General features: G+C 64.5%; 51 protein-coding genes (1 of these 51 running past the window's edge). 33 read left to right on the forward strand and 18 right to left on the reverse strand.

All coding sequences use genetic code 11. The features are described 5' to 3' along the window. The 10 genes from C404_RS37325 to C404_RS37370 form a co-directional block, all read left to right on the forward strand. Positions 1–378 carry the end of a 2-keto-4-pentenoate hydratase gene (locus tag C404_RS37325; protein WP_021193881.1) on the forward strand. The gene continues 444 nt to the left of window position 1, outside the view, so the window shows 378 of its 822 coding nt (coding positions 445–822); its start codon lies beyond the left edge, outside the window; it ends in the stop codon at positions 376–378. Further along, complete coding sequence (locus C404_RS37330) at positions 375–1,316, forward strand: acetaldehyde dehydrogenase (acetylating) (RefSeq protein WP_021193882.1); 942 nt, start codon at positions 375–377, stop codon at positions 1,314–1,316. The genes C404_RS37325 and C404_RS37330 overlap by 4 nt, the downstream gene beginning before the upstream one ends. Before the next feature lie 13 nt (positions 1,317–1,329). Continuing rightward, entirely contained in the window at positions 1,330–2,409 is a 1,080-nt protein-coding gene (dmpG, locus tag C404_RS37335) for a 4-hydroxy-2-oxovalerate aldolase (protein WP_021193883.1), read from the forward strand. Then, positions 2,406–3,170, forward strand: a complete 765-nt coding sequence (locus C404_RS37340; RefSeq protein WP_021193884.1) for a 2-keto-4-pentenoate hydratase — start codon at positions 2,406–2,408, stop codon at positions 3,168–3,170. Before dmpG ends, C404_RS37340 begins: the two co-directional genes overlap by 4 nt. Positions 3,171–3,181: 11 nt before the next feature. Next, positions 3,182–3,613, forward strand: a complete 432-nt coding sequence (locus tag C404_RS37345) for a RidA family protein (RefSeq protein WP_021193885.1) — start codon at positions 3,182–3,184, stop codon at positions 3,611–3,613. 32 nt (positions 3,614–3,645) lie between these two features. Beyond that, positions 3,646–4,170 (forward strand): 3-hydroxyanthranilate 3,4-dioxygenase, encoded by a 525-nt coding sequence (locus tag C404_RS37350; protein ID WP_021193886.1) that lies wholly within the window; start codon positions 3,646–3,648, stop codon positions 4,168–4,170. A gap of 37 nt (positions 4,171–4,207) precedes the next feature. After that, on the forward strand, positions 4,208–5,218 hold the full coding sequence (locus C404_RS37355) for an amidohydrolase family protein (protein WP_031329060.1): 1,011 nt from the start codon (positions 4,208–4,210) through the stop codon (positions 5,216–5,218). Between the two features lie 40 nt (positions 5,219–5,258). Further along, the gene (gene kynU / locus C404_RS37360; RefSeq protein WP_021193888.1) at positions 5,259–6,497 is read left to right on the forward strand and encodes a kynureninase; all 1,239 of its coding nucleotides are present in this window, start codon (positions 5,259–5,261) and stop codon (positions 6,495–6,497) included. 84 nt (positions 6,498–6,581) lie between these two features. Further along, positions 6,582–7,979 (forward strand): amino acid permease, encoded by a 1,398-nt coding sequence (locus C404_RS37365; RefSeq protein ID WP_021193889.1) that lies wholly within the window; start codon positions 6,582–6,584, stop codon positions 7,977–7,979. Between the two features lie 54 nt (positions 7,980–8,033). Continuing rightward, positions 8,034–8,579 carry an NADPH-dependent FMN reductase gene (locus C404_RS37370; RefSeq protein WP_021193890.1) on the forward strand — a complete coding sequence of 182 codons (546 nt, stop codon included), beginning with the start codon at positions 8,034–8,036 and terminating at the stop codon, positions 8,577–8,579. Positions 8,580–8,597: 18 nt separating this feature from the next. Here the strand turns inward: C404_RS37370 and C404_RS37375 are convergent, their stop codons facing one another. Beyond that, complete coding sequence (locus C404_RS37375; RefSeq protein ID WP_031329061.1) at positions 8,598–9,836, reverse strand: CynX/NimT family MFS transporter; 1,239 nt, start codon at positions 9,834–9,836, stop codon at positions 8,598–8,600. A gap of 91 nt (positions 9,837–9,927) precedes the next feature. Then, positions 9,928–10,809 carry a Rossmann-like and DUF2520 domain-containing protein gene (locus C404_RS37380; protein WP_031329064.1) on the reverse strand — a complete coding sequence of 294 codons (882 nt, stop codon included), beginning with the start codon at positions 10,807–10,809 and terminating at the stop codon, positions 9,928–9,930. Between the two features lie 268 nt (positions 10,810–11,077). Between C404_RS37380 and C404_RS37385 the strand changes: the two genes are divergently transcribed. Genes C404_RS37385 through C404_RS37400 form a run of 4 tightly spaced genes read left to right on the forward strand, consistent with a single transcriptional unit; the run spans position 11,078 to position 17,747 of the window. Beyond that, positions 11,078–12,670 (forward strand): efflux transporter outer membrane subunit, encoded by a 1,593-nt coding sequence (locus tag C404_RS37385; protein ID WP_031329065.1) that lies wholly within the window; start codon positions 11,078–11,080, stop codon positions 12,668–12,670. Then, complete coding sequence (locus C404_RS37390) at positions 12,667–13,824, forward strand: efflux RND transporter periplasmic adaptor subunit (protein WP_031329066.1); 1,158 nt, start codon at positions 12,667–12,669, stop codon at positions 13,822–13,824. Before C404_RS37385 ends, C404_RS37390 begins: the two co-directional genes overlap by 4 nt. Further along, complete coding sequence (locus tag C404_RS37395) at positions 13,821–16,916, forward strand: efflux RND transporter permease subunit (RefSeq protein ID WP_021193895.1); 3,096 nt, start codon at positions 13,821–13,823, stop codon at positions 16,914–16,916. Before C404_RS37390 ends, C404_RS37395 begins: the two co-directional genes overlap by 4 nt. A 45-nt stretch (positions 16,917–16,961) precedes the next feature. Further along, the gene (locus C404_RS37400; RefSeq protein ID WP_021193896.1) at positions 16,962–17,747 is read left to right on the forward strand and encodes a crotonase/enoyl-CoA hydratase family protein; all 786 of its coding nucleotides are present in this window, start codon (positions 16,962–16,964) and stop codon (positions 17,745–17,747) included. A 65-nt stretch (positions 17,748–17,812) separates the two neighbouring features. On the opposite strand, the gene metE is transcribed toward C404_RS37400, so the two are convergent. Further along, complete coding sequence (gene metE / locus C404_RS37405; protein WP_021193897.1) at positions 17,813–20,134, reverse strand: 5-methyltetrahydropteroyltriglutamate--homocysteine S-methyltransferase; 2,322 nt, start codon at positions 20,132–20,134, stop codon at positions 17,813–17,815. Positions 20,135–20,264: 130 nt separating this feature from the next. Here metE and C404_RS37410 point away from each other — a divergent pair, with 130 nt between their 5' ends. Then, positions 20,265–21,182, forward strand: coding sequence for a LysR family transcriptional regulator (locus tag C404_RS37410; RefSeq protein ID WP_021193898.1), 918 nt, complete (start codon positions 20,265–20,267; stop codon positions 21,180–21,182). Here C404_RS37410 and C404_RS37415 read toward each other — a convergent pair whose 3' ends face one another. Then, a complete protein-coding gene (locus C404_RS37415; protein ID WP_021193899.1) occupies positions 21,183–22,103 on the reverse strand; it encodes a LysR family transcriptional regulator in 921 nt (306 codons plus the stop codon). 125 nt (positions 22,104–22,228) lie between these two features. Here C404_RS37415 and C404_RS37420 point away from each other — a divergent pair, with 125 nt between their 5' ends. Together C404_RS37420 and C404_RS37425 are read left to right on the forward strand one after the other, a co-directional pair. Next, positions 22,229–23,386: an acyl-CoA dehydrogenase family protein gene (locus C404_RS37420; protein WP_021193900.1), complete on the forward strand. Its 1,158-nt coding sequence runs from the start codon at positions 22,229–22,231 to the stop codon at positions 23,384–23,386. Positions 23,387–23,491: 105 nt separating this feature from the next. Next, the gene (locus tag C404_RS37425) at positions 23,492–24,130 is read left to right on the forward strand and encodes an FMN-binding negative transcriptional regulator (RefSeq protein ID WP_021193901.1); all 639 of its coding nucleotides are present in this window, start codon (positions 23,492–23,494) and stop codon (positions 24,128–24,130) included. A 44-nt stretch (positions 24,131–24,174) separates the two neighbouring features. On the opposite strand, the gene fahA is transcribed toward C404_RS37425, so the two are convergent. From fahA to C404_RS37440, 3 genes are all read right to left on the reverse strand, one after another. After that, the gene (gene fahA, locus C404_RS37430; protein WP_021193902.1) at positions 24,175–25,458 is read right to left on the reverse strand and encodes a fumarylacetoacetase; all 1,284 of its coding nucleotides are present in this window, start codon (positions 25,456–25,458) and stop codon (positions 24,175–24,177) included. Positions 25,459–25,778: 320 nt separating this feature from the next. After that, positions 25,779–27,125 carry a homogentisate 1,2-dioxygenase gene (hmgA, locus tag C404_RS37435; RefSeq protein WP_021193903.1) on the reverse strand — a complete coding sequence of 449 codons (1,347 nt, stop codon included), beginning with the start codon at positions 27,123–27,125 and terminating at the stop codon, positions 25,779–25,781. A 58-nt stretch (positions 27,126–27,183) separates the two neighbouring features. After that, the gene (locus C404_RS37440) at positions 27,184–28,572 is read right to left on the reverse strand and encodes an MFS transporter (protein WP_021193904.1); all 1,389 of its coding nucleotides are present in this window, start codon (positions 28,570–28,572) and stop codon (positions 27,184–27,186) included. Between the two features lie 133 nt (positions 28,573–28,705). Here C404_RS37440 and C404_RS37445 point away from each other — a divergent pair, with 133 nt between their 5' ends. Then, the gene (locus C404_RS37445) at positions 28,706–29,623 is read left to right on the forward strand and encodes a LysR family transcriptional regulator (protein ID WP_021193905.1); all 918 of its coding nucleotides are present in this window, start codon (positions 28,706–28,708) and stop codon (positions 29,621–29,623) included. Positions 29,624–29,667: 44 nt separating this feature from the next. Here the strand turns inward: C404_RS37445 and C404_RS37450 are convergent, their stop codons facing one another. After that, positions 29,668–30,927: a glutamate carboxypeptidase gene (locus tag C404_RS37450; RefSeq protein WP_031329067.1), complete on the reverse strand. Its 1,260-nt coding sequence runs from the start codon at positions 30,925–30,927 to the stop codon at positions 29,668–29,670. 318 nt (positions 30,928–31,245) lie between these two features. Here C404_RS37450 and C404_RS37455 point away from each other — a divergent pair, with 318 nt between their 5' ends. After that, entirely contained in the window at positions 31,246–32,298 is a 1,053-nt protein-coding gene (locus C404_RS37455) for an aldo/keto reductase (protein ID WP_021193907.1), read from the forward strand. Here the strand turns inward: C404_RS37455 and prfH are convergent. The 5 genes from prfH to C404_RS37480 all read right to left on the reverse strand — a co-directional run bounded on the left by prfH (position 32,295) and on the right by C404_RS37480 (position 37,271). Continuing rightward, positions 32,295–32,927 carry a peptide chain release factor H gene (prfH, locus tag C404_RS37460; RefSeq protein ID WP_021193908.1) on the reverse strand — a complete coding sequence of 211 codons (633 nt, stop codon included), beginning with the start codon at positions 32,925–32,927 and terminating at the stop codon, positions 32,295–32,297. The genes C404_RS37455 and prfH overlap by 4 nt on opposite strands. After that, complete coding sequence (locus C404_RS37465) at positions 32,927–34,057, reverse strand: RNA ligase RtcB family protein (protein WP_021193909.1); 1,131 nt, start codon at positions 34,055–34,057, stop codon at positions 32,927–32,929. Before C404_RS37465 ends, prfH begins: the two co-directional genes overlap by 1 nt. 262 nt (positions 34,058–34,319) lie before the next feature. Next, on the reverse strand, positions 34,320–34,526 hold the full coding sequence (locus tag C404_RS37470; protein WP_021193910.1) for a DUF2783 domain-containing protein: 207 nt from the start codon (positions 34,524–34,526) through the stop codon (positions 34,320–34,322). 30 nt (positions 34,527–34,556) lie between these two features. After that, positions 34,557–36,236 carry an FAD-dependent oxidoreductase gene (locus C404_RS37475; RefSeq protein WP_021193911.1) on the reverse strand — a complete coding sequence of 560 codons (1,680 nt, stop codon included), beginning with the start codon at positions 36,234–36,236 and terminating at the stop codon, positions 34,557–34,559. A 75-nt stretch (positions 36,237–36,311) separates the two neighbouring features. Next, complete coding sequence (locus C404_RS37480; RefSeq protein WP_021193912.1) at positions 36,312–37,271, reverse strand: MBL fold metallo-hydrolase; 960 nt, start codon at positions 37,269–37,271, stop codon at positions 36,312–36,314. Positions 37,272–37,566: 295 nt separating this feature from the next. Here C404_RS37480 and C404_RS37485 point away from each other — a divergent pair, with 295 nt between their 5' ends. The 4 genes from C404_RS37485 to C404_RS37500 all read left to right on the forward strand — a co-directional run bounded on the left by C404_RS37485 (position 37,567) and on the right by C404_RS37500 (position 42,215). Further along, a complete protein-coding gene (locus tag C404_RS37485; protein WP_021193913.1) occupies positions 37,567–38,451 on the forward strand; it encodes an IclR family transcriptional regulator in 885 nt (294 codons plus the stop codon). Between the two features lie 125 nt (positions 38,452–38,576). Continuing rightward, complete coding sequence (locus tag C404_RS37490; RefSeq protein ID WP_021193914.1) at positions 38,577–39,629, forward strand: branched-chain amino acid ABC transporter permease; 1,053 nt, start codon at positions 38,577–38,579, stop codon at positions 39,627–39,629. A gap of 4 nt (positions 39,630–39,633) precedes the next feature. After that, on the forward strand, positions 39,634–41,460 hold the full coding sequence (locus C404_RS37495) for a branched-chain amino acid ABC transporter ATP-binding protein/permease (protein ID WP_021193915.1): 1,827 nt from the start codon (positions 39,634–39,636) through the stop codon (positions 41,458–41,460). 11 nt (positions 41,461–41,471) lie between these two features. Then, complete coding sequence (locus C404_RS37500; protein WP_021193916.1) at positions 41,472–42,215, forward strand: ABC transporter ATP-binding protein; 744 nt, start codon at positions 41,472–41,474, stop codon at positions 42,213–42,215. An 18-nt stretch (positions 42,216–42,233) separates the two neighbouring features. Here C404_RS37500 and C404_RS37505 read toward each other — a convergent pair whose 3' ends face one another. Both C404_RS37505 and C404_RS37510 read right to left on the reverse strand, forming a co-directional pair. After that, a complete protein-coding gene (locus C404_RS37505; RefSeq protein ID WP_021193917.1) occupies positions 42,234–42,575 on the reverse strand; it encodes a hypothetical protein in 342 nt (113 codons plus the stop codon). A gap of 105 nt (positions 42,576–42,680) precedes the next feature. Then, positions 42,681–43,190, reverse strand: a complete 510-nt coding sequence (locus tag C404_RS37510) for a GNAT family N-acetyltransferase (protein WP_021193918.1) — start codon at positions 43,188–43,190, stop codon at positions 42,681–42,683. 176 nt (positions 43,191–43,366) lie between these two features. Here C404_RS37510 and C404_RS37515 point away from each other — a divergent pair, with 176 nt between their 5' ends. Beyond that, positions 43,367–44,239 (forward strand): D-amino-acid transaminase, encoded by an 873-nt coding sequence (locus C404_RS37515; RefSeq protein WP_021193919.1) that lies wholly within the window; start codon positions 43,367–43,369, stop codon positions 44,237–44,239. A gap of 79 nt (positions 44,240–44,318) precedes the next feature. Continuing rightward, entirely contained in the window at positions 44,319–44,870 is a 552-nt protein-coding gene (locus tag C404_RS37520) for a surface-adhesin E family protein (protein WP_021193920.1), read from the forward strand. Between the two features lie 36 nt (positions 44,871–44,906). On the opposite strand, the gene C404_RS37525 is transcribed toward C404_RS37520, so the two are convergent. Next, positions 44,907–45,104 (reverse strand): hypothetical protein, encoded by a 198-nt coding sequence (locus C404_RS37525; protein WP_031329068.1) that lies wholly within the window; start codon positions 45,102–45,104, stop codon positions 44,907–44,909. Positions 45,105–45,450: 346 nt separating this feature from the next. Here C404_RS37525 and aspT point away from each other — a divergent pair, with 346 nt between their 5' ends. Beyond that, a complete protein-coding gene (gene aspT / locus C404_RS37530; RefSeq protein WP_021193922.1) occupies positions 45,451–47,136 on the forward strand; it encodes an aspartate-alanine antiporter in 1,686 nt (561 codons plus the stop codon). Positions 47,137–47,205: 69 nt separating this feature from the next. Beyond that, positions 47,206–48,831, forward strand: coding sequence for a bifunctional aspartate transaminase/aspartate 4-decarboxylase (locus tag C404_RS37535; RefSeq protein WP_021193923.1), 1,626 nt, complete (start codon positions 47,206–47,208; stop codon positions 48,829–48,831). Positions 48,832–48,844: 13 nt separating this feature from the next. Here the strand turns inward: C404_RS37535 and C404_RS37540 are convergent, their stop codons facing one another. Then, positions 48,845–49,873: an alpha/beta fold hydrolase gene (locus tag C404_RS37540; RefSeq protein ID WP_021193924.1), complete on the reverse strand. Its 1,029-nt coding sequence runs from the start codon at positions 49,871–49,873 to the stop codon at positions 48,845–48,847. A 298-nt stretch (positions 49,874–50,171) separates the two neighbouring features. Between C404_RS37540 and C404_RS37545 the strand changes: the two genes are divergently transcribed. From C404_RS37545 to C404_RS37565, 5 genes are all read left to right on the forward strand, one after another. Then, positions 50,172–51,512: a cytochrome-c peroxidase gene (locus C404_RS37545; RefSeq protein ID WP_374754708.1), complete on the forward strand. Its 1,341-nt coding sequence runs from the start codon at positions 50,172–50,174 to the stop codon at positions 51,510–51,512. 30 nt (positions 51,513–51,542) lie between these two features. Further along, complete coding sequence (locus C404_RS37550; RefSeq protein ID WP_021193927.1) at positions 51,543–52,928, forward strand: porin; 1,386 nt, start codon at positions 51,543–51,545, stop codon at positions 52,926–52,928. A 165-nt stretch (positions 52,929–53,093) separates the two neighbouring features. Continuing rightward, positions 53,094–53,654: an FMN-binding protein gene (locus C404_RS37555; protein ID WP_021193928.1), complete on the forward strand. Its 561-nt coding sequence runs from the start codon at positions 53,094–53,096 to the stop codon at positions 53,652–53,654. A 7-nt stretch (positions 53,655–53,661) separates the two neighbouring features. Further along, positions 53,662–54,444 (forward strand): FAD:protein FMN transferase, encoded by a 783-nt coding sequence (locus tag C404_RS37560; protein WP_021193929.1) that lies wholly within the window; start codon positions 53,662–53,664, stop codon positions 54,442–54,444. Positions 54,445–54,462: 18 nt separating this feature from the next. Further along, a complete protein-coding gene (locus C404_RS37565) occupies positions 54,463–54,942 on the forward strand; it encodes a hypothetical protein (protein ID WP_031329072.1) in 480 nt (159 codons plus the stop codon). Between the two features lie 3 nt (positions 54,943–54,945). Here C404_RS37565 and C404_RS37570 read toward each other — a convergent pair whose 3' ends face one another. Next, positions 54,946–55,854: a LysR family transcriptional regulator gene (locus C404_RS37570; protein ID WP_021193931.1), complete on the reverse strand. Its 909-nt coding sequence runs from the start codon at positions 55,852–55,854 to the stop codon at positions 54,946–54,948. A 107-nt stretch (positions 55,855–55,961) separates the two neighbouring features. Between C404_RS37570 and C404_RS37575 the strand changes: the two genes are divergently transcribed. Beyond that, complete coding sequence (locus C404_RS37575; protein WP_021193932.1) at positions 55,962–56,213, forward strand: DUF2798 domain-containing protein; 252 nt, start codon at positions 55,962–55,964, stop codon at positions 56,211–56,213. The last annotated feature ends 137 nt before the right edge of the window (positions 56,214–56,350 follow it).

A 56,350-nucleotide genomic window follows, 5' to 3' on the forward strand; every position in this document is an offset into this window, starting at 1 on the left:
CGCATCGCCAACTGGGATATCCGCCTGACCGACACCGTGGCCGACAACGCCTCTAGCGGCCTGTTCGTGCTGGGCAACCGGCCGGTCAAGCTCGATGCGTTTGACGCCATCCAGTGCGGCATGGTGATGGAGCGCCGCGGTGATCAGGTCAGCGTGGGTGCTGGGGCAGCGTGCCTCGGCAACCCGCTGCACGCCGCACTGTGGCTGGCCAACACCATGACCCGTGTGAACGCGCCGCTCAAAGCCGGCGACATCGTGCTGACGGGCGCGCTCGGGCCGATGGTCGGCGTGGCGCCAGGCGATGTCTTCACTGCGCATATCGAAGGCCTCGGCAGCGTGAGCGCCTGTTTCTCCACCCAACCGGATTCCGCACAATGAAGGGCAACAAAAAGCAGGCCGTCGCCATCATCGGCTCCGGCAATATCGGCACCGATCTGATGATCAAGGTGCTACGCAGCGCCCTGCATCTGGAGATGGGCGCGATGGTCGGCATCGACCCCAACTCCGACGGGCTGGCACGCGCCGCCCGGTTGGGCGTGCCGACCACGGCCAAGGGCATCGAAGGGCTGGTCGCCATGCCCAACTTTGGCGACATCCGTATCGCGTTTGACGCGACCTCCGCTGGCGCGCATGCCCATCATGCAGAGGTGCTGCGTCAGCATGGCGTGCAGGTGATTGATCTGACACCGGCAGCCATCGGCCCCTTCGTCGTGCCGGTCGTGAACCTGTTCGAGCACGTGGAGGCCCCCAACGTGAACATGGTCACGTGCGGCGGCCAGGCGACGATTCCTATCGTGTATGCGGTCTCACGCGTGGCACCCGTGCATTACGCAGAGATCGTTGCCTCCATCGCCAGCCGCTCTGCCGGGCCTGGCACACGCGCCAATATTGACGAGTTCACGGAGACCACCTCCAAAGCCATCGAAACGGTGGGCGGTGCTGCACGCGGCAAGGCGATCATCGTGCTGAACCCGGCTGAGCCGCCGCTGATGATGCGCGACACCGTGTACTGCCTGACCGACGAAGACGCCGACACCACCGCCATTGCCGATTCGATCGAAGCCATGGTGGCCGCTGTCGCCAGCTATGTGCCGGGCTATCGCCTCAAGCAGGCCGTGCAGTTTGACCGCTACACCGCCGACAGCCCGCTCGCGCTACATGCGAACGACCGCCGCGCGGGGCTGAAGGTGAGTGTCTTCCTGGAAGTGGAGGGCGCCGCGCACTACCTGCCGTCGTACGCAGGCAACCTGGACATCATGACCTCGGCAGCGCTGGCCGCCGCCGAGCAGATCGCGGCAAGCCGCGCAGCCGCCTGATGGGAGATCGGCCATGACCAATAACACCAAGAAGATCTACGTCTCAGACGTGACGCTGCGCGACGGTATGCACGCGATCCGTCATCAGTATTCGCTGGAGCACGCTGTTGCCATTGCCCGCGCGCTGGACGATGCGGGTGTCGACAGCATTGAAGTGGCGCACGGCGACGGGCTGTCCGGCTCCAGCTTCAACTACGGCTTCGGCGCGCATACCGACCTGGAGTGGATTGCCGCCGTTGCCGGCGCCGTCAAGCGGGCCCGCGTGGCAACGCTGCTGCTGCCCGGCATCGGCACTGTGCATGACCTGCGTGCCGCCTACGATGCGGGCGCCCGCGTCGTGCGCATTGCCACCCACTGCACCGAGGCCGACATCTCGAAGCAGCACATCGAGTACGCGCGCTCGCTCGGCATGGACACGGTCGGCTTCCTGATGATGTCGCACATGACCACGCCGCAGGCACTGGGCGTACAGGCCAAGCTGATGGAAAGCTACGGTGCGCAATGCGTCTACGTGGTGGACTCCGGCGGCGCCCTGAGCATGCGCGATGTGGCTGAGCGCTTCGACGCACTCAAGGGCGTGCTCGACCCCGCCACGCAAACCGGCATGCACGCGCACCACAACCTCTCGCTGGGTGTGGCGAACTCCATCGTTGCGCTGGAGCATGGGTGCGACCGCGTGGATGCCTCGCTGACGGGCATGGGTGCGGGCGCCGGCAATGCACCGCTTGAGGTGTTCATTGCCGCGGTGGACCGCATGGGCCTGAACCACGGCTGCGACGTGAAGAAGCTGATCGACGCCGCAGAAGACATCGTGCGCCCGCTGCAAGAGCGCCCCGTGCGTGTGGACCGCGAAACGCTCGCGCTGGGCTATGCCGGTGTGTACTCCAGCTTCCTGCGGCATACCGAAGCGGCGGCGGCCAAGTACGGCTTGTCGGCGTTCGACATCATGGTCGAACTGGGCCGCCGCCGCATGGTGGGTGGCCAGGAAGACATGATCGTCGACGTGGCGCTCGACATGCTGAAGGCCCGTGCGTCGGACCGTGAGTCGGACCATAAGTCGGCCCAGCAATCGCCGAGCAAGGAGGCTGCATGACCGATCTCAACGCCGTTGCCGCACGCGTGGATGATGCCGCGCGCTACGCAGAGCCGATCGCCCAGTTGACCGATGACGCAGGTTTCTCGCTGGACGAAGCCTACGATATCCAACGCGCGTCGATTGAGCGCCGTATCCATCGCGGTGAAAGCATGGTCGGCGTCAAGCTGGGCTTCACCAGCCGGGCCAAGATGGTGCAGATGGGCGTCGACAGCCTGATCTGGGGCTGGTTGACCGACACGATGCTCGAAGAAGACGGTGGGCGCGTGCTGCTCGATCGCTTCATCCATCCGCGTGTCGAGCCCGAGGTCTGCTTCCTGACCAGCCGCGAGATTGACCGCCCGCTCACACTGCTGGAAGCCGCGAGCTATCTGGACGCCGTGGCACCCGCCATGGAGATCATCGATTCGCGCTACCGCAACTTCAAGTTCACGCTGGAAGACGTGGTGGCGGACAACTGCTCGTCGGCCGGGCTCGTCATCGGGCCGTGGACGCGCCGCTTTGACGGGTTGCGCAACGCGGGTGTGCTGATGCGCATGAACGGCCGCGCGGTGCAGGTGGGCTCGACCGCCGCAATTCTGGGCGACCCGCTGCGCTCGGTTGTGCAGGCCTCGCGCCTGATCTCGCAGAGCGGGCTGGTGCTGCCAGCGGGCTCACTCATCATGGCCGGCGCGGCCACGGCAGCCGAAGCGCTGCCGCGCGGCGCGCACGTGCAGTGCGTCGTCAACGGACTTAGCACCACGGAATTCACTACCTACTGAGCGTCATCGACATGACCACTGAAACCAATCCGCAAGGACGCCTCGTGGCTGGCAAGGCCAAACCGCGTGGCCGCTTTCCGCACATCACCCGCGCGGGCGATTTCCTGTTCGTCTCGGGCACCAGTTCGCGCCGTCCGGACAACACCATTGCCGGCGCTTCGGTCGATGCACTGGGCACGACCCAACTCGATATCCGTGAACAGACCCGCGTGGTGATCGAGAACATCCGCGACATCCTGCGCAGCGAAGGCGCGGACCTGTCCAACCTGGTCGAGATCACCTCGTTCCTGGTCAACATGAACGACTTCGCCGGATACAACGCGGTGTACGGGGAATACTTTGATGAGACCGGCCCGACCCGCACGACGGTGGCGGTGCACCAGTTGCCGCACCCGCATCTGGTGATCGAGATGAAGGCGATTGCCTACGCGCCGAAGCGATAACGAAAACTACGCTAGGCCCCAAGGAGCGAGACATGTTGACCTACGGAAAGCCGTTCAACTTCCAGAAGTGGATCGATGAACACGCCCATCTGCTCAAGCCGCCAGTCGGCAATCAGCAGGTGTGGCAGGACAGCGATTTCATCGTGACCGTGGTGGGTGGGCCGAACCACCGCACCGACTACCACGACGATCCGCTCGAAGAGTTTTTCTACCAGTTGCGCGGCAATGCGTATCTGAACCTGTGGATCGACGGCAAACAGGATCGTGTGGACCTGAAGGAGGGCGATGTCTTCCTGCTGCCACCGCACGTACGGCACTCGCCGCAGCGGCCCGAGGCGGGCAGTGTTTGCCTGGTGATCGAGCGCCAGCGCCCGGCGGGGCTGCTCGATGGTTTCGAGTGGTACTGCGATGCCTGCGGCCACCTTGTCCACCGCGTCGAGGTGCAGCTCAAGAGCATCGTGCGTGATTTGCCGCCGCTGTTCGAAGCGTTCTACGCGTCGGAAGACAAACGCCGCTGCCCGCAGTGCGGCCACATCCACCCAGGCAAGGCCGCCTGACGGTCTGGCGTTCCCTCACAAGCAATTGCAATTGACGATGACACTTCGAATCGACATGCATTCGCACTTCTTCCCGCCCATCACGCAGGAAGAAGCAGCAAGCCTCGATGCAGAACAAGCCCCGTGGCTGCGCATCGACGCCGACGGCGAGCGCGGCATGATCATGGCCGGTGAACGCGCGTTCCGCCCGGTCTACCGCGCCCTGTGGGACCCGGCCAAGCGCATCGAAGAGATGGACGCGCTTGGCGTGGACGTACAGCTCGTCTGCGCCACGCCGGTGATGTTCGGCTACGGCTACGACGGTGCCGCTGCGCACAACTGGGCCATGCGCATGAACGATCGCGCGCTCGAACTCTGCGCACATGCGCCCAAGCGCTTGAAGGCGCTGGCGCAGGTGCCGCTGCAGGACATCGACCTGGCGTGCCGCGAGGCGACGCGTGCGCATCGCTCAGGCCACCACGGCGTGCAGATCGGCAACCATCTCGGCCCGCGCGACCTGGACGACGCGCACCTCGTCACCTTCCTCACGCACTGCGCCAACGACGGCATTCCCGTGCTCGTGCACCCGTGGGACATGATGACCGACGGCCGCATGAAGAAGTGGATGCTGCCTTGGCTGGTGGCCATGCCGGCCGAGACGCAACTGAGCATGGTGTCGCTGATCCTCTCCGGCGCGTTTGAGCGGATTCCCAAGTCGCTCAAGCTGTGCTTTGCGCATGGCGGCGGCAGCTTCGCGTTCCTGCTCGGCCGCGTGCAGAACGCCTGGGAGCAGCGCGACATCGTGCGCGAAGACTGCCCGAATCCGCCCACCTCGTACCTCGACCGCTTCTACGTGGACAGTGCCGTGTTCGATCCGCGCGCATTGAGCCTGCTGGTCGACACCATGGGCGAAGACCGTGTGCTGCTGGGCTCCGACTATCCGTTCCCGCTGGGCGAACAGAAGATCGGCGACCTGGTGGCCAACCATGCGGAGCTGAGCGACACAGCCAAGGCCAAGATCCTGGGCGGCAACGCAGCGCGCTTCTTCGATCTTCCCGAAGCCGCCTGAACGGCAGCTCCCCGAACCTTTCAACACACAGCAACACACCATGACTTCGACGATCACTCGGGAGGCCTGCGCCGCACTGGACGCAGCCGACACGCTGGCCCATTGCCGCGCACGCTTCAACCTGCCTGCAGACACGATCTACCTGGACGGCAATTCGCTGGGCGCGATGCCCGCCAACGTGCCCGCCCGCATGAAGCAGGCGCTGGAGCAGGAGTGGGCCCACGGCCTCATCCGCTCGTGGAACGATGCCGACTGGTACCCCGCACCGCAGCGCACCGGCGACAAGATCGCCAAGCTGATCGGCGCAGGGCAGGGCGAAGTCATCGTCGCGGATTCCACCTCGGTGAACCTGTTCAAGGTGCTGGTGGCCGCCACCCGCATGCAGCCGGGCCGCCGCGTGATCCTGGCCGAGCGCACGAACTTCCCGACCGACGTGTACATCGCCAGCAGCGCTGCCGAGATGACCGGTTGCGAGCTACGCTGCGTCGATCCGGACGACGTACTGGCCAACATCGACGAGACCGTCGCCATCGTGTCGCTCACGCACGTGAACTACAAGACCGGCAAACGTTACGACATGGAAGCCGTGACGCGCCGCGCGCACGCAGTCGGCGCGCTGATCGTCTGGGACTTGTGCCACACCGCTGGCGCGATGCCCGTGCAACTGAACGCGTGCGAAGCCGATTTCGCTGTGGGCTGCGGCTACAAGTACCTGAACGGCGGCCCGGGCGCACCGGCCTTCGTGTTCGTCGCGTCGCGCCATCTGGCGGCAATCCGTCAACCGCTGACGGGCTGGCACGGCCACGCCAAGCCGTTTGAGTTCACGCACGACTACGCGCCGCATCCCGCCATCGACCGCATGCTGACGGGCACTGCACCGCAGCTCGGCGTGATTGCGCTGGAGAGCGCGCTTGATGCCTTTGACGGTGTGAACCTCGACACGCTGCGCGAGAAGAGCGTTGCGCTGGGCGACCTGTTCATCAAGCTGGCCGATCAGGAGCTTGCCGGGCTCGGTTGCGGGCTGGCCTCGCCGCGTGATGCGGACCAACGCGGCAGCCAGGTCTCGCTCACGCACGAAGAGGGCTACGCGATCATGCAGGCGCTGATCGACCGTAACGTGATCGGCGACTTCCGTGCACCCGATATCCTGCGCTTTGGCTTCGCGCCGCTCTACGTCCGCTACGTCGACATCTGGGACACCATCGCCGCGCTCAAGGACATCATCGCGACCGGCGCGTGGAACACCCCGGAATTCCGTACGCGCAAGTCCGTGACCTGAGCCTCAGCGTCGGACAGGTCGGCAATCCCACTACAAACAAGCAGCCGCACCTACGCGGTGCCGGCTGCAGCAAGGAGACATGCCGTGAGGCAACAACACGGATTCGACACGATCGTCGAGCGGGAGAAGGGGCTGCAGCGGGGCCTGTCCACCGCGCAGCTTTCGATGATTGCCATTGGCGGCGCCATCGGCACGGGCCTGTTCCTGGGCAGCGGGTTCGCCATTGGCTTTGCGGGGCCCAGCGTGCTGGTGAGCTATGCGATCGGCGCGCTGATCGCCTTGCTCCTGATGGGCTGCCTGGCCGAGATGACGGTCGCCCACCCCACGTCCGGTTCGTTCGGCGCGTATGCCGAGCACTACATTGGGCCGTGGGCCGGCTTCCTCGTCCGCTATGCGTACTGGTCGTCGATCGTGCTGGCGGTGGGCGCGGAGGTGACGGCCATCGCCGTGTACATGAAGTACTGGTTTCCAGCGGTGCCGGGCTGGTACTGGATCGTCGGGTTTTCGGCGGCGCTCATCGGCGTGAACGTGGTCAGCGTGAAGGTGTTCGGCGCGGTCGAGTATGTGTTCTCGATGCTCAAGATTGCGGCCATCGTCGGCTTCATCCTGCTGGGGGCGTACGTGGTGTTCAGCGCACCGGCCAGCTCGGGCATCGGCTTGGCGAACTACCAGGTGCAGGGCGGTTTCTTCCCGAAAGGCGCGTGGGGCACATGGGTGGCCGTGATCGTGTCGATCTTCAGCTACCTGAGCATCGAGATGATCGCCGTGGCCGCCGGAGAGGCGCGTGACCCGCACAAGGCCATCACGAGCGCCTTCCGCGCCACGATGATCCGGCTGGTGGTCTTCTACCTGCTGACGCTCGCGCTGATGCTGGCCATCGTGCCGTGGACGTCCGCCGGTGGTAACGAGAGCCCGTTCGTGAAAGTGATGGCAGCCACGTCCGTGCCGGGCGCCGCCGGGGTGTTCAATTTCGTGATCCTGGTGGCCGCGCTGTCGGCCATGAACAGCCAGCTCTACATCACCACGCGCATGATGTTCAGCCTGTCGCGCGCCGGTTACGCGCCCCAAGCGCTGGGCCGTCTGAACGCGAGCGGTGTGCCGACCGGGGCGTTGCTGCTGTCGGCGGTGGGCATTGCCGTGGCGACCGTGCTCAACGCGCTGTACCCGGAGAGCGCCTTCCTGCTGATGATGTCGGTGTCGATGTTTGGCGCGATGTTTACGTGGCTGATGATCTTCGTCACGCATCTGTTCTTCCGCCGGCAGCATCGCGGTCAGGTGCTCGCATTCCGCATGTGGGGGTTTCCCGTCACGTCGTTGCTGGGTGCGGCGCTGATGGCGGCGGCACTGGTTACGACCTACTTCACGGCGGAGTTCCGGATGACCCTGCTGTGCGGCGTGCCCTTCATGATCGCGCTGGCGGTGGTGTACAGCGTCTGGTATCGCAAACAAGCGCAGGTTGCCCAGGCTGTCACCTCTTCTTGATCGGGCGAATGTCCGCTATTCTCGCCAATCCCAACACTGACGGAGTCGTTCTTCATGTCGCTGACCTTTCTCGGCATTGCCGGCAGCCTGCGCCGCAAATCCACCAACCAGGGGCTGCTGCGTGCGGCATCCACACGCCTGCCTGAAGGCGTTGAAATGGAACTGGCCGATCTGCGTGATGTGCCGTTCTATAACGCAGATCTGACAGACAAGCCGGCTTCGGTACAGCGCGTGTTTCAGCAGCTGGAGCGCGCCGATGCACTCGTACTGGCTTGCCCTGAATACAACTATTCACTGGCGCCGGCGCTGAAGAACATTCTCGATTGGGCCTCGCGCGAACCCAACAACGCGCTGCTGGCCGGCAAGCCGGTGGCGATCCTGGGGGCGGGCGGTGGCATGGGCACGTCCCGCGCGCAATACCACCTGCGTCAGGTATGCGTGTACCTGGACCTGCATCCGCTGAACAAGCCGGAAGTGTTTGCGAACGCGTTTGCCGGTGGCTTTACGCCGGACGGCGATCTGACGGACGAACGCATTGCCGGCCTGATCACCGAACAGATGCAGGCGCTCGCCAATTGGACGACCAAGCACAAAGCTTGAGCACGGCCTTGATGTCGTTCACTCGCCGGCGCGCAGCGTACGGTTGCGCCCGGCGAGCGACCCCATCACGATCGACGCCAGCGCAATCGCGCTGAATAGCCAGCCGATCACGGCCCAACTGCCGGTCAGGTCGTGCAACACCCCCATCAGATACGGCCCCGCAGCGGCCATGGTGTAGCCGATGCCTTGCGTCATGGCTGACAGGCTGGCCGCCACCCGCGCATCGGCTGAGCGCAGCACGATCAGCGACAGCGCCACGCTGAAGTTGCCACCCTGGCCCAACCCCAGCAGTACCGCCCACCACCACAGCGTCGAGAGCGGCGCGCACAGGCAGCCGATCAGGCCGGCCCAGCACATCAGCATCATCAGCACGACGGCGGGGCGCTGGTCCCGCCCGAGCCGTGCCACAAACGGCCCGCCCAGCGCGGTGATGAGCTGCACAAGAATCGACACCGCCACCACCACGCCCGATTGCACGGCAGACAGCCCGCGGTCTTGCAGGATCACCGGCAGCCAGCCGAACACGCAATATGCCAGCGACGATTGCAGACCCATGTGCAGCGTCACCTGCCAGGCGATCGGCTTGTTCCAGAGCGACACGCGTTCGAGTCGCGCAGCCGACCCCTTGCCGTGTGCATGCCGCATGTGCGGCCACCAGCCGACAAAGGCCAGCAGCGCCGGCAACGCCCAGAATGCCAGTGCCGGTTGCCACCCACCCAGCCATGCGGAAAGTGGTGCGCTGGCGCCGGCCGCCACTGCCGCGCCAAAGCACAGCGCCATCGTGTAGACACCGGTCATCAGATCGGCCTGCCGCCCGAAGTCACGCTTGACGATGCCCGGCAGCAGGATGCCCGTCACGCCAATGCAGGCACCCGCCGCCAGCGTGCCGATGAAGAGCGGTGCGACGCCGCCCGCGCTGCGCAAGGCAATGCCGGCCGCCAACGCAATCAGCAAACCGCCCACCGCACGTTCCGCGCCGAAGCGTCGGGCTAGCACTGCGGCCGCCGGCGCGAAGAGGCCCAGGCACAGCACAGGCAATGTCGTCAGCAAGCCCGCCGTGGCGCCAGACAACCCTGTGCCAGCGGCTACCTGTTTGAGCACAGGTGACAGGCTGGACAACGCAGGCCGCAGGTTCACCCCCACCAGCACCAGCCCGACCACGAGCAGGATCAGCGCGCCGGCCGAGTTGTGCACGGTGGCGTTATGCGTGGCGGCAGGCGATTGCGGCGAATGCGGCGAGTGCGGTGATTGGGACATGGCAGGACAGGCGTGCGGGCAAGCTGCCGATTGTAGGGCGCGCGCCGGATTGGTGCTGGCGCGCCGCCCGATCCCAATGATGATGTTGCTGTTATTGCGTGCGGTCGATGCGTTTGGCAAGGTCAGCCAGCACATCGGCGGACGGCGAGCCGCGTTCGGTTGCTAGGGCCAGTGCGCGCCGCGTGAGTGCGGTGTATAGCGTTGCGTGATCGGCGCCGAGCGCGTCGAGTGCTTGGAGGTGCTTGTCGATGACGCCGCCATCGCCGCGTGAGACTGGGCCGGCCAGTGCGCCCGCCAGGCCGCGTGCACGAGCGGCGGCCAGGGTGCCGTCCACCAGCGGCCACATGGCCTCGACGGCGGCGTCGCGATTGATGCCCGCCGCCTGCCACAGTGTGGCCGCCTCATGCAGCGCGCACAGCAGGAAGCTGGCCGCGTAGTTGGCACCGGCGTGATACAGCGCACGTTGTCCGGGCCGCACCTTCAGCGGCGTGCAGCCGAGCCGTTGGGCGAGGTTCGCCAGTGCTGCGTCGTGCGGGGCGTCTGCCTCGATGGCAATGGATGCGCCGCCGAGGCGCTCCGCGTCGTCCGGCAAACCGGCAAAGAGGAAAAGGGGGTGAAAGCTGGCGGTATCCGCACCGGCCTGGCGGGCGGCGTCCAGCAGATCGCGCTCGCCCGCGCCGCTGCAATGGACCACAAGCTGCCCAGGGCGCCAGCGCACGCTTGCCGTGACGCGGGCAATCGCGTCATCCGGCACAGTGATGAAGACCCAGTCCGCCGCATCGGCCACACCTTGCGCATCGAGCGCCCTGGCACCCGTTGCCTGCGCCAGCCACGCAGCATTGGCGTGCGTGCGACTGGCCACCGCAGCGCTGTGTACGCCAGCGCGGTGTGCGCGCGTGGCCAACGCCCGCGCCAACCGCCCGGCGCCAATCCAGCCGATGGAAACGGGTGCTTCGATTGCTAAAGAGGACATACCTGGACCCCGCGTCAGAACGGGCGGATCATAAGCCCGCCGTCTCTTCGTATTCGCAATTAACCGCCGTGATTTTCTCCCAACCGTCAATGCGCGTGCAGGGAAGAGGGATACACCTAGTGATGAGCAACGCAAGCGCAGGCGCGCACTTCTCGCTGAGCATCGCCTGACCGCTTTTCGCGGGTTAGCTGAGCGTGCCGCAGGTGTGGGTGTCTCGCAGACGCTTGACTAGGCATAATCCCGGCTGCATTCCCGAAGGACAACATTCATGAAAACAGGTCGACGCGCTGGGGGCATGCCCTCCGGCGGTCTTGCCCAACGTTGTGCCCGATATGCACCGCTGATGCTGGCGATGCTGCTGGCCGGCTGCGCTGTCGGCCCCGACTACCGCACGCCGCAGCTGAAGGGCGCCGAAGCGCCGCAAGGCTGGCACGCCACACTGCCGCACCACGGCAGCCGCATGGCGCTCGCACGCTGGTGGGAGCAGTTTCACGACCCCGTGCTGACACAACTCGTTGAGCAGGCCGATACCACCAGCCCCACCATCGCCCAGGCGGTGGGGCGCATGCGCGAGGCGCGCGCAAGTGTCGCTACCAGCCGGGCGGCGTTTCTTCCGCAACTGAAAGGCAGCGGTTCGGCATCACGGCAGGGCGGATTCGGCAGCAGCGGGTTCGCCGGCGGCTCGGGCTTCGGCGGATTGCCTGGTGGCACTGTGAGCCCGACGCTGGGGCTGGGCACCATCACCACGCTGGCGGCGCAGGCCGATGCATCTTGGGAGATCGACCTGTTTGGTGGCAAGCGCCGCAGCCTGGAAGGTGCCGATGCACGGCTGACCGCCAGCGAGGCCGATTGGCACGATGCCCGCGTGACGCTCGCGGCAGAAGTCGCCAACACCTACCTGCAGCAGCGCGAGTGCGAAGCGCTGGTCGATATCGGTGCGACGACGCTCACTTCGCGGCAGGAAACCCTCACGCTGACCGAGCGCAAATTCCGCGCGGGTTTTGTCTCGCCGGCTGACTATGCGCAGGCGCAGGCCACCGTGGCCGATGCCGTCAACGCGCTGGAAAGCCAGCGGGCGCAATGCGCGCAGGGCATTGACAAGCTTGTCACGCTCACCGGCCTGAACCACGATGCGCTGAATACCCTGCTGGCCAAGGCGAACGCGCAGATCCCTGCACCGCCCGATGCCGGCGTGCCCGATGTGCCGGCGCAGGTGCTGTCGCAGCGGCCCGATGTGTCGTCGTCGGAACGTGCGGTGGCGTCGGCCAGTGCGGACATTGGCGTGGCGGTGGTAAGCCGGTTGCCGTCGCTCACGTTGGTGGGTTCCATCGGTATCAACGCATACCGCGTGAGCGGGCAGTCGTTGACGAGCAAGTCGTGGTCGTTTGGTCCCTCGCTGTCGCTGCCGATTTTCGAAGGCGGTGCGGGCGCGGCACGTGTGGAAACCGCACGTGCGCGTTACGACCAGGCGCTGGCAGCGTATCGCGGCAAGGTGCGCCAGGCTGTGCAGGAAGTTGAAGATGCGCTGGTGCGTCTCGATGCCGCTGACCGTCGCCTCGACGCTGCCACCACGGCTGACGCGCAATACACGAAGGTGCTGGAGGCGGCCAACGCACGCTATCGCCTGGGTGCCGGCAGCCTGCTGCAGCTTGAGGACGTGCGGCGTACGACGCTGCAGGCATCGCAGTCACTGGCAGCTGTGAAGCTCGAACGCGCGCAGGCGTGGGTCGCGCTGTACAAGGCCGCGGGTGGCGGCTGGCACGTGGACGAAGCCGGCGCTACCAACAACGCCCAATCGAATTCTTCCAAGTCTCCCGCGCCGGCCGCTCTGGCCCCAGCGCACAACGGAAACGCTTCATGACAGGACAACGTGTTTGGACGGCTGCGTCGATTATGTCGGCCCTGGTGCTGGCCGGTGTGCTTGCGGCGTGTGGCAAGGCTGCACCCGAGGGTCAGCAATCGGGCAAGGAACAGCCGGCGGTCAAGCCTGCGTTGACCGTGAACGTTGCGCATCTGGCGCAGCAGATGTGGCCGCGTGCAGCCACGGCCAGCGGTGCGGTGCAGGCGTGGCAGGAGGCCAGCATCGGTGCTGAAGTGGGCGGGTTGAAGCTGGCAGAGGTGCTCGTCAACGTGGGGGATGTCGTCAAACAGGGGCAACTGCTGGCGCGCCTGTCGGACGAGACGGTACGTGCCGACGTTGCCGCGCAACGCGCCGCACTGGCAGAGGCTGAAGCCTCCGCGGCGCAGGCCGCAGGTGAAGCCCGCCGCGCGCACGAGCTCGACAAGAGCGGCGCGATCAGCCAGCAGGATCTGGTGCAGTACGACACGCAGGCCAAGACGGCTGCGGCCAAGCTCGCGTCTGCGCGCGCGCAGTTTGACGGCCAGCAACTGCGGTTGCGCTATACGCGGGTGGTGGCGCCGGATGACGGTGTGATCAGCGCGCGTTCGGCCACGGTGGGTGCAGTCGTGTCGTCCGGCACCGAACTCTTCAAGCTGATCCGCAAGAACCGCCTGGAGTGGCGCGCCGAGATGCACGGGGATGTACTGCCGCGCGTGCAGCCCGGCCAGGCCGTGCGCCTGCGCCGCATGGATGGCGGCGTCGTCAACGGCCGCGTGCGCCAGATTGCCCCGACGGTGGATGCGAATACGCGCAATGGCCTCGTCTACGTCGATCTGCCGCCCGAAGCCGGCAGCACGGGTGTGAAGGCGGGTATGTATCTGTCGGGTGATGTGCTGCTGGGTGATGCACCGGCAAAAACGCTGCCCGAGACTGCGGTGTTCTCGCGCGATGGTTACGACTACACGATGGTGGTCGGCCCTCAGAACCGCGTGCGCCAGACCAAGGTTGTGCTCGGTCGTCGTCAGGGTGGTCAAGTGGAGGTCACGCAAGGCATTGGCCCGAACGACGCGGTGGTTGCCGCAGGCGCGGCGTTCCTGAGCGATGGCGATCTCGTGCGCGTGGCTGCGTCTGGCGCCCCCGCATCTGCGCCCGCCGCTGCCGGAGCCAAGCCATGAACTTCTCTGCCTGGGCGATCCGCAAGCCCATTCCGTCGATCCTGCTGTTCATCCTGATCACGGTGGCGGGGCTGGTGTCGTTCAAGATGCTGTCGATCCAGAACTTTCCGGACATCGACTTTCCCGCCGTGTCCGTGACGGCCAGCCTGCCGGGCGCCACGCCCACGCAGATGGAGACCGAGGTCACCCGCAAGATCGAAGACAGTATCGCCAGCATTGGCGCGATCAAGCACATCACGTCCACCATCAACGACGGCAGCTCGACCACGATGGTTGAGTTCCAGCTGGAGAAGGACGTGCAGGAAGCGGTGAACGACGTGCGCGACTCAGTCAGTCGCATTCGCGCGCAGTTGCCGTCCGACGTGCAGGAGCCGGTCATCTCGCGCGTGACGTTCGCCAGCCTGCCGGTGTTGACGTACGCCGTGGAAGCGTCGGACATGGACGCGGAGGATCTCTCCTGGTTTGTCGACAACATCGTCAACAAGCGGTTGCTGTCCGTGCGCGGCGTTGCCAAGGTCACGCGCCAGGGCGGGGTGGACCGCGAGGTGCGCGTGCAGCTCGACCCCGTGCGCCTGCAAGCATTGAACGTGACGGCGGCCGACATCAGCACGCAGGTGCGCGGCATGCAGCAGGAGGCGCCGGGTGGCCGCGGCAACATCGGCGGGCAGGAGCAGGCCGTGCGCACGCTCGGCACCGTGAAGAGCGCGCGTGAGCTGGCGCAGATGGACATTCCGCTGTCCGATGGGCGACGCGTCCGCCTGTCGGATGTGGCCGACGTACGCGACACGGCCGCCGAGCCGCGTCAGATGGCACTGTTCGACGGCAAACCCGTGGTGAGCTTCCAGGTGTTCCGCTCGCGCGGCGCCAGTGAGGTCTCGGTGGCCAAGGGCGTACGCGAGGCCATTGCCAAGCTGCAGGCCGAGCGCCCCAACGTGCATGTGACCGAGGTCTTCAATATGGTCAAGCCGGTGGCTGACTCGTACAAGGCATCGATGGATGCGCTGTACGAAGGCGCCATCCTGGCCGTGCTGGTGGTGTGGCTGTTCCTGCGCGACTGGCGGGCGACGTTCGTGTCGGCGGTGGCGTTGCCGCTGTCGATCATCCCCACGTTTGCCGCCATGCAGTTGCTGGATTTCACACTCAACGGCATCACGCTGCTGGCGCTCACGCTAGTGGTCGGGATTCTTGTCGACGATGCCATCGTGGAGGTGGAGAACATCGTGCGCCACCTGCGCGACGGCAAGAAACCGCTGGAGGCGGCGATGGAGGCCGCGCAGGAGATTGGCCTGGCGGTGATCGCCACCTCGCTCACGCTGGTGGCCGTGTTTCTGCCAACGGCCTTCATGGGCGGCATTTCGGGCAAGTTCTTCAAGCAGTTCGGGTGGACGGCCTCGCTGGCGGTGCTGGCGTCGTTGCTGGTGGCGCGCTTGCTGACGCCCATGATGGCGGCCTACATGCTCAAGCCGCAAAACGAGCCTAACCGCGACAGCTGGATCATGACGCGCTACCTGCAGGCGGCGCGCTGGTGCCTGGTGCACCCGTGGAAGACGGGCGGCATGGCGGCGGCATTCTTTGTTGTGTCGGTCGCCATCATTGGGTTGATTCCCGCCACCTTCCTGCCGCCGGAAGACTGGGCGCAACTGCAGATGACGGTGGAAAGCCCGCCCGGCAGCACCATCGCCCAGACGCGCGAGAACACTGAGCGCGTGCGCAAGATCGTGATGCAGCACAAGGAGGTCCGCCACGTCTATACGGCCATCGGCTCGGGCGTGATGGCCGGTGTGCCAGGCTCCAGCGGCGGCGAGGTGCGCAACGGTACGCTGACCATCTCGCTCACGGACAGGCATGACCGCAGCATCAAACAGCAAGCGGTGCAGCGCCAGTTGCGCGAGATGTTGGAGGGTGTGCCGGGCGTGCGTATTTCGTTTGGCGCCGTGGGCTCGGGTGAGCAACTGCAGGTGGTGCTGACCGGTGATGACCCCACCACGTTGCAGCAGTCCGCCCGCGATGTGATGCGCGATCTGCGCACCGTGCCGGGCCTGGGTGCGATCACGTCTTCAGCGAGTCTGTTGCGGCCCGAGATCATCATCCGCCCGGACTTTGCGCGTGCCGCGCAGCAAGGCGTGACCGCTGCCGCCATTGGCCAGGCCGTGCGCGTGGCGACGGCCGGTGACTATGACGTCAACCTGCCCAAGCTGAACCTGCCCGAGCGGCAGGTGTATATCCGCGTGGAGCTGGACCCGAAGGCGCGCAACCAGATCGAGACGATCCGCCAGTTGCGCGTGGCCGGACGCAACGGCGCGGTACCGCTGGAGAACATTGCCGACATCTCCATCGCCAGCGGCCCGGCGCAGATCGACCGCTATGACCGCAGCCGCAACATCACCATCAGCGTGGGGCTGGAGGGGCGTGCGCTGGGCGAGACCAACATGGCGGTGGAGGCGCTGCCATCCATCAAGAATCTGCCGCCGGGCGTGCGCCGCATTGCCTCGGGCGATGTGGAGGGCATGCAGGAGTTGTTCAGCAGCTTCTTCCTCGCCATGTTTGCGGGCGTGCTGTGCGTGTATGCGGTGCTGGTGCTGCTGTTCCACGACTTTACGCAGCCGGTGACGATTCTGGCGGCGCTGCCGCTGTCGGTGGGCGGTGCCTTCGGGTTGCTGGCGTTGTTTGGCTTCAGCCTGTCGCTGCCGGCGCTGATTGGCTTGCTGATGCTGATGGGCATCGTGACCAAGAACTCGATCCTGCTGGTGGAATACGCCATCGTGGCGCGGCGTGACATGGGCATGTCGCGCACCGACGCCATCATCGATGCGTGCCACAAGCGCGCTCGCCCCATCGTCATGACCACCGTGGCGATGACGGCCGGCATGGTGCCGATGGCGCTCGGCCTGGAAGGTGATGCGGGCTTTCGCGCGCCGATGGCGGTGGCGGTGATCGGTGGCCTGCTGACCTCCACGCTGCTGAGCCTGCTGGTGGTGCCGGTGGTGTTCGAAAAGGTGGATGACCTCAAGGAGTGGATGCTGCGCAAGTTCCGCAGCGCGCGCCACCATGGGCACGAGGGCGAGCCGGCGTCGGAGCACGGCCCGCGCTAGGTGTAGCATCGGGCGGTCTAACGTACCTCGCTGCGGAGACCGCCCATGCCCGATGCTGTGCTGTTTCAGACCGATGGCCCAGTCTGCACGATCCTGCTCAACCGGCCCGAGTGCCGTAACGCGGTAGATGGGCCGACCGCCGCCGCGCTGCTCGCCGCGTTCGAGCGCTTTGAAGCCGATGATGCGTTGCGCGTTGCGGTGCTTGGCGGCACCGGTGGGCACTTTTGCTCCGGGGCGGATCTCACCGCTGTGGGTGATCCTTCTAGACGCAATCATCTCGACCCAGATGGCGGGGCGCCTGGCCCAATGGGACCGTCACGCATGGTGTTGTCCAAGCCACTGATTGCAGCCGTGAGTGGCTATGCCGTGGCAGGTGGCCTTGAACTGGCGTTGCTGGCGGATATGCGCGTGGTCGAGCGCGATGCCGTGTTCGGTGTGTTCTGCCGCCGCTGGGGTGTGCCGCTCATCGATGGCGGTACGGTGCGTCTGCCGCGTATCGTCGGCATGGGGCGGGCGCTGGACATGATCCTGACCGGCCGCGCTGTACACGCCGAGGAGGCACTCGCCATGGGCCTTGCCAATCGCGTGGTCGATCCCGGTGAGTCGCTTGCCGTTGCGCAGCAACTCGCGCGGGACATTGCCGCGTTTCCGCAGCAATGCATGCTGGCCGATCGGGCATCGACCTATGCGCAGTGGGATCAGCCGCTGGCCAACGCGCTGCGTGAGGAGGGCGCACGCGGTACGCCGATGGTGTTTGCCGAAGGCGTGGCTGGCGCGGCGCGATTTGCCGGCGGGGCAGGCCGGCACGGGCAACCAGACACGGCAACCTGAGCACGTATGAAAAAAACGCCAATCGGCTTGCGTCGGTTGGCGTTTTTCTTTGGTATTGGCGCTGCTTAAGCCGTAGCCGCCTCCGCTTGCGCAGCCTTGCTGCCGGCATGCAGCGCCTTGGCATGCTTGGCACGCAGGCGGCGCGTGGCCTCCACCATGCCTTGCAGCGCCGCTTCCACTTCCGGCCAGCCACGCGTCTTCAGGCCGCAATCCGGGTTCACCCACAGGCGCTGCACGGGCACCACCTGGGCAGCCTTGTCGAGCAGCGCTTCCATTTCTTCCACACGCGGCACGCGCGGCGAGTGGATGTCGTACACGCCCGGGCCGATCTCGTTTGGGTAGGCAAATTCGCCAAATGCGTCCAACAACTCCATGTTCGAGCGCGAGGTCTCGATGGTGATCACATCGGCATCCATCGACGCGATGGCCGGCAGGATGTCGTTGAACTCCGAATAGCACATGTGCGTGTGGATCTGCGTGTCGTTGCGCACGCCTGAAGCCGACACGCGGAACGCACGCGCGGCCCATTCCAAGTAGCCCGGCACGTCGGCTGCTCGCAACGGAAGCCCTTCGCGGAACGCCGGTTCGTCGATCTGGATGGCCGCAATACCCGCGGTTTCCAGATCGCATACCTCATCGCGCAACGCCAGGGCGATCTGCAGTGCGGTTTGCTCACGCGGCTGGTCGTCGCGCACGAAGGACCACTGCAGCATCGTCACGGGGCCGGTCAGCATGCCCTTCATCGGCTTGGTGGTCAGGCTCTGCGCGTACTTGGACCACTCCACCGTCATCGGCTCGGGGCGGTACACATCGCCGTAGATGACGGGCGGCTTCACGCAGCGCGAGCCGTAGCTCTGCACCCAGCCGTTGGCGGTAAAGGCGTAGCCCCACAGCAGTTCGCCAAAGTACTCGACCATGTCGTTGCGTTCGGCTTCACCGTGCACGAGCATGTCCAGGCCCAGGGCTTCCTGGCGGCGCACGACGTTGGCGATCTCGGCGCGCATGCGTTCGAGGTAGTCCAGCGCAGGCAACTCGCCTCGCTTGTTCTGGGCGCGCGCTTGGCGAATCTCGGCCGTTTGCGGGAACGAGCCGATGGTGGTGGTCGGCAGCAGCGGCAGGTTCAGCCGTGCTTGTTGCGCTTGCGCGCGCGTGGGGTAGGGCGCGGCGCGTTCTGCATCTTGTGCGCCGATGGCAGCCACGCGTCGTTTGACGCTGGCGTTGTGTACGCGGCGCGATTGTGTGCGCGTGGCGATGGCGGCGCGGTTGTCATCGAGCGCACCTTGCACGGCAGCTTGGCCTTCGACCAGCGCAAGCTTGATCACGGCCAGTTCGTCCAGCTTTTGGCGCGCGAAGGCCAACCAGCCCTGGAGTTCGTCGTCGAGCCGGGTTTCTGCGGACAGGTCCACCGGCACGTGCAGCAGCGAGCAGCTCGGCGCAATCCACAGGCGTTCGCCAAAGGCTTCGGCCAGCGGCGCCACGCGCTCCAGCACGCGCGCCAGGTCCGTGCGCCAGATGTTGCGGCCATCGATCACGCCGATGGAGAGCACTTTGTCGGCCGGCCACGGCGCAAAGGCGGCAAGTTGCTCCGGTGCGCGCACGATATCCAGATGCACACCCGCCACCGGCAGTGACTTGATCAGCGCGGCGTGGTTTGAAGCGGCTTCAAAGTACGTGGCCAGCAGCAACTTCGGGCCGTTGGCTGCCGCCAGCGTTTGATAGGCCGGGCCAAACGCGCCGACCCAAGCCTGTGGCAGATCGAGCACCAAGGCGGGTTCGTCGATCTGCACCCATTCCACGTTCAACGAGGCCAGGCGCTGGAGCACGGTGGTGTAGGCCTGCAGCACTTGCGGCAGCAGCGCGAGCTTATCGGTCAGACCATTGCGTGCTTTGGACAGATGCAGGAACGTGACCGGCCCGATCAGTGCCACCTTCACGCGGTGGCCGGCGGCCTGTGCTTCGCGCACCTCGTCGAACAGCCATTCGGCCCCGGGCCCGAACTGCAGGTCGGGCGTGAGCTCCGGCACGAGGTAGTGGTAGTTGGTGTCGAACCACTTGGTCATTTCCATGGCGGCGTGGTCGGCATTGCCGCGTGCGAGCACGAACGATTGCGCCAGCGTCAGTTGTGCCGCGTCAAAGCCAAAGCGCGTGGGAACGGCGCCCAGCAGGGCGGCTGTCTGCAGCACCTGGTCGTACCAGGCGAAATCGCCCACGGTTACGAAATCCAGCCCGGCGTCGCGCTGGGCTGCCCAGTGGCGCTGGCGCAATGCGCGGCCGGTGGCGCGCAGGTCGTCTTCCGCTGAGGCGCCTTTCCAGAATGATTCGAGTGCGAACTTCAACTCACGCTGTGCGCCGATGCGCGGGTAGCCGAGGGTATGGATGGTCGTCATAGGAGATGCGGGCGCCAATGTGCAGATCGATTTTCGAGTCCTGCGATGATGGGCGACGACATCACATGAATCAAATGATATTATTTTTGTATTCGTTGAATGAAATTCATATTTTGGGAATTGCACGGCCATGCTGGAAATCCGTCATCTACGTACCCTGATTGCCCTGGCTGATGGAGGCTCGGTGTCGCGGGCGGCCGAACGGCTGCACCTGACGCAATCGGCGCTGTCGCACCAGTTACGTGCGCTGGAATCGCACTATGGGCTGGCCGTCGTACGCCGCAAGGGGCAGACCGTGGAACTGAGCGAAGCCGGCGAGCGCCTGCTGGAGCTGGCTCAGAAAGTCGTCGCCGACATCCAGACCGCCGAGCGCGACCTGGAGCGCATCAAGGGCCGTGCAGCCGGCACGCTGCGCATTGCGCTGGAATGCCACACCTGCTTTGATTGGCTGATGCCGGTGATGGATGCCTTCCGCCAGCGTTGGCCCGAGGTGGAAATGGACCTCGTCTCCGGTTTTCATACCGATCCGCTCGCGCTGCTCAAAGATGGCCGCGCCGACGTCATCATCGGCTCCGACGCCAAGATGCGCCGGGGCGTGGTGTTTGCGCCGCTGTTCCGCTTCGAGATCCTGGCCGTGCTGCCGGTGGATCATCCGCTGCGCAACAAGAAGTGGCTGGAAGCGAAGGACTTTACTGACCAGACGCTCATCACATACCCCGTGCCGGAAGAGCGCATCGACCTGATCCGGCAGGTGCTGACGCCTGCCGGCATCGTATTCAATCGCCGCACGGCGGAGCTGACCATTGCCGTGCTGCAGCTTGTCGCCAGCCGCCGTGGGCTGGCAGCACTGCCCAGCTGGGGCATCAAGAACTACGTTGACTACGAATACGTGGTCGCCAAGCGCGTCGGCAAGGAGGGCGTGTGGAGCGACCTTTATGCCGCCATGACGCGCGACTATGCGCAGGCGCCGTTTGCGCAGGACTTTATCGAGACGGCCAAGTCGATTTGTTTTGCGCAGTTGCCGGGGTTGATGCCGTTGGAGGCGTAGTCAGGCGCGTTCTGTCTGGGGCAGGCGAGGCAGCTTGTCCTGCAAACCCGTTTTCAGAAAATCCAGCAAATGCCGCGTCGCTAGTGTCCGATAGCGGCTCGGCATGGCCAGCATGTAGAGCCGGCTGCCGAACACACTGAACCGATACCCCGGCAGCACGCGTTTGACGTGGCCCTCGCGCAAATCATCGGCGGCGGCGTAGTAGGGCAGGATGCCCAGCCCGTTGCCGGCGCGCACGGACGCTTGCAGGAACAGATAGTTGTCGGACGAAACGCCGGGGTCGAGTGTCACGTGCGTGCGCTCATCGCCCAGTTGCGCGGATAGGCGCAGCGGCTGCCCAACCGCCGGTGCGCTGACGATGGCGTGTTCGGCCAGCGCATCAAGCGTCTTCGGCGTGCCATGCACGGCCAGGTAATCAGGCGCGGCGCACAACACCCAGTCCACCTCATCGAGCAGCGTGGCGACCAGCGACTCGGGCGGGTTCGAGACGATGCGCAGCGCCACGTCCACGTCTTCGCCAATCAGGTCCGACACGCGGTTGTCGAAGCGCACATCCAGCCGGATGTCCGGATAAGCGCGCTTGAATGCCACCAGCAGCGGTGACACCAGCAGATGCCCCAGCCCCGTCGGGACCGACAGCCGCACGCTGCCCTGCAGCGATTTGCCCAGCGACGACACCAACGCATCGGCCGCCGCCATCTCCCGCAAGATGCTGCGCCCATGCTCGTAGATGCCGGCGCCGACTTCGGTCGGCTCCACGCGCCGGGTGGTCCGGCGCAGCAGTTGCACGCCCAGCGCCCGCTCGAAGGCCTTGAGTCGGTGGCTGACGTTTGAGCGCGTGGTCTGCAGCTTGCGTGCCGCCGCCGACAGGTTGCCCGCGTCGACAATTTCCACGAACAGCTTGAGTGCATTCAGGTCCATATCGGATCCATCCCGGTGGGCCATATTGGTGAAGTCGATTCGACATTCTGTTGATGTGGGACCTGATTGTCAAAACGCGCCAACCCGGTACCATCTCCCGGAATATCCAACAGGAGCCAAGCGACATGGCACTCGACGACGAATCCTTCGGTCTGCTGCAGCAATCGGTGCAGCGCTTCATTCAAGAACGGCTCGTGCCGGCGGAAAATTTCCTCGAAGAGGAGGACGACGTGCCGGCCGAGATCGTCGCCGACATGAAGGAGATGGGCCTGTTCGGCCTGTCGATTCCGGAAGAGCACGGCGGCATTGGCCTGTCGATGGCGCAGGAATGCGAGGTGGGGTACGACCTGGGCCACACGGCGCTGGCGTTCCGCTCGGTGTTTGGCACCAACGTCGGCATCGGCTCGCAGGGCATCCTGATGGACGGCACCGATGCGCAGAAGGCTGACTACCTGCCGCGCATCGCCAGCGGCGAACTGATCATCTCGTTTGCGCTGACGGAGCCGGGTGCCGGTTCGGATGCGGCATCGCTGCAGACGCGCGCCACGCTGGATGGTGATCACTACGTCATCAATGGCACCAAGCGCTTCATCACCAATGCGCCGCGCGCGGGGGCCTTCACGCTGATGGCGCGCACGGGTGGTGAGGGTGCAGGCGGCATTTCCGCCTTCATCGTGCCGGCCGATACGCCCGGCATCACGTTGGGCAAGCCCGACAAGAAGATGGGCCAGCGCGGCACCAAGACGTGCGATGTGGTGCTCGACAACGTGCGAGTGCCTGCTGCCAACATCATCGGCGGCGTGGCGGGGCGGGGCTTCAAGACCGCAATGAAGGTGCTCGATCGCGGCCGCCTGCATATCTCCTCGCTCGCATGCGGAATGGCGCATCGCTTGATTGCGGATGCCGTTGCCTACGCTAAGGAGCGAAAGCAGTTCGGCCAGCCGATCGCAGACTTTCAGCTGATCCAAGCCATGTTGGCCGATAGCCAGGCCGAGCTGTATGCCGGCATGTCGATGGTGCGCGACTGCGCCCGCCGCTACGACGCCAAGCCCGTCGGCAAGCAGGATCATGAAGTCAGCATGCTGGCTTCGTGCACCAAGATGTTCTGTACGGAAATGGTGGGCCGTGTGGCGGACCGCGCTGTGCAGATTCACGGTGGCGCGGGCTACATCGCCGAGTACAAGGCCGAGCGTTTCTACCGCGACGTGCGCCTGCTGCGCCTGTACGAGGGCACGACGCAGATCCAGCAGCTCATCATCGCCAAGAACCTATTGCGCGATTGAGCTGGCTCCAAGAATGGTTCCAAAGTTGGCTCTGTATTGGAGCCACGCTTTGGTTCAGAATGGGCAGGTTCCTACTTGATTTGTACGGCTGTTGCCGGAGTTGCCATGTACGTTCCCGCCCACTTTGAAGAATCGCGCACCGAGGCATTGCACGACCTGATTGCGCAGAACCCGTTTGGCTCTCTGGTCACGCACGGCAAGAGCGGGCTCGATGCGAACCACATTCCGTTTCTGCTGCTGCCCGAAGAGGGCAAGCTGGGCACGCTGCACGCGCACGTGGCGCGCGCTAACCCGGTCTGGCAGGACGTGGCCAACGGCGATGAGGTGATGGTCATCTTCCGCGCGGGCGATGCGTACATCTCACCCACGTGGTATCCCAGCAAGCATGAAGCCCACAAGCAGGTGCCGACGTGGAACTACCGCGTGGCACATGCGCATGGCCGCATCACGGTGCGTGACGATGAGCGTTTCGTCCGCGGCGTGGTGGCGCGCCTGACGCGCACGCATGAAGCATCGCAGCCCACGCCGTGGAAGATGTCCGATGCCCCGGCCGACTACACCGACGCGCTGCTCAAGATGATCGTCGGCATCGAGATCGAGATCACGCGCATCGAAGGCAAGCTCAAGCTGAGCCAGAACAAGGAGAAGCGGGATATTGTTGGCGCTGGCGAGGCGCTCAAGGCCAACGGTGAGCGCGTGATTAGCGACGCAATGCTGGCCTGCGCTGCCAACAAGGCGGAGTAAGAAGGCGTCGGGCAACGGACGCTTAATCCGTTGCCCTGGCGGTATTACTTTCCGCCGCGTGCCGGCAGGATTTCTCCGCGCACTTCACCAAAGCCCACGCGATAGCCATCGCCCTGGCACCAGCCGGTCATGGTGACTTCGTCACCGTCTTCCAGGAACGTGCGCGTGGTGCCCTGGGGTGTCCCATCCGCGAGGTCAAGCGGCTGCTTGCCGTTGAAGGTCAGCTCCAGCAGGCTGCCGTACGAATCGGGCGTGGTGCCGCTGATGGTGCCGGAGCCCATCAGATCGCCCACGCGCACGTTGCAGCCGGACACGGTGTGGTGCGCAAGCTGCTGCGCCATCGTCCAGTACATCGCGCGGAAGTTCGTGCGGGCGATGGTGGTGCGCTGGCCACCATGCGGACGCAGCGCCGTTTCCAGTGCGATGTCGTAAGCGTTCGGCTGGCTCTGGCGCAGGTACTCCAGCGGCTCGGGCGATTGCGCCGGGTTGGCCACGCGGAACGGCTCCAGCGCTTCCATCGTCACGATCCACGGCGAGATCGACGTGCCGAACCCCTTTGAGTTGAACGGGCCCAGCGGCACGTATTCCCATTGCTGGATGTCGCGTGCGCTCCAGTCGTTGAGTAGTACCACGCCAAACATGTGGTCCGGTGCGGCATCCACGGAAACCGGCTCGCCCAGCGCGCTCGGTTTGCCGACCACGAAGGCCATCTCCAGTTCGTAGTCGAGCTTGCGGCAGGCGGTGAAGATCGGGCGCGACTGGTCCGGCAGCTTGATCTGGCCCATCGGGCGGTGCAGCGGCGTGCCGCTCACCACCACCGAACTGGCGCGGCCGTTGTAGCCGATCGGGATTTCCAGCCAGTTGGGCAGCAGCGCGTTTTCCGGGTCACGGAACATGCGGCCGACGTTGGTGGCGTGTTCTTTGGAGGAATAGAAATCGGTGTAGCCGGGGATGTCGATCGGCAGGTGCATCACGGCGTGGGATTGCGGCACCAGTGCGCGGGCGTGCAGGGTGGCGTTGTCGCGTACGTGTGTGTCCGCCACGCTGAACAGCGCTTGCAGCTTCTTGCGGGTTTCGTGCCACACGGGCTTGCCCAGTGCGATGAAGGTGTTGAGCGTGCCGGTGCGGAAGGTGCCGCGTGTGGAGGCGGGCAGCAGGCCGGCGTCATCCAGTGCGCCGAGGTCGATCACCTGGTCGCCCAGGGCTACGCCGGCGCGCGGTGAGGGGTTCTCTTTGGTGGAGAAGATGCCGAAGGGCAGGTTTTCCAGGGGGAAGTGGGTGTCGGGGGTGTTGGCGGATTCGAGCCAGCTGAGTTGGCGTTTGGTCATGATGGGGGCGGTTTTTTGTTTGGTTGTCAGTTGTATGTTGACGCTGTCGGAGCATCCTCTGTTTCACCCCCTGCCGGGGGCGACTCACTTTCTTTGTCTTGCCAAAGAAAGTAAGCAAAGAAAGGCGCGCCCGAGATGGCGACCCATCCCTTGAATTTATGTCGCAGAGAGGGGAAGGGGAAAACTCGCTGCGCTCAGACAGTTCCCCTTCCTTTTTCCTCTCTGCAACAGAAATTCAAGGCGCCATCTAGGGCAGGGTACGGCCACACCTTCTGGGTGCTTGCCTTGGCGCCAAGGCGAATGCGGCGGATCGTGGGCTCTTAACGCTTGGTTGGGTCGAAATGCTTCTTCAGGCCTTGCCAGCATTCGAAGTACTTGGCTTGCAGTTGTGCGGATTCGGCCGCGAAGCGTGTCGGGCGGATGACTGCCGGCGTCTCGAACATGAAGGCCATCGTTGCGTCCACCTTGTGGGGCTTGGTGGTGTCACCGTTGCTGGCTTTCTCGAACGTGTCGGCATCGGGGCCGTGGCCGCTCATGCAGTTGTGCAGGCTGGCGCCGCCGGGTACGAAGCCTTCGGCTTTGGCGTCGTACACGCCCTGGATCAGGCCCATGAATTCGCTGGCGACGTTGCGGTGGAACCAGGGCGGGCGGAAGGTGTTTTCGGCCGCTAGCCAGCGCGGCGGGAAGATCACGAAGTCGATGGTGTCCACGCCCGGCGTGTCGGAGGGGCTTTGCAGCACCAGGAAGATCGACGGGTCCGGGTGGTCGTAGCTGATCGAGCCGATGGTGTTGAACAGGCGCAGGTCGTATTTGTACGGGGCGAAGTTGCCGTGCCAGGCCACCACGTCTAGCGGCGAGTGGCCGATCTTGGCGGTCCACAGGTTGCCCTGGAATTTGGCGACGAGTTCAAAGTCGCCCTCGCGGTCTTCGTACCAGGCGTGCGGGGTGAGGAAGTCACGCGGGTTGGCCAGGCCGTTGGAACCGATCACGCCCAGGTCGGGCAGGCGGAAGATCGCGCCGAAGTTCTCGCAGATGTAGCCGCGTGCCTCGCCATCGGGCAGCTCGACGCGGAAGCGCACGCCACGCGGCACGACAACAATTTCCAGCGGTTCGACGTCGACCACGCCCATCTCCGTCAGCAGGTGCAGGCGGCCTTGCTGCGGCACGATCAGCAGTTCACCGTCGGCGTTGTAGAAGAAGCGGTCGGTCATGTCCGCGTTGGCGGAGTACAGGTGGATGCCGCAGCCGGTTTGCGCGTCGGGGCCGCCATTGCCGGCAAAGGTGACGATACCGTCAACGAAATCCGTGCCGGCAGCGGGTGCGGGCAGCGGGTCCCAGCGCAGTTGATTTGGCGAGGGCGGAACCTCGTTGAAGTTGCTGTGGAAGCGCGTTTGAGCAATGGCTTCGAACGGCAGATGCACGGCGCCCGGGCGAATGCGGTACAGCCACGAGCGGCGGTTGTGCGCGCGCGGTGCGGTGAAGGCCGTGCCGGAGATCTGCTCGGCATACAGGCCATACGGCGCCTTCTGCGGCGAGTTCTGGCCGTGCGGCAGCGCGCCCGGCAGGGCTTCGGTGGCGAACTCGTTGCCGAAGCCGCTTTGGTAAGCGGGCCGGTCCAGCGACGCGGGGGTAAATGCGTTCTTGGCCGTCGGGGCGAGCATGTTCATGGTTGAAGTCCTCAGTTGGAGGGATGCGTCAGAAGAAAGCGTAGTCGTTACAGCGTCATCAGGCGGGTTTGCGCGCGGCAAAGCGTGCGGCGTCCGGGCCACTGGCGGCCAGCGTCAACGCCAGCACCATGCCGAACGACACCAGTGCCGGCACCGCTGCAGCGGAAAACAGCGCCGGGCCGCTCCACTGCATGGCAATCAGTTGTCCGCCGATCACCGGGCCGATGACCGAGCCGATGCGGCCCACGCCCAGGCTCCAGCCGATGCCAGTGGCGCGCAGTGTGGTCGGGTAATACGTGGCGGCCAGCGCATTCACGGCCGGTTGCCCGCCGACGATGCAGAAGCCCGCGACAAACACCACCGCCACCAGCACCGGCAACGCCGCCGCCACATGGCCGATCAGCGCAACGGTGGCGCAGGCAATCAGAAAGCACACGGCCAGCACGCGCACAAAGCCCAGCCGGTCGATCAGGCGGCCCAGCGTGAGGGTGCCGATCACACCGCCGACCTGCAGCGCGGTCGCCACCAGCACAGCGGTATCCGTCGGATAGCCCGCATCGCGGATCAGCGTCGGCAGCCAGTTCGACAGGAAGTACAGGTCGATCAGGTTCATGAAGTTGATGACCCACAGCACCAGCGTGACCTTGGCGCGGCCTTCGGTGAACAGGGCGGACACCGGCATGCCGCGAGCCGCCGCCTCGGGCACCACGAACTGCGTCTGTGCATTCACCTGCAATTGCGGGGCGAGCTTGCCCAGCCAGCGTGCAAGACGTTGATGGCGCGTTTGCGGGTCGCCCTTGAGCACGAGGTACTGGAGTGATTCCGGCAGCCACAGCACCATCATCACGCCAATGGCCAGCGGCACCAGGCCGCCCACCAGAAACACCGCATGCCAGCCGAAGCGCGACAGCAGCGCCGCGCTCACGAACCCGCCCAATGCCGCGCCCACGGTAAAGCCGCACGACACCAGCATCATCCACGTCACGCGCGAGCGCGCCGGGCTGAACTCACCGGCCAGCGCCATCGCGTTGGGCATGATGCAACCCAGCCCTAGACCGGTGATGAAGCGCAGCACGAGCAGCGCTTGTACTGTTTCCACCTGCGTGGTGGCCAGCATGCAGGCCGCAAAGAAGAACGTGGCGACAATCAGCACCGGCCGCCGCCCAAAGCGGTCGCCCAGCACGCCAAACACGAGCGAGCCGACCAGCATGCCGAACAGCCCCGCGCCGAACACCGGCCCGAGGCTCGCCTTGGTGATCCCCCAATCCTTGATGATGGCCGGCGCCACATAGCCCATGGCTTGCACGTCAAAGCCGTCGATGATCAGGCACAGCCCGCAGATGGCGAGCAGCAGTATCTGGAAGCCGCCGACTTTGCCCTGGTCGATCAGGCGGGCGAGGTCAACTGAGGCGGATGAGGCGGATGGCGCAGCGGGGGCAGGGCGCATGGTGGTCTCCGGTGGCGGCGTTGCCGCTCTGTTTTGGCTTTCTAGGTATGCGCGTATTGTCCGGATTGCGTGAAAATTTGGAATATCAATGCGAGAATGCATGCTATTGATATTGTGAATATTGAGGCGTCGAATGCTCAATCTGCGCGACGTGGACCTGAACCTGCTGGTGGTCTTTCAGGAAATCCTGCGTGAGAAGCGCATTTCTGTGGCGGCGGACCGGCTGGGCCTGTCGCAGCCGGCGGTGAGCAATGCTCTGGCCCGGCTGCGGCAGACCTTCGACGATGAGCTGTTCGTGCGCACCCCGCGCGGCATGATGCCAACCGCACTTGCCGAGCAATTGGCCGAGCCGGTCGCCATGGCGCTGGATACCTTGCAGCGGGCGCTGGGCCAGCGCACGCACTTTGAGGCGGCCAGCTCCACGCGCACCTTCACCATTGCCATGAGCGATGTCGGCGAGGTGTATTTCATGCCCGTGCTGGCGCAGCTGTGTGCCGAGCAGGCGCCCGGCGTGCGCATCGACACCCGGCGCGCCGGCGGTTTCGACATGAAGGCGGAGATGGAAGCGGGTGCCATCGACCTCGCCATCGGCGCGTTCGATGATCTGTCGGGCGAGAGCGTGTTCCAGCGTCGCCTGTTCCAGCAGGACTACGTGACGATGTTCCGGCGTGGCCATCCATTGGGGGCGGGCGAGCTCACGCTGGAGCGCTTTCGCACGGCGTCACATCTGGTGGTGGCGAGCTCAGCTAGCCCGTACAACGCCATTGGGCCGTTGCTGGACAAGGCGGGGATCACGCAATCCGCGCGTTTTTCGGTGCCGCACTTCGTGGCGGTGCCATACATCGTCAGCACCACAGATCTGGTGGTGACAGTGCCGCGCAAGCTGGCCGAGCGCGCGGCACCGCCGTTCGGACTGCAGTTCGTATCGCCGCCGCTCAAGCTGCCGGCGCTGCAAACCAACGTGTTCTGGCACCGGCGCTTCCATCAGGACGCCGGCAACCAGTGGTTGCGCAATCTGGTTGCGCAGCAGTTTGCTGAATTGGAGGGGTAACGCGAGTCATCTCCGCATCCATGGAGATGACTCGGCGGGCCGAATCAATCGGCGAGCTTGCCCTTGCCCATGACCTCCAGCATGCGCACCGTCAGGTACAGGCGCGGCACCACGCTGTCGAGGTCGGCCCATTCGTCTGACGAGTGCAGCCGGTCGCCAACGATGCCCATGCCGTCCAGCACGACGGGCTTGCCGCTGTTCGGGTGGTAGGCGAAGCCAGCATCGGTGCCGTAGCGCATGGCCACCGGCTTGATCGACTTGCCCAGCTCCTTGTAGATGCCATCAGCCGCAGTGGCCAAGCGGTCGCTGTCGGCATTCCGGCTGAACGGCGGGCGGCGGTTCTCTACCTTGACCTTGACCTCGGTGTCGGCAATCAGTTTTTTCTGGATGATCTTGTCGGCATCGGCCTGCACGCGCTGCACTTCGGCCACGTCGGCCATGCGCATGTCAGCGGTGGCGGAGGCCGCCTCGGGGATGATGTTGACGCGATCGCCCGAGCGCACCACCGTCCAGTTGACCGTGGTGCCCTTGGCTGGGTCGCCCAGATCCTTGAGCTGCACGATCTGGTTGGACAGTTCCAGTGCGGCGTTGCGGCCGGCTTCCGGCGCCGAGCCTGCGTGCGATGCACGGCCCTTGACGTCCAGATGCACATAGGCGATGCCGTTGGTGGCCACCGTCACCACGTCGGCCTCGGGCGGTTCATACACCAGCACGTAATCCTGATCGGCCGACAACTTGCTGATCAGGCTGCGTGAGCCGAGCGAGCTTTTTTCCTCATCGGGGTTGAACAGCACGGTCAGCGTTTTGTAGTCCTTGAAGCCGCGCGCGCGGGCGATCTCCAGCGCGTAGAGGATCATCAGCGCGCCGCCCTTGGCATCTGCCACGCCGGGGCCGGTGGCCTTGTTGCCGGTGATCTTGAACGGACGCTTGGCGGCCTCGCCGACACCGAAGACGGTGTCGTAGTGAATCATCAACATGATGTTCTGCGTGCCGGTGCCTTGCAGCTTGCCAATCACGGCCTTGCCTGCGGCCGGCGGCGCGGCAACGATCTCAACGCTGGCGCCGAGGTCTTTCAGATGTTGTGCGAGGATCGCCTCGACTTTCGCCAGCCCATTGGCATCGTCGGTGCCCGTGTCGATATTGACCAGCGTGGCCAGGTCTTTGACGAAGGCATCTTTGCGCTGTTGCGCGGCTTGGAGCAAGGCGCTATCGGCGTTGGCCGCCTGTGCGGGCTGTGCGAATGCGGTGGTGGAGGTGGCGCAGGCCAATGCTGCCGCCAGTGACATCAGTTGTCTCTTTTTCATCGCTGTTTGTTCTGATGGAGGGGGCGATTGTGAAACGGGTGCGTATCGCGCCGATCAACAATCGCGAGGAATTATCGCACTGGGTTTTCACAAGGTGTGCAGGAGGGGCGCTTGTTGGAGCGTCAAGCTTCCCGATCGGGTACTTACAGAGCACGACCCGCCGCCACGGGTTGGTTTGCAAGCATCGCGCGGCGAGCCCCCAAAACCTACCAGAATGATGTGCCCTGCACGGTTGACCAATCCGTCCTATCCTCTGCGCTGTTTCCAATGCGCGAGCCTGTGCTCGGCATTCAATCACCATGTACCGGAGTGGATCACATGCGCTACAACATGTTGGGACGGACAGGCCTGTTTGTGTCGGAACTGTGCCTTGGGACGATGACGTTCGGTGGCAATGATGGCATCTGGCAGCACATCGGGGATTTGCAGCAGGCGGATGCCGAACGGCTGATTGGCCGCTCGCTTGAGGCCGGGATCAATTTCATCGACACCGCGGATGTGTACGCGAACGGCGTGTCGGAGAAGATCACCGGGCAGGCGCTCAAGAACCTGAAGGTGTCGCGCGACAGCGTGGTCGTCGCCACCAAGGTGTTCGGCCAGACCGGCGAGGGCGCAAACGCACGTGGTGCGTCGCGCTATCACATCATGGATGGGGTGAAGGCAAGCCTGGCGCGCCTGCAGCTCGACCATATCGACCTGTATCAGATCCACGGCTTTGACCCGGCCACGCCCATTGAAGAAACGGTGCGTGCGCTCGACACGCTGGTGCAGCAGGGGCATGTGCGCTATGTCGGTGTATCGAACTGGGCGGCCTGGCAGATCGTCAAGGCGCTGGGCATTGCTGAGCGCCTGGGTTGTGCGCGCTTCGAAAGCCTGCAGGCGTACTACACCATCGCCGGCCGTGACCTGGAGCGCGAACTGGTGCCGATGCTCCAGAGCGAAGGTCTGGGTCTGATGGTGTGGAGCCCGTTGGCCGGTGGCCTGCTCAGCGGCAAGTACACCCGTGAGCAACAGGGCGAGCAGGGCAGCCGCCGCACGACGTTCGATTTCCCGCCGGTGGACCGCGAGCGCGCCTATACCTGCATCGATGCCATGCGCGTCATGGCTGATGCGCGCGGCGTGTCGGTCGCCCAGATTGCGCTGGCCTGGCTGCTGCACCAGCGCGTGGTGACCAGCGTGATCGTCGGTGCCAAAAAGGTCGAGCAGCTTGACGACAACATTGCCGCTACCCAGGTTGAGCTGACGGCGCAAGAGCTGGCGCAGCTCGATGGTCTGAGCAAACTCCCCGCCGAGTACCCCGGCTGGATGCTGGAGCGCCAGGGTGAATACCGGCGCGGCCAGCTTGCCGGTACGCGGCAGGCCGGTCGCTAAGCACCGGACGCCGGCTCGAACCGTTCGCCCTTGAACACACGGCGCGGGTTGCCGCGCTCCACCTGGTGATGAAGCGCGCGCCGGTCCGCACGTTGCGCGGCATGCGTCGCCGCATCATGGTCCGCCAACTTGTGGGCGAGCAGCAGCACGGCCAGCCGCTTGTTGGCGTGCTGGCTGCGTTCGGTCTGCACCTTCACGCTGATACCTGTTGCGATGTGCGTGGCGCGCACGGCGGATTCCGTCTTGTTCACATGCTGCCCACCCGGGCCGGACGAGCGCGTGGTCTCAAAGCGGATCTCGCCGGGTAGCGTTTCCGATGGCGCCGCGCAACGTGCCACGCCGAAGAACCAGTTCTTGCGTGCGTGCCGTGGGCCGTTTGTGCGATAGGGGCTGGGGCACGTCCATTGGATCGTGCCCTCCCATGCGCGCGCCACGACGTCTTCCGCATCGCCCTCCAAGCTGACCAGCGCGGAACGCAACGTGCCGGCACGTTCGCCGTCCTCCTGTTCCACCAGTTCGAGTTGAACGCCTGCGTCTGCGGATTCGCGTTGCAGGCGTGCAAGCGCTTTCGCGACCGCCAGTTCGCATTCCGCCGGCCCCTGCGCAGAAGAGAATTGCAGTAACACCATCAGCAGCACTCCCCACGCGTCTTGTAGGTCAGCACCGGGCGCAGGCGCGCGAGCACCTTCACCAGGCCAGCGTCCACCAGCGGTGCGATCACGCTGTCGATCGACTTGTAAGCTTCGGGTGCCTCTTCATAGATCAACTGCTTGTCTTCGCAGATGACGTGGCTACCGAGCTTGGTCCGGTTGAGTTGCGCTGGCGTGAAGCGGCGCACGAGGCGATCCTTACAGTCGCTGCGCATCCACTTGCGGCCCGCGCCGTGTGCGAGCGAGAACAGACCGTGCTCGCTCGGCAGCGGGGCGACGAGGTAGCTGTAGTCCCCACGCGAACCGGGGATGACGACCACACCCGCATCTGACGGCGTTGCGCCCTTGCGGTGCAGCCAGCCACGTTCACCATGGACCGTGGCCGGTGCGACAAAGTTGTGGTGTACATCGAGCAGGGGTTTGCCCTGCGCGTGCAGGCGGTTCAGCATGCGGCGTGCGATCAGCTCGCGGTTGGCCTTGGCAAAGTGCAGCGCTGTGTCATGGCGTTGCAGGTAGGCCGCACACGCCGGGTCGTCCTGCGACAGCCCGCTGTGGCCATGCGCACGAACTTGTTCCTCCAGAATCGCCTGGCCCAGCCCGCGCGAACCGCTGTGCGCCAGTAGCAGAAGCTGACGCGGGTTCAGCGAGAGTCCGGCCGCTTCGTCGTAGATGTCATCGACGCGCAGCAGTTCGGCAAAGTGGTTGCCGCCACCGATGGTGCCCAGTGCGGCATCAAAGCCGGTGTCCGCGGGAGCCAATGCCGCGACCAGTTCACGCCAGCTTTCGTCGAGCGGCGTATCGATGTTGCCAAGTCGCTTGTCGAGCTTGTCCAGGCTGACCTTGTTGGCATCGATATCCGTTGCCCACAGCGTCATGCCGCAGCCGATGTCACGGCCGATCAGCGCCGGATACAGGCGGCCGACTGAGAAGAACGCCGCGCCCACGGGGTAGCCGCGGCCCGGATGCAGGTCGGGCATGCCAGCCACATGGCGCATGCCGTCGAGTGCTTTGGTGGTTTGAAGTTGTCGGATCGCATCGCCTTCGATCCAGGTGTCGTCCGAGGCGATCAGGGTGCCGCCATCGAACAAATGCAAGATGCAATTGCCCATGAATATTCCATATCAGGTCTGAAAAAAAACGTCTGATGTGGCAGGCCGGGGCCCAGGGCAATGCGAAGACGCTGTGAGTTACAGCGCGAGAGATTCGATCAACCCAGGCGAGGGCCTGCAAAGGGGAAAGCAAGGTGACGCATGATTTTTTCCTCCTGTGCAAATTGGTTGATCGGTAAGCGGAGCGGATACTAGCACCGCACTTTGCGCAGTCGCAAGTGCGATGCCGTGCGAGTGTTGGATTGTTGAAACGCGATGGCGCTTACGCGGTGGTTGCGGGCAATGCCAGCCGCGCCGCTGCCAACGCCTCGCGCAACACGGCCATGTCGCCGATATGGTTAGCGAGCAGCAGGATGAGCTGCGCGTTGAGCATCGCGCTTTGCTCGTCGCTCAGGTTGCGGTGCGTGTCGATCAACGCCTCGTAGAAATCGTCGGGGCGGGGCAGGTTGGGTTGGGTGTTCAGCGGCATGGTGGTTGGCGTTGCGCTCAGGCGCTGGGTTCAGACGATTGCGGTGGCGCGCGGCGTTGCGGTGGATGCCGCCTGGCCGCATGCGCGAATCACGGCAGCCGTCAGCTTGGCAGGGTCGAGCGCGCGCCAGCGTGCGCAGACGTGCTGGTCCGGGCGGATCAGGTAGGTCGTGCCCGGCCGCGCGTCATAGCGTTGTGCGACAAGGCCGTCGACGTCTTCGAGCGCGGTCACGTTGGCCGAAACCGTGCCTTTGCCACCGGAAGGGAAGATCGCCAGCGTGGGTAGCGGTAGCACATCCACATGTTCGCCGGCACCGCAGAAGCGCAGCACGGTAAAGCCGTCGCGCATGTGGGAGAGCAGCCAGTCTGCGCGGCCATCGGCACCGCGTACCGGCGCGTCCAGGGCAACCGCCCCCGGCACCAGCGCGCTGGCAAACGGTGCATCATCGGGTGTCAGCAGCGGCGAGCCTTCGAGCACCGTCGGCATCGACAGCCGCCCGCTGTTGACCAGCGTGCGCGCAAACGGATAGTGCTTGGCCAGGCGCAGTGTGGCGTCGCGAAAGAGTCGGCTGACGGCGCTCTTGGGCGTGATGAAATCGGTCGAACGCGTGGAGTGACGGATGTTGTCGTCGGCGGCGAATTCGCGCTCGCTGGCGTAGGTGTCGAGCAACGTGTCGGGGGCGTCGCCATTGAGGACCATGCGCAGCTTCCACGCAAGGTTCTCAGCATCTTGCAGGCCGCTGTTGGCACCACGCGCGCCGAAGGGCGACACACGATGCGCCGCATCGCCAATGAACAGCACGCGGCCGTGGCGGAAGCGGTCCATGCGCTCACATGAGAACGTATAGACGCTGACCCATTCCAGTTCGAAATCGACGCCCTTGCCGAGCAGTGCGCGCACGCGTGGGATGACGCGTTCGGGTTGTTTCTCGGCCACCGGATCGGCGTCCCAGCCGAGCTGGAAGTCGATGCGCCAGACGTTGTCGGGCTGGTGGTGCAGCAGCACCGACTGGTTCGGGTGGAACGGCGGATCGAACCAGAACCAACGCTCGCTTGGGAACGGCGCGTCCATGCGCACATCGGCGATCAGGAAGCGATCCTTGAACGTCTGGCCGTGCGCTTCCAGCCCCATCATGTGGCGTACCGGGCTGCGCGAGCCATCGGCGGCGACCACGTATTGCGCGCGCTGCGTGTAGGTGCCGTCGGGCGTCTCGATGGTGAGCGTCACGCCATCGGCATCCTGTGTGAGGCCCGTCACCTTGTTCTTCCAGCGCAGCTCGATGTTGGGCAGCGCCTGGGCGCGTTCAGCGAGAAAGCCTTCGACGTAGTACTGCTGCAGGTTGATGAAGGCTGGGCGATGATGGCCCGCTTCGGGCAGCAGGTCGAAGCTGTAGAGCAGTTCGTTCTTGAGGTAGACCTTGCCAACGTTCCAGCTCACGCCCTTGTCGACCATGCAATCGCCGCAGCCAAGGCGGTCGAAGATCTCCAGCGAGCGCTTGGAAAAGCAGATGGCACGTGAGCCGGTGGACAGCGTGCAGTCGTCATCCACGACGACAACGGGCACGCCCTGTTGCGCCAGGTCGATGGCTGTGGCGAGGCCGACGGGCCCCGCGCCGACGATCACGATGGGGCGGGGCTCGGTCGCCGCGCCAGGCTGTTGTTCAGCGCACGGCGCGTACGCAAAAACGCGGTTCTGGAAATCGGGGTTCATGTCTCGCTCGCACCCGCGACGGTCCTGGCCGTCGCTTTGTTGGTGGAATCCGTTCACGGCAGGGGTGCCGCTATGTCAGTTCTGCAGTGCGGCCCACATTTCCTGATCGCGCTGGGCGGTCCAGATGCGCGGGTGTTTGATGCCGCTGGCTTCGTCAAAGGCGCGCGTCACGTCAAACGGCAGGCAGTGTTCGTAGATGAAGACGTGGCCGAACTTCGGGTCCATCGCGGCGCGGGTGTGCGCCATGGCGGCCTTGAGGTCCATCTTCTGCGCCACGGCTTCGCGGCCGCGTTCGAGCAGCGTCGAGACGAAATCGCGCGTGTAGGCGAGGCCTTTGTCGACTTCGGCCGGGTTGAGCAGCGCCGGGCCGCGGCCGGGCACCAGTTTGTCGGCACCTAGTGCACGCAGCGCATCCAGCGTGGCGGGCCACTCTTCGAGTTGCGCGTCACCGCAGTAGCAGGCGGCGTCGTATTCAACCAGGTCACCCGAGAACAGCACCTTCTGCGACGGAATCCACACCACGGTGTCGCCCTTCGTGTGGCCGGCGCCCAGGTGCAGGATCTTCACTTCCAGCTTGCCGAGGAACAGCGTCAGTTCACGCTCAAACACCAGCGTCGGCCAGGTCAGGCCAGGCACGGTTTCGACACCCGCGAACAGGCGCGGGAAGCGTTCGATTTCCGACTTCATATCCGCTTCGCCACGCTCGACGATCATCTCGTACGTGCCGCGGCTGGCGATGATGTTCTGCGCGCCTTCTGCAAAGTAGGCCGACGCGCCCAGCACGCGCACCGCGTGGTAGTGCGACAGCACCACGTGCTTGATCGGCTTGTCGGTGATGGCGCGGATGCGGGCGATCAGGTCTTGCGCCATCGCCGGGGTGGCGGTGGTGTCGACGATCAGCACCGAATCGTCGCCGATGATGACGCCCGAGTTTGGGTCGCCCTCGGCGGTGTAGGCGTAGGCGTTGGGAGAGAGCTGGGTGAAGGTGACTTGTTTGGCCTCGAGGTCGGCTTGCGAGGCGAAGGCTTTGGCCATTCTGTCACTCCTGTCGTAGTGAATTACGGTTGGGGGAATTTTCTTCGGTGGCGAAGCTGCCGTGAAAGCGCCGTTGGAGGCACGCAGATGTCAGGCAAGACCGAACGTTGGCCATCATAGACCGCACGGTTGGGTGGCGCGCCTAGGGTATACGTTGATTATGATTGGAATCATTGTTTCTACAATGCGTAAAAATTAAAACACCGCTAGCGGCGGCGGTCCGCATGCTACGCTCGCAGCACTTGTCGCCTCCGGCACCGCCCGGTGCACCCCAACTTGCGCCCCCCACGAGGACATGGAGACCACTGAAGTCGAAGACGATCTGCCACCCGATGGCGATGCTGACGATGCGCGCGCAAATCGCGACCGTTCTGGCATCCAGTCCATCGAGGTCGGCACGCAATTGCTGGTGGCGCTGACGCACGCCATGCGCGCGATGGCGCTGGGTGATCTGGCACGTGCGGCGGGCATGCATCCGTCCAAGGCGCATCGTTATCTGGTGAGCCTGCAGCGCGTGGGTGCTGTCTCGCAAGACCCGCTCACCGGCCGTTATGAGCTTGGGCCCTTTGCGCTGCGTCTGGGGTTGGCGAGCCTCAACCGCACCGATGCCATCGTTCGCACGCGGCCTTTGCTGGCTGGCATGCGTGACCAGACCGGCCACACCATCGGCATTGCTGTGTGGAGCGATCGCGGCCCAACCGTCGTGCACTGGGAAAAGGCTGGCGGCGCACCTGGGGTGAACCTGCGCATCGGTGACGTCATGCCGATGCTCAATTCCGCGACTGGGCGCCTGTTCGGTGCGTATCTGCCGATCGAGCAGACACTGCCGCTGGTCGAGCGCGAACTGCACGAGCGCGCCAGCGATGATCTGCCGGGTCTGCCGCGCTCGCTGACGGACTACTACCGTTTATGTGAAGACATCCGCCGGGAAGGAGCGTCGTGGGTCTCGGGCAGCCTGTTGCCCGGGGTGAGCGCGCTGTCATTACCGGTGTTTGGCGAGCGCGGGCAACTGGAGCTGGTACTCATCGCGCTGAACCTGCAGCCGCTCTTTCATGCGGAACGCGGCGGCGAACTGGAAGCCACGCTGCGGGCCTTCGTGACACAGCTTTCTGCCATGCTGCGAGTGCCAGCACCGGAACCGGCCAAGGCGGGCGCCCGTCGAGCCCGTGCGACGCGTTAGCGGTTCTTAGGGTTCTCGCCAATTTTATCCTTTCGTAAGAAATTTACTATCTCGTAACTCGTGGTGCCCCCTCGTGCGGCCGGCATGCCTGTGCGAATACCACGACACCAAGAACGAGGAGACTCATGGACTTGTCGATTGCCGCCATTCTGGCGCAGGACGGCGTGACATCAGGCGCGATCTACGCGCTCCTGGCATTGGCGCTCGTGCTGGTGTTTTCGGTCACGCGCGTGATCTTCATCCCGCAGGGGGAGTTCGTCGCCTATGGCGCGCTCACGCTGGCAGCCATTCAGGCCAACAAGGCGCCGCTGTCGGCGTCGATGCTCGTTGCCCTTGGCGTGCTGACCTTCCTCGTCGAGATGGGCCGCACGTTGTTGCAACCCGAATTGCGTCTGCATGCGTTGCGCACGGGCGCCATCTATGCAGGCAAATACTTAGTCTTTCCGGTTGCCGTGTATGCCGCGGCCAGCGTGCTCGCGCCGATGACGCTGCCGATGGCCGTGCAGGTGGCGCTCGCACTGCTGATCGTCATTCCGATGGGGCCGATGATCTACCGCCTGGCCTACGAGCCCCTGGCCGAAGCGAGCACGCTGGTGCTGCTGATCGTCTCGGTGGGCGTGCACTTTGCGATGGTGGGGCTGGGCCTCGTGATGTTCGGTGCAGAAGGTTCTCGCACCGATGCGTTTTCCGACGCGCGCTTTGATCTGGGCGCGCTCTCGGTGTCGGGCCAGAGCCTGTGGGTGGTAGCGGTGTCGGTGCTGATGATTGTGGCGCTGTACTTCTACTTTGGTCGCACGGTGTCAGGCAAGGCGCTGCGTGCGACGGCCGTGAACCGGCTCGGGGCGCGGCTCGTCGGTATCGGCACTACGCAAGCCGGGCGCTTGGCCTTTACGCTGGCCGCGGCGCTGGGCGCGCTGTGCGGCATCCTGATCGCGCCCCTCACCACGGTGTACTACGAATCCGGTTTCCTGATCGGCCTGAAGGGTTTCGTGGGTGCCATCGTCGGCGGGCTGGTCAGCTATCCGGTGGCTGCGCTGGGCGCGCTGCTGGTGGGGCTGCTTGAGTCGTATTCATCGTTCTGGGCGTCGGCGTTCAAGGAGGTGATCGTATTCACGCTCATCATCCCCGTGCTGTTGTGGCGGTCGCTCACCACCAAGCACGTCGAAGAAGAGGAGTAAGCCGATGAACACGCTCACCAAGTCTTCTGACCAGACCGGCCAGCGCGGCTGGTTCTCGCGCAACCGCGTGCTGACCGCCGTGTTTGTGGTTGTGCTGGCGCTGATCCCTGTGGTGCCAACGCCTGAGTTCTGGATCACGCTGTTGAATTACATCGGGCTCTATAGCCTTGTCGCGCTGGGTCTGGTGCTGCTCACGGGTGTGGGCGGGTTGACCTCGTTTGGGCAGGCTGCGTTTGTTGGCCTGGGTGCATACAGCACCGCCTATTTGACGACGCAGTACGGGCTGTCGCCGTGGCTCGGCTTGCTCGCCGGGCTGGTCATCACGGTGGTCTGCGCTTATGTGATCGGACTCATCACGATGCGCATGTCGGGCCACTACCTGCCGCTGGCGACGATTGCCTGGGGCCTTTCGTTGTTCTTCCTGTTCGGCAATCTGGAGTTTCTGGGCAAGTACGACGGGCTGAACGGCATTCCCGTGCTGAACGTGCTTGGCAAGCCTTTGCAGACCGGGCGCGAGATGTTCTACCTGATCTGGGCCGTGGTGGTGGTGGCCGTGCTGGCGGTGCAGAACCTGCTGAACTCGCGCCCAGGCCGCGCCATCCGCGCACTCAAGGGCGGCGGCACGATGGCCGAGGCGATGGGTGTGAACACGGCGTGGATGAAGGTGGTGATCTTCGTGTTTGCGGCGGTGCTGGCGTGCATCTCGGGCTTTCTCTATGCGCACTTGCAGCGCGCGGTCAACCCGACGCCGTTTGGCCTGAACTATGGCATCGAATACCTGTTCATGGCGGTGGTCGGTGGCGTGGGCCATGTGTGGGGTGCGGTGCTGGGTGCGGGCTTGCTGACCATCCTGAAGGACAGTCTGCAGAGCATCCTGCCGAAGCTGCTGGGCTCCAACGGCAACTTCGAGATCATCGTGTTCGGTGTGCTGCTGGTGCTGTTGTTGCAGCACGCCCGCGATGGCGTATGGCCGTTCATCCGCAAGCTGTTTCCGTCGGCACCGACGGCCCGCGCGCCGGAAGATGCGCCCGCGCTCAAGCAGCGCGAGAAACCGCAGGCTGGCGAGTTGATCCTCGACGTGCGTGCTGCGCGCAAGGAGTTCGGCGGTCTGGTTGCAGTGAATGACGTCAGCTTTCAGGTGAAAGCTGGCGAGATCATCGGCCTGATCGGCCCGAACGGTGCCGGCAAGTCGACCACCTTCAACCTTGTCACCGGCGTGCTGCCGGTCACTCGCGGCGAGGTGCTTTACCGAGGTGAACAGATCAGCGGCAAGCCCTCGCGCGAGATCGTCAAGCGCGGCATCGGCCGGACTTTCCAGCACGTGCAATTGCTGTCGGGCATGACCGTGCTGGAGAACGTGGCCATTGGCGCCCACCTGCGCGGCGACTTTGCGGCGCAGGGCGGGGTGCTTGCCAGTGTGGTGCGCATGAACCAGGCTGAAGAGCAGAAGCTGCTGTTCGAGGCGCGTCGCCAACTGGAGCGTGTGGGCCTGGCGGATTGCATGTATCAGGAAGCCGGCAGCCTGGCGCTTGGCCAGCAACGGATTCTGGAGATCGCCCGCGCGCTGTGCTGCGACCCGGCGCTGCTGTTGTTAGACGAGCCCGCCGCCGGCCTTCGCTACAAGGAGAAGCAGGCCCTGGCCGCGCTGCTCACCAAGCTGAAGGCCGAGGGCATGAGCGTGCTGCTGGTCGAGCATGACATGGATTTCGTCATGAATCTGACTGATCGGCTTGTCGTGATGGAATTCGGCACCAAGATCGCCGAAGGTTTGCCGCAGGAAGTGCAGCAGAACCCGGCGGTGCTGGAAGCCTATCTGGGCGGCGTGGAATAAGGAGAGCGCGCATGTCGATCATTCTCGAAGTGAAGGACCTGCACGTCCGCTACGGCAAGGTGGAAGCGCTGCACGGCGCCAACTTGAAGGTGGAGACCGGGCAGATCGTCACCGTCATCGGCCCGAACGGCGCGGGCAAATCGACCATGCTGGGCGCCATCATGGGCGCGCTGCCGACCACCGGTTCGGCCAATGGCGTGGTCTCGTATCTCGGCCACAACCTAACCGGGCTGCCGGTGGAAAAGCGCGTGGCGCGCGGCATGTGCCTAGTGCCGGAAAAGCGCGAGCTGTTCGCCACAATGAGCGTGGAAGACAACCTCGTGCTGGGCGCGTACCGCCGCAAGCGCGCGGGCGAGCGCAACTATCTGGATCAGATGGAAGTCGTCTACGACCTGTTCCCGCGCCTGAAGGAGCGTCGCGTGCAGGAAGCCGGCACGCTCTCCGGCGGCGAGCGCCAGATGCTGGCCGTGGGCCGTGCGTTGATGGCCAAACCGCAGTTGCTGATGCTGGACGAGCCGAGCCTTGGTCTTGCGCCGCTGATCGTGAAAGAGATCTTCCACATCATCAGTGATCTGCGCAAAACCGGCGTCGCAACGCTGCTGATCGAACAGAACGCGCGCGCCGCCCTGCAGGTGGCCGACTACGGCTATGTGCTGGAAACCGGGGACATGACGCTCGAAGGCCCAGCGCAGGAACTGGCCGTCAACCCGCGCGTGATCGAGACCTACCTGGGCCTGGCAAAGAAGGCAGCCTGAGTGCTGCCGGGCGCGGGATCAATCGTCGTAGTCGTCGCGACGATGGTGCTTGCGCCATTCGCGCTCACGCCAGCGCTGCTCGCGCCACTGCTGTTCCTGCCATGCGCGGGCACGCGGGTCTTCGTAGTAGCCGGGCGGCGCAACCACCACCGGCTGCGGAGCGACATAGACAGGCGGCGCGTAGTAAGCGGGCGGCGGAGGCGGTGCGTAGACGGGGGCAGGCGCATAGACCGGCGCAGGCGCGACGTACACCGGCCCCGGCACACCAATGCCGATATCAACATTCACTCGGGCCAGGGCAGCCTGGGACGACAGCGCCGCAATGGCGGCCAGCGCGCACAGCGCTAGGTTCTTTTGCATGATGGAAATCCTCGCTACGGCCGCACTGTAGTGGAACGGGGCGTGCGCAGTCTTACAGAAGATATACGGGTGTTACGAATTGTAATGGAGTGATGCGGCGAGCGCTCAGCGCAATGGGCGTTCCATCAGCTCAGCGTCGTCGCCGTAGACGCTGCGCAGCGCCGTCAACTGCGTGCTTTCCATGTGGGTGGACTGGTAGCCGAGGCGGCGCCAGAAGAGATCAGCGCCCTGCACTGCCACCAGGCGTGATTGACGCAGGCCCTTTGCCTGGGCGCTGGCGCACGCGGTTGCGTACAGTCGCTCGCCCAGGCGCTGGCCGCGGCCTGCCGGCGCAATGGCCATGTCATGCACGAACCAGAGTACGTCCGCTGCATCTGCCGCCGGCAGGGGGACGTGCAGTTTGGGTGGCGCCCATGCATGCCACGCATGCGAGAGCAGGTAGCCGACCACTGCGGCGCCATCCAGCGCGACCAGGCACATGGCCGGGCTGCGCGCCCAGCGGCTGGCGAGCGCATCGCCGGGTTCCAGGAACCCATCGCCGTAACACGCCTGCTGCACGGCCAGAATGCCAGGAAGATCGGTATCGGCAACAGGTCGGATGATGAGGTCGGACATGGCGGGCAAGGGTGGCCGGAAGCCTCCGGAAAACCCGCAAGTCTACCGGACGCTCCCGGCGCCTCATGCCGTTTGCGCATAACCCGGGCGCACAACGCTATTCGCGGTGCAGCCCACGTATCCTTTAGATTCCTTGGCAGGGCAGTCCCGCCCGCCTTGAATCTCTCCCGCCCAGCATGTCCCGAATCGTCTTCCTGAACGGCCACTATGTGCCCGCCGCCGAAGCCACCATCTCCATCATGGATCGCGGCTTCACCTTTGCCGATGGCATTTACGAAGTGACCGCCGTCGCGCGCGGCAAGCTCGTCGACAGCGATGCGCATCTCGCGCGCCTGACGCGCTCGCTGTCTGCCATCGACATCGAGAACCCATACAGCGAAGCCGAATGGACGCGCGTGTGCGAAGAACTGGTGGCGCGCAACGGCCTGGAAGAGGGTGTCGTCTACATGCAGGTCACGCGTGGCGTGGCCGAGCGCGACTTTGGCATTCCTGCGCAAATCACGCCGACAGCCGTGGCCTTCACCCAGGTCAAGACCATTGTCGACAGCCCGCTTGCACGCAAGGGCGCGACCGTGGTGACGGTGCCCGACCTGCGCTGGAAGCGTTGCGATATCAAGAGTGTCGGTCTGCTGCCGCAGGTGATGGCCAAGCAGATGGCCGCCGCAGCTGGCGCACATGAGGCCTGGATGACCGACGGCGACCGTGTGACCGAAGGCGCGTCGTCCACCGCCTTCATCATCACGGCAGACAAGCGACTGATTACGCGCCCGCTGTCGAACGCTGTACTGCCGGGCATCACGCGTGTGTCGATCCTGGCGCTGGCGCGCGAGCATGGTCTGACGCTGGAGGAGCGCACCTTCACCGTGCAGGAAGCCCAACAGGCGGCCGAGGCGTTCTACACCAGCGCGTCAACGTTTGTGATGCCCGTGGCGGCCATTGACGGCGTGAAGATCGGGAATGGCCAGCCCGGCCCGCTTACGCAGGCACTGCGCACGTTGTATCTGCGTTTTGCCGGTATCGAGGCCGCCGAGCCAGCCAACCAGTTGTGACCAACCAGATGTGACGAGAACGGTTGAGCTGACACGGTAGAATCGCCCGCTCAGTTTTTGCAGCAAGGCGAGACCACCCATGAAGACAGGAGGCTGGCGCCCGCAAGGTGCCATCGCGGCAACCCTATTGGTTGTTGCGCAGTGGGCAGCAATGCCCGCGTTTGCTCAAACCGTATCCACGTCGGCGGTTGCGCCGGCCATGTCCGCAACCCCGGCAACCCCCGCTGCATCCGCAGCGCCCGAGCGTGCGAGCGACGATGGTCGCTGGCGCCGCTTCGTAGGTGCCACCGGCGTGGTGTCGTACGTCGACAAGCAATCCGTCAAGCCAGAGGTAGAGGCGCAAGCCGGCACACCCACCGTGCATTTCAATCTGTTGCGCAACGTCCTGCCCGATTTCACGATCAAGACATCGGACGGCCAACCGATTCGTTCGTCGGTCAAGCAGGTGGTGCTCGACTGTGCGCAGCGGACCTACACGGTGATTGCGCAGACGCTCTACCGCACGCGTAACGCCAGTGGCAACCCGCTCTACCAGATCCGCTATGGCGAAGACGCGCAAAGCCGCTCGCTTCGCGCGGGCAGCGTGTTTGACTGGATTGCCGGGCGATTCTGCTCAGTGCAGCCGCACTGATACGCGAAAGCGCTTAGGCAGCGTTGATGCGCTGCCTCAGACCTGCACTTCTTCCTCCCGGCCCCGCGCATAGGGCTGTCGCTCCTGCTCGAGCTCCGGATATCGGTTTGTGGCGAAGCCCATGGCGGCTTCGTACGATCCGAACTGATTCGATTCTTCGGCCACGCCGTCGTTGACCAGAATCGCGTACCACTTCCCGTAGAGCGGTCCGTAGACCACCACTTTGCTTTTCATCGTCTTGTCCCTGTCTTTGTATCGATGACCGGACGTCGCGGTTCGCGCGAAGCCGGCGGCTCGGGCTGTCCGGGCGCCAGGTCATGGCGGGCCGTCAGCGGTGTTATTGGCGGACGATGATTGCAGTGAGATGCAGGCACGTCAACGTTTGCGTTGGGCGCAATCTTCTAATGCAAAACATTAAATATGTGCCGTAGCAGTTAAATTTTGTGAAATTGACATCGCCGATGTGTAGCTTCTAAGGTCCACGGGCGTGTTGTGCGCCGCACGACGTGGCGCCTGATGTGATGTCTGTTTGTTTGGTCAAGCAGACAAGCCCGTAAGACCTTCCGGAGAGTCGCTGCCCATGGATTGGATTCACACCGTGTTCAAAAGCGTGCCGGAGACGGCGCTCTTTCTGTCGCTTGCCATTGGCTACGCGGTCGGCAAGATCAACTTCGGCAAGTTTCAGATCGGCGGCGTGGGCGGCTCGCTGATTGCCGCGGTGCTGATCAGCCAGTTTGGCGTGACGATTGATTCTGGCGTGAAGAGCATCATGTTCGCGCTCTTCATCTACGCGGTCGGCTACGAAAGCGGGCCGCAGTTCTTTAGCTCCCTCAATCGCAGCACGCTGCGCGAGATCGCCATGGCGGTGTTTCTTGCGGTAAGCGGCCTAGTCACCATTCTTGTCTGCGGCAAGCTGTTCGGCTTCGACAAGGGGCTGACTGCGGGCATTGCGGCGGGCGGCATGACGCAGTCGGCCGTGATCGGCACGGCGGGCGATGCCTTGTCACGCATGGGCTTGCCGGCCGATGAGGTGGCACGCCTGCAGTCGAACGTGGCCATCGGCTACGCAGTAACGTACGTGTTCGGCAGCCTGGGCGCCATCATCATGTGCGTGAATATTCTGCCGCGCCTGATGGGGCGTGAGCTGCGCGACGATGCCAAGAAAGCCGAGCTTGAAATGGCCGGCGGCAAGCGTCCGCTGGAGCAGGGCGAGGTGGCGTCGCTGCCGGCGCTGGTCGGGCGCGTGTACGACGTGACCACGGGCGCGGGCAAGAGCGTGGCGGAAGTCGAAACCACGCTGGACGACGGCATCACCATCGAACGCGTCCTGCGCAACGGCGAGGAAATCGCCATCGAGCCGACGTTGAAGTTGCAGCGCGCTGACCGCGTTCTGCTGATCGGCCGTCGCGAAGCCGCCGCCAAGGCATGGACGCTGCTCGGCGATGAATCCGCCATGTCTTCCGACATGGACCAGCCGCTGCAGGTGCGCGACGTCGTGTTCACGCGCAAGGGCGCGAGCCACAAGACGCTGGGCGAACTCAAAGCACAGGCCACGCGCGACATGAAGCACGGCGTGTACATCGCGCGCATCACGCGCATGGGCAAGGCCGTGCCGCTGCTGGACGGCACCATCCTGCTGCATGGTGATGTCGTCACGCTGCACGGTGCACCGTCCGACATCAAGCGCGCGTCTGTCGAAGTCGGCTATCCCGTGCCGCCTGGCGACAAGACGGACTTCGTTTATCTCGGCCTGGGTGTGCTCGTCGGCCTGCTGATTGGCACGCTGGTGGCGAAGGTGGGCGGTATTCCGCTCACGCTGGGCAGTGGCGGCGGGGCGCTGCTCTCGGGGCTGGTGTTTGGCTGGCTGCGCGGCAAGCATCCGACCTTCGGCCAGTTGCCGAACGCGGCGTCGCAGATCCTCAAGGACATGGGCTTGGCCGCATTCGTCGCATGCGTGGGGCTGGGCTCCGGCGCGCAGGCGTGGGCGACGCTGCAGAAGAGCGGCGTGTCGATCTTCATTGCCGGCGTGATCGTCACGATGGTGCCGTTGATCCTGACCTACCTGTTCGGCCGCTACGTGCTCCGCTACGACAACGTTGCCGTGCTGGCGGGGGCACTGTCAGGCGCGCGTTCGGCCAACCCTGCGTTTGGCGGCGTGCTGGAGAAAGCCGAGAGCAGTGTGCCGACCATCCCCTTTGCCATTACCTACGCGCTGGCGAACGTGCTGCTGACCCTGCTGGGTCCGCTTGTGATCGCCTTCGCCTGAGCGTCTCCTCGGCCCGCCACCCGCGTGGTGGGCTGCCCTTCGCCAACGCCGCATCCACGGGAACCTGCGATGACTACCAATCCGACGCAAAAATCCAAGGAGCTGGAAGCCCTTGGGCAACTGAGCCCGTTTGAACTGAAGGACGTACTGATCCAGCTCGCGCAGAGCGATTCGCAACGCATCATGCTCAATGCCGGGCGCGGCAATCCAAACTTCCTGGCATTGGAGCCGCGCCACGGTTTCTTCCAGCTTGGCCTGTTCGCGCTGGAGGAGTCGGAGCGTTCGTTCTCGTTCCTGGCCGAGAAGATTGGCGGCATCCCGACCAAGCAAGGCTTTGAGGCGCGCTTTGAAAGCTTTGCACGCCGCAATGCAGATGTGCCTGGCGTGAAGTTTCTGCACCACGCCGTGTCGTACGTGCGCGATCAGCTTGGCCTCTCTGCCGAGGATTTTCTGGCGGAGATGGTGAACGGCATTCTCGGCTGCAACTACCCGGTGCCAGACCGCATGCTGAAGATCAGTGAGCAGATTGCCGCGCGCTATCTGAAGCAGGAAATGATCGGCAGTGCGCCGTTTGTCGGCCCGTTTGATCTGTTTGCCGTCGAGGGCGGTACAGCGGCGATGACGTATCTGTTCAGCACGCTCAAGGAGAACTTCCTGCTCAATGCCGGCGACAAGATTGCGCTGGGCATGCCGATCTTCACGCCTTACATCGAGATTCCGGAGCTCAACAGCTTCCAGCTTGTCGAGGTCAAGCTCAATGCAGACCCATTCAATGGCTGGCAATACACCGACGAAGAACTCGACAAGCTGCGCGACCCGAGCGTGAAGGCGTTCTTCCTGGTCAACCCCAGCAACCCGCCGTCGGTCAAGATCTCCAAAGACGGCTTGAAGAAGCTCAAGGCCATCATTGATGAGCGCCACAAGGCCGGTAACGATCTCATCATCCTGACCGACGACGTGTACGGCACGTTTGCGGATGACTTTGTCTCGCTGTTTGCGGTGGCGCCTTACAACACGATCCTCGTGTATTCGTACTCCAAGTACTTCGGTGCGACGGGTTGGCGCCTGGGCACCATCGCCACGCATGAGAAGAACGTGCTGGACGATAAGCTGGCCGCGCTGCCAGAAGACAAGCGCAAGATCCTGCACCAGCGCTATGCGTCCATCACGACCGAACCCGATCAACTCAAGTTCATTGATCGCCTGGTGGCGGACAGCCGTACCGTGGCGCTGAACCACACGGCAGGCTTGTCGACGCCGCAACAGGTGCAGATGGCGCTGTTCTCACTGTACGCGCTCATGGATCAGCCGGATGCCTACAAGGCCGCGGTCAAACGCCTGGTGCGCGGGCGCAAGGCTGCCCTGTACCAGGCCCTCGGCATCGAGTGCGATGCAGACGAGAACGACGTCGCGTACTACAACATCCTCGATGCCGAAGTCGTTGGCCGCAAGACCTATGGCGAGGCGTTCGTGCAGTGGTTCAAGACCAAGACCAAACCGGCGGATGTGCTGTTCCGCCTGGCCAAGGAGAGCGGCGTGGTGCTGCTGCCCGGCAATGGCTTTGGTGCACTCAACCCATCGGTGCGCGTGTCGCTGGCCAACTTGAACGAGCCGGACTACATCCGCATTGGCGCAACGCTGCAGCGCTTGCTGGAGGAGTATCACCAGCGCTGGCTGGATGAGGGCGGCAATTAACGCGTTTGCATGATCAGGCCGGCGCCAACGTGCCGGCCACACGGGCGCGTTGCAGTGCAGCGGGTTCGTTGCCCGATTCCACATAGTCGGCAAAGCGGCGGATGCAGTCTGCCACCCAGTCGGGCCGGCGCAGGGGCAGCCAGTGGCCGGCATCGATCTCGTGCCGCCAGTAGTGCGATACCCAGGCCTCCACGGCGCGGGTGACGGCGGGGCTCACGTAGCGATCCCGCGTCGGCACGATCAACTGCACGGGGGCATGCGGCGCGCGCGCCTGTGGGCGGGCCAGCCGCTCGCGAAAATTGGCGCGGTACATCCGTACGCCATTGCACGCATCGCGCACCAGTGACGGCCGTTGCGCCGCGCCGCGGATGCCCTCCGTCTTGCGCAGCCACCACGGCCATGCGCGCGCCATCCACAATCGCCAGGACCATTCGGGCACCAGCGGCAGGTGGAAAACCCCCACGTACCAAGACTGCAGCCGCTGCTTCCACACCGCGCGCTTGGCCGCCCAGGTGCCGGTGTTGAGCTGTGCCTGCATCCAGTGGCCGACGTGATCGAGGCACGGCCCCGAAATTGACGTGTACGAAGCGATGCGTCCGCGCAGCTTGTTCGTGGTGACTGATTCCCAGCTGTGGATCGAGCCCCAGTCGTGCCCGACCAGGTGGAACGCTTCTCCCGGCAGCAGCGCATCCGCCACCGCGGCGAGGTCATCGACGAACTGCGGGATACGGTAACCGGTGGTGTCGGCGGGGGCGTCGGACAGGCCCGCGCCGCGCACGTCGAAGGTGATGACGCGGCTATGGCGCGCCAGCGCATCGCGCACGCCATCCCAGACCGAACTGTCATCCGGATAGCCATGGACCAGGACGACCGCCGGTCGCAGCCGCGCAGCCTCATCCCTGGGCTGGGTCAGGCGCGCATGCAAACGCACGCCGCCCGAGCGGACGACATGGGAAGACTGCTGGATGGGCTGGGGAAGGCCGCGCGGTTGGCGCGAATCCGGATGCGCATCAGGGGGCGCGGGAGCGGTAGGCGTGGCCATCGGCGGGTCTCCATGTCGATCAAAAGTGACATTGATCGATGGCATGGTGGCGCCGCTATCTCGGTTTGGCAATGCGCAACTTCACCAACGTTGCATCGATGCACCGCCACAAAGAACGTAGCTTTTCGTGAAAAAGTTCCATAGAATGCGAACGCGAATTGTTCCTATTACCATTAATTGAGCGGCCTGAGTGAGCCTACAAGCCGCCGAGATCAGGGAAATGCAAGAAAAAAAAGAACGCGGAGGAGACGGCGCGCGCACTCGTCTGTTGGCGCGCGCGTCGTGGCGTGCAATGTGGATGGCAGCCTGCACCGTGCTGGTGACGGCCTGCGGCGGCGGGGATGGCGGGAGCAGTACAACGTCGTCGAGCACACCCTCAGCCAACGCCTTGTCGCCGATGGCGCAGGTGGGCAAGCAGATCTTCTTTGATCAGGCGCTCTCTGCCTCGGGCAAGCAGTCGTGCGCGTCGTGCCACGATGCCGCGCGCGGGTTTACTGATCCGAACAACCTGGCGGTCTCGTTTGGCGGCCCGAACCATGATCTGCCGGGCCTGCGCAATGCGCCGTCGCTGAACTACGCGTCGTACACGCCCAACTTCAAGATCGATGCGACCGGCAAGGCGTCTGGCGGCTTTTTCCGTGATGGACGTTCGCCGTCCTTGGCAGACCAGGCGCAGCAGCCGTTCACCAACCCGTTCGAGATGGCGAACGCTTCGGCTGAGGACGTATTCAAGACGCTGCTGACGCGCCCGTACCTCGACCAACTGACCGCGGTGTTCACCAAGGCCGGCATTCAGGACAGCGCGACAGCCATGCAGAGCATTGGACGGGCATTGGCGGCGTACCAGTCCGAAGACCCCAGCTTCCATACGTTCGACAGCAAATACGACGCGTACCTTGCGGGCAAGACCACGCTCTCGGATTCGGAAACGCGTGGCCTGCTGCTGTTCAACAACCCGACCAAGGGCAACTGCACTGCGTGCCACCTTTCGTCGAGAACGGGGACCACGCCCGCGCTGTTCACCGACTTCACCTACGACAACGTCGGCATCCCGCGCAACTGGAGCATTGCCGCCAACCAGGAAGGCACGACGCTGCCTTACGTGCCGAAGAACGGCGCGGCGCTGGGTGATCCGAACTACAGCTATTACGACCTCGGCATCTGTGGCCCGCTGCGCACGGACTTCCGCGCGGGTGGCTCGACCTGCGGCAAGTTCAAGGTGCCCACGCTGCGCAACATCGCGCTGACCGCGCCGTACTTCCACAACGGCGTGTTCCAGACGCTGGATCAGGTGGTCGCCTGGTACGTCACGCGCGATACCGATCCCGGCCGCTGGTACGTCAAGGCCGACGGCACGCCCGACGTGCCCTACAACGATCTGCCGGTTGCCTTTGACGGCAACGTGAACGTGGCGGAAGTGCCTTACAACCCGGCCAAGGCGCCATCGATGACGAACCAGGAGATGAGCGATCTCGTGCATTTCCTGTGCACGCTCACCGATGGGTTTGATCCGGCCAATCCGTCGGCCTACAACGTGCCGGCGCAATGCGGCTCCACCGCGACCAGCGTGGGCGCAGCACGTATCCAGACCGTTTCTGCCAGCGGAGCCACGCTGGTCAAGACGGCAATCAACAAATAAATCGATTCAAAGACCAGGGAGCGTCACAGCATGAAACGAATCGCCCGGGCTGCCATTCCGGCCGCCGCCGCCATTGCGATGATGGGGGCTGGCGCAGCCAATGCCGCCACTACTGCGCAACTTGAACAAAAGCTCGATGCGATGGCCGCGCAGATTGAAGCGCTCAAGGCCGAGCTGAAGGAAGTGAAGTCGCAGAACGCGACGCTGGCCACGCAGCAGCAGACGCAGGCCAAAGCCCAGGCACAGCAGACCGCAGCCCTGCAAGACGTGCAGCAGACCGTGCAGACGGCGCAATTGGCATCGACCAAACCGTCGCCGCTGGACAACCTCACGCTGTGGGGCTATGGCGAGATCAACTACAGCCGCCCGACCCGCCGCTCCGAAGACACCAAGATGGATTTGTCGCGCGCGGTGTTCGGCATCGGCTACAAGTTCAACGACAAGACGCGCTTCAACTCCGAGTTTGAAGTTGAGCACGCGATTGCATCGTCGTCCGATTCGGGCGAATTCGAGGTCGAGCAGTTCTACATTGACCACAAGCTGACCGACAAGATCGGCTTGAACGCCGGCCTGTTCCTGATCCCGGCGGGCTTCATCAACCGCAACCACGAGCCGACCAACTACTACGGCGTGCATCGCAATTTTGTCGAGACGCTGATCATCCCGAGTACGTGGCGCGAGGGTGGCCTGTCGTTGTACGGCGATACCGACTTCGGCCTGAATTGGAACGTGGGCCTGACGACGGGCCTGAACCTGGCCAAGTGGAACTTCAACCCGGAGAACCCGCTATTCAACTCCGCGCTGGAGATGCAGAACAACGGCGCGGGCCCGATGCAGCAGACGCACCAGGAACTGGGGCTGGCCAACGCGAAGAACCTGTCGCAGTACGTGGCGCTCAATTACTCGGGTATTCCGGGTGTGACGCTGGGCGGCTCGGTCTTCACAGGCAAGAGCAGCCGTGCGAGCACCGATGCCCCGCTGCCTGAACAGCGCGCCACACTGTACGAGGCGCACGCTCGCTGGACGCCGGGCAAGTGGGACCTGTCTGCCCTGTATGCGCGCGGCATGATCAGCAACACGGCTGCGGCCAACCAGTTGAACCCGGGCGCGGCCAACCCGATGCCGTCGGCGTTCTACGGCTGGTTCGTGCAAGGCGCTTATAACGTGTGGCAAAAGGGCGATTACCGTGTCACGCCATTCGTGCGTTACGAGCGCTACAACATGGGTGAGAAGTACGCAGGCTTGGTGCCGGGCTTTGTGGCACCGGCAGGCTGGCCGTCGCTGTCTGACACGGTCTACACCGTGGGCGCGAACTTCTACCTGAACCCGAACGTGGTGTTCAAGGTCGACTACCAGCGCTTCACCAAGAACCGCGATTTCTCGCGCGTGGACCTGGGCCTGGGCGTGTCGTTCTAAGAACCTGCTCACGATCCGACTGCGCGGCCCGATCTTGGCCCTGCGATGCTCACCGTACCCATGTACGGTTGCGCTTCTCGCGCCAACCTCGGGCCGCTCGCTACGGATCGTGAACAGGTTCTGAGTCGCCCCATTTTTTTGAGTGAACCGAAGGAGGCGCAAGCCATGCGTTATCAGCCAGTGCCCATCGTTCTCGTGTGTGCCGCCGCCATCGGTGCGCCGGGGGTGGTCGTCACGAACGCCTTTGCCGCAGACTATATGACTGCAGCAGAGGCCCAGAAATCGATCTTTCCCGATGCCACCAGCTTTGAGCCGGTGGCGCTTGCACTGTCGGTCGACCAGCTCAAGCAGTTGGCCGATCGCGCGGGTGGCCCGGCCAAGCCCGGCGCTTGGCGCGTCTGGCAGGCCAAGCAGGGCGACAAGGCGGTCGGCTACGTCGTCACCGACGCTGTCATCGGCAAGTTCGAGCTGATCAACTACGCCGTGGGCCTGAACCCGGCGGGCGAGATCAGCGGTGTCGAAATCCTCACCTATCGCGAAAGCCACGGCTATGAAGTCCGCAACAAGCCGTGGCGTGCGCAGTTCCTCGGCAAGTCGGCCAAGTCGGCGCTGCGTGTTGGGGATGACATCAACAACATCAGCGGAGCGACACTGTCGTGCACGCACCTGACCGACGGCATCCGGCGCATTGCAGTGATGGCGCAGCTGGCGCTGGTCAAGGGCTGAGCCCGCGATGGCGCCGGTAGTCTGCCGACGTGCGCGGCCGCTGCTCGGCACGTTGGTTGATGTGCAGGCCGAAGGGGCGGGTGCACAGGCGGCCGTAGCGGCGGCATTCGATGAGATTGCTGCCGTGCACGCGCTGCTGAGCTTTCACGCACCGGACAGCGAGCTGCAGTTGATCAACCGTGCGGCGCCCGGCGCACGGCCGCACATTGATCAACGAACGGTCACGGTGCTGCGCCTTGCCGCCGCGCTGTATGACGCATCGGCGCGCGCTTTCGATTGCCGTGTTGGCACGCGCGAGCAGTTGGCCGACACGCGTTTTCCTGTTGCCTTCGAGGGCGACATGCTCATCAAACAGACTGGCGCATCGATGGACTTGGGTGGCATCGCCAAGGGCTATGCCGTCGATCGCGCCATCGAGGTGATGCTGGCGCATGCCATTGAACGCGCAGTCGTCAATGCCGGTGGTGACTTGCGCCACTGCGGTGTACGGTCGATGGCGGTGCAGGTGCGCGACCCGCGCAATGCGGCGCATGTGGCCACGACGGTAATGCTCGACAATGCGGCGCTCGCCAGTTCCACTGCGGGTGGTTTGGGTGCGCATGCTGGCAGCGTGTCACGCATTCACGATGCCGATCGAACTCATCTCCCAGCGCTTGCCGGGGCAACCGTGCAGGCACCTACCTGCATGCTGGCTGATGCGTTGACCAAGATCGTGCTCGCCACAGGTGATGTCACGCATCCGCTTCTGAATCAGTACGGCGCGACGGTGGCCGTATACTCGCCGGGTTAACCGGTTGCCCAGTCCGTCATGTCTGCCTCTCCCCGTTTTACCCACCATCTGCGTGAAAGCGCCTTCCGCCTCAGCCGCCGTCGGCGCTGGATGGTGTATGGCGTGTTTGCCGTGCTGCTGGTGACAGGGCTGGTCTGGCTGGCGCTGCATTTTCTGGATGACGGCAGCGAGGGCGGCATGCTCGCGCTGGCCTGGAGCATGAAGCTGCACGGCGCGGCGGCCATGGCGGGTTTGTATCTGCTCGGCATGCTGTGGGGCCCGCATATCCGCAATGCATGGGTGCGACGGCGTAATCGCGCGGCGGGCGCGGTGTTCGGCACGCTGACTGCCGTGCTGGTGGTGACGGGCTATGCGCTGTACTACGTCAACGGCGAGCTGCCGCGCCAGGGTGCGGAGATCCTGCACTGGGTGGCCGGGGCGGTGGTGGGCATCGCCTTGTGGGTGCACATCGTGATTGGCCGCCGCAAGCGCCGTGCGGTGTCGACCTTCCAGATGTGAGGGTCAGACGGGCAACTCTGGCCCGTCTTGCAACAGTGGATTGGCCGCTGCGAATTCAGCCAGATGCTCCAGCAGTGCGCGCACCTTGCGCGGCAATTGCTGCTGTGGCCACACCGCATAGATGGTGCGCTGCGGCGTTTGCCATTCCGGCAGCACCCGGACCAGGCGGCCGGCTTCCAGCGCTGCATGGCACAGCGTGCGCGGGCAATACAGCAGACCCTGTCCCGCCTCTGCCAGCGAAGCCGCCAACTCGATATCGTTCACGTCGCATTGCCCTTGCGGCTGCATCTCGATGGTCTCCTTGCCATCCGGCGAGGTGAAGCGCCAAGTGGAAATGGGCGATGCCACAATCAGACGATGCATTTCCAACTCGTGCGGATGCGCCGGTGCGCCGTGCTCGGCCAGATAGGCGGGCGAGGCCACCAGCACGATCCCGATGACCCCCAGCCGGCGCTGCCGCAGCTTGGGGTCATCCTGCGGCCCGACACGGATGGCCAGGTCCGCACCATGCCGCCAGACATCTTCATTGCGATTGCTCAGCGACAGCTCCAGCCGGATCTCCGGCCACGCCGCCATGAAGCTCGCATAGGCTGGCCCCAGCAGCCCGCGTGACAGATTCAGCGGCGCCAGCACGCGCAGGGTGCCCTTGATCTGGTTGAGGTCGTCGTCGAGTGTTGCGGTGGCTTGCGTGAGGGCGGTCAGCAGCGGGCGGCACTGCTCGTAATAGAGCAGGCCTTCCGGCGTGGGCTTCAGGCTGCGTGCGCTGCGTAGCAGGAGCTGGCAGCCGAGGGTGGCCTCCAGCTTCTGCAGACGCCGCGTCAAGGTAGCTGCAGGCAGATTGGCGTGGCGCGCAGCTGCCTGCAGGCTGCCGTGATCCACGATGGAAACGAAGAGGGCCAGGTCGTCAAACATGATTCCATTTTTGGAATTTAAGTTTCAATAAACATCTATAGTTTCTTGAAACGCGGTTGTATAGCATACCGTCAATCACATTTGATGGCTTTGCAAGGAGAACCGCCATGTCGATGCTTGTTTCGCTACCTACGCGCCTCCGTGTCACGTTTGCTTGGTTGATGTCCGGCCTGATGTCGTTGCTGATGACGGGCTGGATTGGCTGGATCAACGTCGGCTTCAGCGCAGACTTCGTCGCCCGCTGGGCGCATGCCTTCATGCTGGCCTGGCCAGCAGCATTCACCATCGTGCTCGTTGCCGCACCCACCGTGCAGCGCCTGACGCAACGCCTGGTGCTGCCGGATGCGCTGCAGCCCTGACTGAAAAAGAAATCGGCCCACCGGGAGGACGGTGGGCCGAAAGTTGACAGCAGGAAAGACCGACCAAAATCGGTGTGACACGCAGGTTGGCGGTATGCGGATGTTCCAATCGCAACGTCACCAACCCAATCGCGCAT

It is taken from the genome of Ralstonia sp. AU12-08 (genome assembly GCF_000442475.1).
Taxonomy (GTDB): Bacteria; Pseudomonadota; Gammaproteobacteria; order Burkholderiales; family Burkholderiaceae; genus Ralstonia; species Ralstonia insidiosa.

What these genes read in the sequence shown, in the direction of transcription:
- hmgA (WP_021193903.1), bottom strand. Translation starts at nt 27,125, where the DNA reads ATGAACATGCTCGCCCCGACGGCCAAGAACGCATTTACCCCCGCGTCG.
- C404_RS37570 (WP_021193931.1), bottom strand. Translation starts at nt 55,854, where the DNA reads ATGTTTGACGACCTGGCCCTCTTCGTTTCCATCGTGGATCACGGCAGC.
- C404_RS37420 (WP_021193900.1), top strand. Translation starts at nt 22,229, where the DNA reads ATGGCACTCGACGACGAATCCTTCGGTCTGCTGCAGCAATCGGTGCAG.
- C404_RS37330 (WP_021193882.1), top strand. Translation starts at nt 375, where the DNA reads ATGAAGGGCAACAAAAAGCAGGCCGTCGCCATCATCGGCTCCGGCAAT.
- C404_RS37500 (WP_021193916.1), top strand. Translation starts at nt 41,472, where the DNA reads ATGTCGATCATTCTCGAAGTGAAGGACCTGCACGTCCGCTACGGCAAG.
- C404_RS37505 (WP_021193917.1), bottom strand. Translation starts at nt 42,575, where the DNA reads ATGCAAAAGAACCTAGCGCTGTGCGCGCTGGCCGCCATTGCGGCGCTG.
- C404_RS37520 (WP_021193920.1), top strand. Translation starts at nt 44,319, where the DNA reads ATGAAGACAGGAGGCTGGCGCCCGCAAGGTGCCATCGCGGCAACCCTA.
- C404_RS37400 (WP_021193896.1), top strand. Translation starts at nt 16,962, where the DNA reads ATGCCCGATGCTGTGCTGTTTCAGACCGATGGCCCAGTCTGCACGATC.
- C404_RS37525 (WP_031329068.1), bottom strand. Translation starts at nt 45,104, where the DNA reads ATGAAAAGCAAAGTGGTGGTCTACGGACCGCTCTACGGGAAGTGGTAC.
- fahA (WP_021193902.1), bottom strand. Translation starts at nt 25,458, where the DNA reads ATGACCAAACGCCAACTCAGCTGGCTCGAATCCGCCAACACCCCCGAC.
- metE (WP_021193897.1), bottom strand. Translation starts at nt 20,134, where the DNA reads ATGACGACCATCCATACCCTCGGCTACCCGCGCATCGGCGCACAGCGT.
- C404_RS37540 (WP_021193924.1), bottom strand. Translation starts at nt 49,873, where the DNA reads ATGGCCACGCCTACCGCTCCCGCGCCCCCTGATGCGCATCCGGATTCG.
- C404_RS37515 (WP_021193919.1), top strand. Translation starts at nt 43,367, where the DNA reads ATGTCCCGAATCGTCTTCCTGAACGGCCACTATGTGCCCGCCGCCGAA.
- C404_RS37440 (WP_021193904.1), bottom strand. Translation starts at nt 28,572, where the DNA reads ATGCGCCCTGCCCCCGCTGCGCCATCCGCCTCATCCGCCTCAGTTGAC.
- C404_RS37485 (WP_021193913.1), top strand. Translation starts at nt 37,567, where the DNA reads ATGGAGACCACTGAAGTCGAAGACGATCTGCCACCCGATGGCGATGCT.
- C404_RS37495 (WP_021193915.1), top strand. Translation starts at nt 39,634, where the DNA reads ATGAACACGCTCACCAAGTCTTCTGACCAGACCGGCCAGCGCGGCTGG.
- C404_RS37390 (WP_031329066.1), top strand. Translation starts at nt 12,667, where the DNA reads ATGACAGGACAACGTGTTTGGACGGCTGCGTCGATTATGTCGGCCCTG.
- C404_RS37575 (WP_021193932.1), top strand. Translation starts at nt 55,962, where the DNA reads ATGTCGATGCTTGTTTCGCTACCTACGCGCCTCCGTGTCACGTTTGCT.
- C404_RS37395 (WP_021193895.1), top strand. Translation starts at nt 13,821, where the DNA reads ATGAACTTCTCTGCCTGGGCGATCCGCAAGCCCATTCCGTCGATCCTG.
- C404_RS37565 (WP_031329072.1), top strand. Translation starts at nt 54,463, where the DNA reads ATGTCTGCCTCTCCCCGTTTTACCCACCATCTGCGTGAAAGCGCCTTC.
- C404_RS37350 (WP_021193886.1), top strand. Translation starts at nt 3,646, where the DNA reads ATGTTGACCTACGGAAAGCCGTTCAACTTCCAGAAGTGGATCGATGAA.
- aspT (WP_021193922.1), top strand. Translation starts at nt 45,451, where the DNA reads ATGGATTGGATTCACACCGTGTTCAAAAGCGTGCCGGAGACGGCGCTC.
- C404_RS37535 (WP_021193923.1), top strand. Translation starts at nt 47,206, where the DNA reads ATGACTACCAATCCGACGCAAAAATCCAAGGAGCTGGAAGCCCTTGGG.
- prfH (WP_021193908.1), bottom strand. Translation starts at nt 32,927, where the DNA reads ATGGTGTTACTGCAATTCTCTTCTGCGCAGGGGCCGGCGGAATGCGAA.
- C404_RS37345 (WP_021193885.1), top strand. Translation starts at nt 3,182, where the DNA reads ATGACCACTGAAACCAATCCGCAAGGACGCCTCGTGGCTGGCAAGGCC.
- C404_RS37470 (WP_021193910.1), bottom strand. Translation starts at nt 34,526, where the DNA reads ATGCCGCTGAACACCCAACCCAACCTGCCCCGCCCCGACGATTTCTAC.
- C404_RS37480 (WP_021193912.1), bottom strand. Translation starts at nt 37,271, where the DNA reads ATGGCCAAAGCCTTCGCCTCGCAAGCCGACCTCGAGGCCAAACAAGTC.
- C404_RS37510 (WP_021193918.1), bottom strand. Translation starts at nt 43,190, where the DNA reads ATGTCCGACCTCATCATCCGACCTGTTGCCGATACCGATCTTCCTGGC.
- C404_RS37355 (WP_031329060.1), top strand. Translation starts at nt 4,208, where the DNA reads ATGACACTTCGAATCGACATGCATTCGCACTTCTTCCCGCCCATCACG.
- kynU (WP_021193888.1), top strand. Translation starts at nt 5,259, where the DNA reads ATGACTTCGACGATCACTCGGGAGGCCTGCGCCGCACTGGACGCAGCC.
- C404_RS37375 (WP_031329061.1), bottom strand. Translation starts at nt 9,836, where the DNA reads ATGTCCCAATCACCGCACTCGCCGCATTCGCCGCAATCGCCTGCCGCC.
- C404_RS37475 (WP_021193911.1), bottom strand. Translation starts at nt 36,236, where the DNA reads ATGAACCCCGATTTCCAGAACCGCGTTTTTGCGTACGCGCCGTGCGCT.
- C404_RS37555 (WP_021193928.1), top strand. Translation starts at nt 53,094, where the DNA reads ATGCGTTATCAGCCAGTGCCCATCGTTCTCGTGTGTGCCGCCGCCATC.
- dmpG (WP_021193883.1), top strand. Translation starts at nt 1,330, where the DNA reads ATGACCAATAACACCAAGAAGATCTACGTCTCAGACGTGACGCTGCGC.
- C404_RS37445 (WP_021193905.1), top strand. Translation starts at nt 28,706, where the DNA reads ATGCTCAATCTGCGCGACGTGGACCTGAACCTGCTGGTGGTCTTTCAG.
- C404_RS37455 (WP_021193907.1), top strand. Translation starts at nt 31,246, where the DNA reads ATGCGCTACAACATGTTGGGACGGACAGGCCTGTTTGTGTCGGAACTG.
- C404_RS37340 (WP_021193884.1), top strand. Translation starts at nt 2,406, where the DNA reads ATGACCGATCTCAACGCCGTTGCCGCACGCGTGGATGATGCCGCGCGC.
- C404_RS37380 (WP_031329064.1), bottom strand. Translation starts at nt 10,809, where the DNA reads ATGTCCTCTTTAGCAATCGAAGCACCCGTTTCCATCGGCTGGATTGGC.
- C404_RS37425 (WP_021193901.1), top strand. Translation starts at nt 23,492, where the DNA reads ATGTACGTTCCCGCCCACTTTGAAGAATCGCGCACCGAGGCATTGCAC.
- C404_RS37385 (WP_031329065.1), top strand. Translation starts at nt 11,078, where the DNA reads ATGAAAACAGGTCGACGCGCTGGGGGCATGCCCTCCGGCGGTCTTGCC.
- C404_RS37550 (WP_021193927.1), top strand. Translation starts at nt 51,543, where the DNA reads ATGAAACGAATCGCCCGGGCTGCCATTCCGGCCGCCGCCGCCATTGCG.
- C404_RS37370 (WP_021193890.1), top strand. Translation starts at nt 8,034, where the DNA reads ATGTCGCTGACCTTTCTCGGCATTGCCGGCAGCCTGCGCCGCAAATCC.
- C404_RS37415 (WP_021193899.1), bottom strand. Translation starts at nt 22,103, where the DNA reads ATGGACCTGAATGCACTCAAGCTGTTCGTGGAAATTGTCGACGCGGGC.
- C404_RS37560 (WP_021193929.1), top strand. Translation starts at nt 53,662, where the DNA reads ATGGCGCCGGTAGTCTGCCGACGTGCGCGGCCGCTGCTCGGCACGTTG.
- C404_RS37465 (WP_021193909.1), bottom strand. Translation starts at nt 34,057, where the DNA reads ATGGGCAATTGCATCTTGCATTTGTTCGATGGCGGCACCCTGATCGCC.
- C404_RS37450 (WP_031329067.1), bottom strand. Translation starts at nt 30,927, where the DNA reads ATGAAAAAGAGACAACTGATGTCACTGGCGGCAGCATTGGCCTGCGCC.
- C404_RS37410 (WP_021193898.1), top strand. Translation starts at nt 20,265, where the DNA reads ATGCTGGAAATCCGTCATCTACGTACCCTGATTGCCCTGGCTGATGGA.
- C404_RS37545 (WP_374754708.1), top strand. Translation starts at nt 50,172, where the DNA reads ATGGCAGCCTGCACCGTGCTGGTGACGGCCTGCGGCGGCGGGGATGGC.
- C404_RS37490 (WP_021193914.1), top strand. Translation starts at nt 38,577, where the DNA reads ATGGACTTGTCGATTGCCGCCATTCTGGCGCAGGACGGCGTGACATCA.